Source organism: Amycolatopsis samaneae (genome assembly GCF_039541975.1).
GTDB classification, from domain to species: domain Bacteria; phylum Actinomycetota; class Actinomycetes; order Mycobacteriales; family Pseudonocardiaceae; genus Amycolatopsis; species Amycolatopsis samaneae.
Genome location: NZ_BAABHG010000007.1, coordinates 392,131 through 449,121, shown reverse-complemented (window position 1 = coordinate 449,121; position 56,991 = coordinate 392,131). Strand labels below are relative to the sequence as shown.

At 69.9% G+C, this 56,991-nt stretch carries 55 protein-coding genes, 1 tRNA gene and 1 other RNA gene (2 of these 57 cut by a window edge); 23 read left to right on the top strand and 34 right to left on the bottom strand.

Annotation, left to right across the window (positions count from 1 at the left end; translation table 11 throughout):
* A protein-coding gene (locus ABD987_RS21195) for a glycosyltransferase (RefSeq protein WP_345396048.1) crosses the window boundary here: on the bottom strand, positions 1-701 show its 5' portion. 505 nt of this gene lie to the left of the window's left edge; only the first 701 of its 1,206 coding nucleotides appear in the window; the start codon lies at positions 699-701; the stop codon falls past the left edge of the window.
* An 845-nt stretch (positions 702-1,546) separates the two neighbouring features.
* On the opposite strand from ABD987_RS21195, the gene ABD987_RS21190 reads away from it, so the two are divergent.
* From ABD987_RS21190 to ABD987_RS21165, 6 genes are all read left to right on the top strand, one after another.
* Positions 1,547-2,605 (top strand): 3-oxoacyl-ACP synthase III family protein, encoded by a 1,059-nt coding sequence (locus ABD987_RS21190; RefSeq protein WP_345396045.1) that lies wholly within the window; start codon positions 1,547-1,549, stop codon positions 2,603-2,605.
* Between the two features lie 8 nt (positions 2,606-2,613).
* Positions 2,614-3,783: an acyl-CoA dehydrogenase family protein gene (locus ABD987_RS21185; protein ID WP_345396042.1), complete on the top strand. Its 1,170-nt coding sequence runs from the start codon at positions 2,614-2,616 to the stop codon at positions 3,781-3,783.
* A complete protein-coding gene (locus ABD987_RS21180; RefSeq protein WP_345396039.1) occupies positions 3,770-4,171 on the top strand; it encodes a thioesterase family protein in 402 nt (133 codons plus the stop codon). Before ABD987_RS21185 ends, ABD987_RS21180 begins: the two co-directional genes overlap by 14 nt.
* Positions 4,172-4,199: 28 nt before the next feature.
* Entirely contained in the window at positions 4,200-5,519 is a 1,320-nt protein-coding gene (locus ABD987_RS21175; RefSeq protein ID WP_345396036.1) for an aminotransferase class III-fold pyridoxal phosphate-dependent enzyme, read from the top strand.
* The gene (locus ABD987_RS21170) at positions 5,519-6,841 is read left to right on the top strand and encodes a preATP grasp domain-containing protein (protein ID WP_345396033.1); all 1,323 of its coding nucleotides are present in this window, start codon (positions 5,519-5,521) and stop codon (positions 6,839-6,841) included. The genes ABD987_RS21175 and ABD987_RS21170 overlap by 1 nt, the downstream gene beginning before the upstream one ends.
* Positions 6,842-6,908: 67 nt before the next feature.
* On the top strand, positions 6,909-8,081 hold the full coding sequence (locus tag ABD987_RS21165; RefSeq protein ID WP_345396030.1) for an MFS transporter: 1,173 nt from the start codon (positions 6,909-6,911) through the stop codon (positions 8,079-8,081).
* Here ABD987_RS21165 and ABD987_RS21160 read toward each other — a convergent pair whose 3' ends face one another.
* Positions 8,082-8,735: a peroxiredoxin-like family protein gene (locus ABD987_RS21160; RefSeq protein WP_345396027.1), complete on the bottom strand. Its 654-nt coding sequence runs from the start codon at positions 8,733-8,735 to the stop codon at positions 8,082-8,084.
* A 58-nt stretch (positions 8,736-8,793) separates the two neighbouring features.
* Between ABD987_RS21160 and ABD987_RS21155 the strand changes: the two genes are divergently transcribed.
* From ABD987_RS21155 to ABD987_RS21145, 3 genes are all read left to right on the top strand, one after another.
* On the top strand, positions 8,794-9,399 hold the full coding sequence (locus ABD987_RS21155; RefSeq protein ID WP_345396024.1) for a TetR/AcrR family transcriptional regulator: 606 nt from the start codon (positions 8,794-8,796) through the stop codon (positions 9,397-9,399).
* Between the two features lie 80 nt (positions 9,400-9,479).
* Positions 9,480-10,049 (top strand): DedA family protein, encoded by a 570-nt coding sequence (locus ABD987_RS21150; protein ID WP_345396021.1) that lies wholly within the window; start codon positions 9,480-9,482, stop codon positions 10,047-10,049.
* 41 nt (positions 10,050-10,090) lie between these two features.
* Complete coding sequence (locus ABD987_RS21145) at positions 10,091-10,681, top strand: TetR/AcrR family transcriptional regulator (protein ID WP_345396018.1); 591 nt, start codon at positions 10,091-10,093, stop codon at positions 10,679-10,681.
* On the opposite strand, the gene ABD987_RS21140 is transcribed toward ABD987_RS21145, so the two are convergent.
* On the bottom strand, positions 10,678-11,583 hold the full coding sequence (locus ABD987_RS21140; RefSeq protein ID WP_345396015.1) for a LysR family transcriptional regulator: 906 nt from the start codon (positions 11,581-11,583) through the stop codon (positions 10,678-10,680). The two genes, ABD987_RS21145 and ABD987_RS21140, sit on opposite strands and share 4 nt — an antisense overlap.
* A gap of 287 nt (positions 11,584-11,870) precedes the next feature.
* Between ABD987_RS21140 and ABD987_RS21135 the strand changes: the two genes are divergently transcribed.
* Complete coding sequence (locus ABD987_RS21135) at positions 11,871-12,794, top strand: EamA family transporter (protein ID WP_345396012.1); 924 nt, start codon at positions 11,871-11,873, stop codon at positions 12,792-12,794.
* Between the two features lie 4 nt (positions 12,795-12,798).
* Here ABD987_RS21135 and ABD987_RS21130 read toward each other — a convergent pair whose 3' ends face one another.
* The 3 genes from ABD987_RS21130 to ABD987_RS21120 all read right to left on the bottom strand — a co-directional run bounded on the left by ABD987_RS21130 (position 12,799) and on the right by ABD987_RS21120 (position 15,171).
* Entirely contained in the window at positions 12,799-13,467 is a 669-nt protein-coding gene (locus ABD987_RS21130) for a DedA family protein (RefSeq protein ID WP_345396009.1), read from the bottom strand.
* A gap of 124 nt (positions 13,468-13,591) precedes the next feature.
* On the bottom strand, positions 13,592-14,803 hold the full coding sequence (locus ABD987_RS21125; protein WP_345396006.1) for an RNA polymerase sigma factor: 1,212 nt from the start codon (positions 14,801-14,803) through the stop codon (positions 13,592-13,594).
* Positions 14,800-15,171 carry a YciI family protein gene (locus tag ABD987_RS21120; protein ID WP_345396003.1) on the bottom strand — a complete coding sequence of 124 codons (372 nt, stop codon included), beginning with the start codon at positions 15,169-15,171 and terminating at the stop codon, positions 14,800-14,802. Before ABD987_RS21120 ends, ABD987_RS21125 begins: the two co-directional genes overlap by 4 nt.
* Before the next feature lie 109 nt (positions 15,172-15,280).
* On the opposite strand from ABD987_RS21120, the gene ABD987_RS21115 reads away from it, so the two are divergent.
* Positions 15,281-15,721: a YybH family protein gene (locus ABD987_RS21115; RefSeq protein ID WP_345396000.1), complete on the top strand. Its 441-nt coding sequence runs from the start codon at positions 15,281-15,283 to the stop codon at positions 15,719-15,721.
* 68 nt (positions 15,722-15,789) lie between these two features.
* Here ABD987_RS21115 and ABD987_RS21110 read toward each other — a convergent pair whose 3' ends face one another.
* The 11 genes from ABD987_RS21110 to ABD987_RS21060 form a co-directional block, all read right to left on the bottom strand.
* Positions 15,790-16,899: an ABC transporter ATP-binding protein gene (locus ABD987_RS21110; RefSeq protein ID WP_345395997.1), complete on the bottom strand. Its 1,110-nt coding sequence runs from the start codon at positions 16,897-16,899 to the stop codon at positions 15,790-15,792.
* Between the two features lie 76 nt (positions 16,900-16,975).
* Entirely contained in the window at positions 16,976-17,971 is a 996-nt protein-coding gene (locus ABD987_RS21105; RefSeq protein WP_345395994.1) for an ABC transporter ATP-binding protein, read from the bottom strand.
* 6 nt (positions 17,972-17,977) lie between these two features.
* Positions 17,978-18,913, bottom strand: coding sequence for an ABC transporter permease (locus ABD987_RS21100; protein ID WP_345395991.1), 936 nt, complete (start codon positions 18,911-18,913; stop codon positions 17,978-17,980).
* Positions 18,910-19,911 (bottom strand): ABC transporter permease, encoded by a 1,002-nt coding sequence (locus tag ABD987_RS21095; protein ID WP_345395988.1) that lies wholly within the window; start codon positions 19,909-19,911, stop codon positions 18,910-18,912. The genes ABD987_RS21100 and ABD987_RS21095 overlap by 4 nt, the downstream gene beginning before the upstream one ends.
* A gap of 90 nt (positions 19,912-20,001) precedes the next feature.
* Positions 20,002-21,675: an ABC transporter substrate-binding protein gene (locus ABD987_RS21090; protein WP_378273136.1), complete on the bottom strand. Its 1,674-nt coding sequence runs from the start codon at positions 21,673-21,675 to the stop codon at positions 20,002-20,004.
* Between the two features lie 260 nt (positions 21,676-21,935).
* A complete protein-coding gene (locus tag ABD987_RS21085; RefSeq protein ID WP_345396235.1) occupies positions 21,936-22,424 on the bottom strand; it encodes a uridine kinase family protein in 489 nt (162 codons plus the stop codon).
* Positions 22,425-22,468: 44 nt separating this feature from the next.
* Complete coding sequence (locus ABD987_RS21080) at positions 22,469-22,924, bottom strand: DUF2304 domain-containing protein (protein WP_345395982.1); 456 nt, start codon at positions 22,922-22,924, stop codon at positions 22,469-22,471.
* 14 nt (positions 22,925-22,938) lie between these two features.
* Entirely contained in the window at positions 22,939-23,640 is a 702-nt protein-coding gene (locus ABD987_RS21075; RefSeq protein WP_378214193.1) for a glycosyltransferase family 2 protein, read from the bottom strand.
* Between the two features lie 72 nt (positions 23,641-23,712).
* Positions 23,713-25,692 carry a DUF6541 family protein gene (locus ABD987_RS21070; RefSeq protein WP_345395976.1) on the bottom strand — a complete coding sequence of 660 codons (1,980 nt, stop codon included), beginning with the start codon at positions 25,690-25,692 and terminating at the stop codon, positions 23,713-23,715.
* Positions 25,693-25,761: 69 nt separating this feature from the next.
* Positions 25,762-27,078, bottom strand: a complete 1,317-nt coding sequence (locus ABD987_RS21065) for a lipopolysaccharide biosynthesis protein (protein ID WP_345395973.1) — start codon at positions 27,076-27,078, stop codon at positions 25,762-25,764.
* Complete coding sequence (locus ABD987_RS21060) at positions 27,075-28,091, bottom strand: glycosyltransferase family 2 protein (protein WP_345395970.1); 1,017 nt, start codon at positions 28,089-28,091, stop codon at positions 27,075-27,077. The genes ABD987_RS21065 and ABD987_RS21060 overlap by 4 nt, the downstream gene beginning before the upstream one ends.
* Before the next feature lie 63 nt (positions 28,092-28,154).
* On the opposite strand from ABD987_RS21060, the gene ABD987_RS21055 reads away from it, so the two are divergent.
* Positions 28,155-29,264 (top strand): UDP-N-acetylglucosamine 2-epimerase, encoded by a 1,110-nt coding sequence (locus tag ABD987_RS21055; RefSeq protein ID WP_345395966.1) that lies wholly within the window; start codon positions 28,155-28,157, stop codon positions 29,262-29,264.
* A 446-nt stretch (positions 29,265-29,710) separates the two neighbouring features.
* On the opposite strand, the gene recR is transcribed toward ABD987_RS21055, so the two are convergent.
* Both recR and ABD987_RS21045 read right to left on the bottom strand, forming a co-directional pair.
* On the bottom strand, positions 29,711-30,307 hold the full coding sequence (recR, locus tag ABD987_RS21050) for a recombination mediator RecR (protein ID WP_345395963.1): 597 nt from the start codon (positions 30,305-30,307) through the stop codon (positions 29,711-29,713).
* 7 nt (positions 30,308-30,314) lie between these two features.
* Complete coding sequence (locus ABD987_RS21045) at positions 30,315-30,674, bottom strand: YbaB/EbfC family nucleoid-associated protein (protein WP_345395960.1); 360 nt, start codon at positions 30,672-30,674, stop codon at positions 30,315-30,317.
* A 114-nt stretch (positions 30,675-30,788) separates the two neighbouring features.
* Here ABD987_RS21045 and ABD987_RS21040 point away from each other — a divergent pair, with 114 nt between their 5' ends.
* Entirely contained in the window at positions 30,789-31,568 is a 780-nt protein-coding gene (locus ABD987_RS21040) for an N-acetylmuramoyl-L-alanine amidase (RefSeq protein ID WP_378214194.1), read from the top strand.
* Here ABD987_RS21040 and ABD987_RS21035 read toward each other — a convergent pair.
* Positions 31,556-33,688, bottom strand: a complete 2,133-nt coding sequence (locus tag ABD987_RS21035) for a DNA polymerase III subunit gamma and tau (RefSeq protein ID WP_345395957.1) — start codon at positions 33,686-33,688, stop codon at positions 31,556-31,558. The genes ABD987_RS21040 and ABD987_RS21035 overlap by 13 nt on opposite strands.
* A 44-nt stretch (positions 33,689-33,732) precedes the next feature.
* Between ABD987_RS21035 and ABD987_RS21030 the strand changes: the two genes are divergently transcribed.
* Positions 33,733-34,608, top strand: a complete 876-nt coding sequence (locus ABD987_RS21030) for a spermidine synthase (protein ID WP_345395954.1) — start codon at positions 33,733-33,735, stop codon at positions 34,606-34,608.
* Between the two features lie 155 nt (positions 34,609-34,763).
* On the opposite strand, the gene ABD987_RS21025 is transcribed toward ABD987_RS21030, so the two are convergent.
* Entirely contained in the window at positions 34,764-35,396 is a 633-nt protein-coding gene (locus ABD987_RS21025) for a TetR/AcrR family transcriptional regulator (protein WP_345395951.1), read from the bottom strand.
* Between the two features lie 97 nt (positions 35,397-35,493).
* Between ABD987_RS21025 and ABD987_RS21020 the strand changes: the two genes are divergently transcribed.
* Positions 35,494-37,125 carry an FAD-dependent oxidoreductase gene (locus ABD987_RS21020; protein WP_345395948.1) on the top strand — a complete coding sequence of 544 codons (1,632 nt, stop codon included), beginning with the start codon at positions 35,494-35,496 and terminating at the stop codon, positions 37,123-37,125.
* Positions 37,126-37,309: 184 nt separating this feature from the next.
* Here ABD987_RS21020 and ffs read toward each other — a convergent pair.
* From ffs to ABD987_RS20980, 8 genes are all read right to left on the bottom strand, one after another.
* An RNA gene (gene ffs, locus ABD987_RS21015) (signal recognition particle sRNA small type) lies at positions 37,310-37,404 on the bottom strand.
* Between the two features lie 29 nt (positions 37,405-37,433).
* Positions 37,434-38,039 carry a GTP-binding protein gene (locus tag ABD987_RS21010; RefSeq protein WP_345395945.1) on the bottom strand — a complete coding sequence of 202 codons (606 nt, stop codon included), beginning with the start codon at positions 38,037-38,039 and terminating at the stop codon, positions 37,434-37,436.
* On the bottom strand, positions 38,017-38,397 hold the full coding sequence (locus ABD987_RS21005; protein ID WP_345395943.1) for a DUF742 domain-containing protein: 381 nt from the start codon (positions 38,395-38,397) through the stop codon (positions 38,017-38,019). Before ABD987_RS21005 ends, ABD987_RS21010 begins: the two co-directional genes overlap by 23 nt.
* 20 nt (positions 38,398-38,417) lie before the next feature.
* On the bottom strand, positions 38,418-38,852 hold the full coding sequence (locus tag ABD987_RS21000; RefSeq protein ID WP_345395941.1) for a roadblock/LC7 domain-containing protein: 435 nt from the start codon (positions 38,850-38,852) through the stop codon (positions 38,418-38,420).
* Positions 38,849-41,527, bottom strand: coding sequence for a sensor histidine kinase (locus ABD987_RS20995; protein WP_345395938.1), 2,679 nt, complete (start codon positions 41,525-41,527; stop codon positions 38,849-38,851). The genes ABD987_RS21000 and ABD987_RS20995 overlap by 4 nt, the downstream gene beginning before the upstream one ends.
* A 37-nt stretch (positions 41,528-41,564) precedes the next feature.
* Positions 41,565-42,362, bottom strand: coding sequence for an ABC transporter ATP-binding protein (locus ABD987_RS20990; RefSeq protein WP_378214196.1), 798 nt, complete (start codon positions 42,360-42,362; stop codon positions 41,565-41,567).
* Positions 42,359-43,312, bottom strand: coding sequence for an ABC transporter permease (locus ABD987_RS20985; RefSeq protein WP_345395932.1), 954 nt, complete (start codon positions 43,310-43,312; stop codon positions 42,359-42,361). The genes ABD987_RS20990 and ABD987_RS20985 overlap by 4 nt, the downstream gene beginning before the upstream one ends.
* On the bottom strand, positions 43,309-44,319 hold the full coding sequence (locus ABD987_RS20980) for an ABC transporter substrate-binding protein (protein ID WP_345395929.1): 1,011 nt from the start codon (positions 44,317-44,319) through the stop codon (positions 43,309-43,311). The genes ABD987_RS20985 and ABD987_RS20980 overlap by 4 nt, the downstream gene beginning before the upstream one ends.
* A gap of 386 nt (positions 44,320-44,705) precedes the next feature.
* Here ABD987_RS20980 and ABD987_RS20975 point away from each other — a divergent pair, with 386 nt between their 5' ends.
* On the top strand, positions 44,706-45,623 hold the full coding sequence (locus ABD987_RS20975; protein ID WP_345395926.1) for a serine/threonine dehydratase: 918 nt from the start codon (positions 44,706-44,708) through the stop codon (positions 45,621-45,623).
* 3 nt (positions 45,624-45,626) lie between these two features.
* Here the strand turns inward: ABD987_RS20975 and ABD987_RS20970 are convergent, their stop codons facing one another.
* From ABD987_RS20970 to ABD987_RS20955, 4 genes are all read right to left on the bottom strand, one after another.
* Positions 45,627-46,682 (bottom strand): fatty acid desaturase family protein, encoded by a 1,056-nt coding sequence (locus tag ABD987_RS20970; protein WP_378214177.1) that lies wholly within the window; start codon positions 46,680-46,682, stop codon positions 45,627-45,629.
* Positions 46,683-46,907: 225 nt separating this feature from the next.
* Positions 46,908-47,813, bottom strand: coding sequence for a dihydrodipicolinate synthase family protein (locus ABD987_RS20965; protein ID WP_345395919.1), 906 nt, complete (start codon positions 47,811-47,813; stop codon positions 46,908-46,910).
* Between the two features lie 139 nt (positions 47,814-47,952).
* A complete protein-coding gene (locus tag ABD987_RS20960; protein WP_345395916.1) occupies positions 47,953-49,050 on the bottom strand; it encodes a chitinase in 1,098 nt (365 codons plus the stop codon).
* A 247-nt stretch (positions 49,051-49,297) separates the two neighbouring features.
* Positions 49,298-50,533: a M20 metallopeptidase family protein gene (locus ABD987_RS20955; RefSeq protein ID WP_345395913.1), complete on the bottom strand. Its 1,236-nt coding sequence runs from the start codon at positions 50,531-50,533 to the stop codon at positions 49,298-49,300.
* A gap of 76 nt (positions 50,534-50,609) precedes the next feature.
* Here ABD987_RS20955 and ABD987_RS20950 point away from each other — a divergent pair, with 76 nt between their 5' ends.
* The 7 genes from ABD987_RS20950 to ABD987_RS20920 all read left to right on the top strand — a co-directional run bounded on the left by ABD987_RS20950 (position 50,610) and on the right by ABD987_RS20920 (position 56,537).
* Positions 50,610-51,092 carry a tRNA adenosine deaminase-associated protein gene (locus ABD987_RS20950; RefSeq protein WP_345395910.1) on the top strand — a complete coding sequence of 161 codons (483 nt, stop codon included), beginning with the start codon at positions 50,610-50,612 and terminating at the stop codon, positions 51,090-51,092.
* 23 nt (positions 51,093-51,115) lie between these two features.
* Positions 51,116-51,553, top strand: a complete 438-nt coding sequence (locus tag ABD987_RS20945; RefSeq protein ID WP_345395907.1) for a nucleoside deaminase — start codon at positions 51,116-51,118, stop codon at positions 51,551-51,553.
* A gap of 56 nt (positions 51,554-51,609) precedes the next feature.
* Positions 51,610-51,696 (top strand) — tRNA-Ser (locus ABD987_RS20940).
* Between the two features lie 320 nt (positions 51,697-52,016).
* Complete coding sequence (locus ABD987_RS20935; RefSeq protein WP_345395904.1) at positions 52,017-52,139, top strand: hypothetical protein; 123 nt, start codon at positions 52,017-52,019, stop codon at positions 52,137-52,139.
* Between the two features lie 81 nt (positions 52,140-52,220).
* Positions 52,221-53,153, top strand: coding sequence for a TauD/TfdA dioxygenase family protein (locus ABD987_RS20930; RefSeq protein WP_345395901.1), 933 nt, complete (start codon positions 52,221-52,223; stop codon positions 53,151-53,153).
* Between the two features lie 17 nt (positions 53,154-53,170).
* Positions 53,171-53,605, top strand: coding sequence for a limonene-1,2-epoxide hydrolase family protein (locus tag ABD987_RS20925; RefSeq protein ID WP_345395898.1), 435 nt, complete (start codon positions 53,171-53,173; stop codon positions 53,603-53,605).
* A gap of 463 nt (positions 53,606-54,068) precedes the next feature.
* Positions 54,069-56,537 carry an endonuclease/exonuclease/phosphatase family protein gene (locus tag ABD987_RS20920; protein WP_345395895.1) on the top strand — a complete coding sequence of 823 codons (2,469 nt, stop codon included), beginning with the start codon at positions 54,069-54,071 and terminating at the stop codon, positions 56,535-56,537.
* A 155-nt stretch (positions 56,538-56,692) separates the two neighbouring features.
* Here the strand turns inward: ABD987_RS20920 and ABD987_RS20915 are convergent, their stop codons facing one another.
* Positions 56,693-56,991, bottom strand: partial view of a DUF899 family protein gene (locus ABD987_RS20915; RefSeq protein ID WP_345395892.1) — the end only. It continues 427 nt past the right edge of the window; 299 of the gene's 726 nt are visible here — the last part of the coding sequence; its start codon lies beyond the right edge, outside the window — the gene reads right to left on this strand; the stop codon is at positions 56,693-56,695.

Below are 56,991 nucleotides of genomic sequence, written 5' to 3'. Positions count from 1 at the left end.
TCGACCCCGGGCGGGAGCGGCCGCTCGTCCGGCAGGATCCAGGCCCCGGTCTGCACCACGTCACCTTCCCCCGGCTCCGGCCACGGCGCGAGTGCCGGATCGGCGGCGAGCCACGGCCGTTCGGTGAAGACATGACCCCGGACGTCGGTGACCGGGGCGAGGCCGTCCCGATGGGCGTTGAGCAGGTCTCCCCAGGTGTCGTTCCAGCGCCGGGTGTCCTCGTCCCAGAGCACGCGGTTGTCGACGGTGCCGTCCGCCGGTTTCTGCCCCAGCCCGGGGAACACCGGGGGCGCGTGCCGCGGGGAGGGCAGGAAGATCGGGCAGTAGGCGGCCATGACGTACCGGATCCCCCGCCGCTCGGCCACCGTCGGGGCGGCGGTGACCAGGTATCCGCCCTGCACCAGGACGTCACGGTCCTCGGCCGCCGCCCCGATCACCGCGAACTGGTCGGCCACCGAGTCCGCGACCATCCGGCGCCGCTGCTCCGGCGTCGGCGGGGCCGCCGACGGGCTGACCTTGCCCGTGGCCCGTAACTCCGGGCCCAGCGGCACGAAGGAAATCCCGTATCCCTCGACCTGCCCGCGAAAGTCCGGAGGCGCGCACATCCGGACGTCCTGGCCCAGCCCCGTCAGCCGGACGGCCAGTGCCAGCACCGGCTGCACGTCGCCACGCGACCCGATCGTCGCCAGCAAGAAACGCATGCGATCCCCATTTCCCCGTCCCGTTTCGGCCCCGAATTCTGGACCGCGCACCCCGCCTTGCCGCAAGTCCCCCTGTCGGATATACCTTGAAAGGGAGGGGCCTCATGAATTCACCACCTCCCCTGGCGTCCCCTTTCGGGCCGCGCCGCACGCGAGCGGGTGGCCACTGACCGCGCGGCCCCGTACTCACGGCGCGGTCCCGGTGAACGTCCATCGAACGGATGTCCCGGCACCGCACCACCGGCCACTCGTCCGGCCCAACAGTTCCACTGTGGACAGTTACCGTGCGCACCGCACCCGCTCGCCGCCAGGTCGCCAGGGACCGGCACCCGGACGGACACGGAAGGGGGGGTCCGCCGCCACACCGGGCCTGGTGACGGAAACGTGGTCCCTTGTCACTAACCCCAGCTCACCCACCAGGCCGCCGAGCCGTCGGATAAACGGACAACAGTAAAAGAGCAGGCAAACCGCAGAAGTCAAGACCCATCGGCAAATGTCCAATGCCTGGAACCGCTTTCCACCTACGTGGATTACAGCGAACAGACCGCATCCGCCACCCGAGTGACAGCCACCTGGCCGAGGTGGACCAGGTTGACACGCCGACCCGCGCACCTGTACCAATGAATTGTCGCATCTTGCACATTACCGGGGGGACATGCGAGACATGGTGACCATCGCGGAATTTCTCGGCGCCTGCCGTCTGCGCACAGCCGCGCAAAAAGCGTTTCACACATAGCGCGAATACGGGCCATCGGCCCGATATATGACGGAGCACCGCACGGCCGCACCGACCGGGAAACATCGTCCAGCACGACCGTGATTTCCTCTATTTAAGGTCGAATCCAATGCACGAGCCGCATATCGGAATACTGGGAACGGGATCGCATGTTCCCGCGCAGACCATCCGAAACGAAGACGTAGCCCGCACGCTCGATATCGACGCGGAATGGATATCGGCACGCACCGGCGTCGACGAAAGACGCTTCGCTCGCGAAGACGAAGCCACCTCGGACCTGGCGACCCAGGCGGCGCGCGCGGCGCTGGGCAACGCCGGGGTCACGGCCGACCAGGTCGACTGCGTCATAGTCGCCACCTCCACCCCCGACGAGCCACTTCCCGGGGTCGCCTGCCGCGTACAGTCGCGGATCAACGCACCCGGCGCGGCGGCGTTCGACGTCAACGCCGTCTGTTCCGGTTTCCTGTACGCACTCGAAATCGGCCGGTCCATGCTCCGCTCGGATCGCCGCCGAAAACACGTACTGGTCATCGGCGCCGACACCTACTCCAAAATCCTCGACCCCACCGACCGGCGAACCTACCCGATTTTCGGGGACGGCGCGGGCGCCGTCCTGCTCGGTCAGGTGGCCGCCGGTGAAGGAGTACTCGGCACCGAACTCAACTCGGACGGCGATCTGGCGCACTATGTGCGGGTGCCGGCGGGCGGTTCACGGCTACCCATTTCTGCCGAACAGATCAGTAACGGAAACCACTATTTCAAGATGCACGGCCGCCTGGTCCGCGAGCTCGTCGAGGACATCTTCCCGAAGATGGTCGACGACGCCGTCGCGGAAAGCGGGCTGTCGGTGCCCGAAATAGACCATCTCATCTGCCATCAGGCGAACGTGCGCCTGGTCGAAGAATGCGCTGTCAAGGCGGGATTCACCCCGGAGCAACTGGTGCTGACCGGCCGGATGCTGGCCAACACCGCGGCCGCCTCCATCCCGATCGCCCTCGACCGGGCGAACCGGGCGGGCAGGCTGGCGCCGGGAGACACCGTGCTGCTGCTGACCTTCGGCGGTGGCATGTCCTGGGGACGTTCGATGCTGCGCTGGTCGGCCGCCTGCGCCCCGGCGAAGCACCGGCTCTCGCCATCGAACGAACACCGGTACGACAACCGAGTTTAGGAGTCAGTGTGGACCTGCTGTGGAACGAACGACAGGCCGCCGCGAAGGAACGCTACCGCCGGTTCGGACTCGAGGTCGTCGCTCCCCTGAGCGCCGAACGTGACCGAGCGGGCACCTTCAACGAGACCGCGTGGAAGGAACTGGCCGCGGCGGGATTCTGGCGCGCCAACGTGCCGGCCCGTTTCGGCGGTGACGGCGGGACGCTGTGGGACCTCATCGCGGGCTTCGAGGGCCTGACACTCGGCGCGCAGGACTGCGGGTTCGTCCTGTCCGCGATCGCGCACGCCGGGTTGGTCCAGGTACTGCTGACGCACGGGACCGATGACCAGCGGGCACGGCTGCTACCCCGCCTCATGTCAGGAGGTGTCGGCGCGACCGCCGCGACGGAGCCGACCGGTGGCTCACACGTCGCGGCCATCGGCACCAGGGCCGTGCGCACCCCGTCCGGGTTCCTGCTCACCGGCCGGAAGGCCCACATCACGAACGCGCCGATCGCCGATCTCGTCCTGATCGTCGCCAGGGTCGCCGACATCGGCAAACGCGACATCACCCTGTTCGTCCTCGACGCCGCGCAGGATGGCGTTTCCCTCGGCGACAGCGAGGATCTGCTCGGGCAGCGGACCAGCCCGACGGGGCCGATCGAACTCGCCGGTGCGACGGTCCCCGACCGGGACGTCGTCGGACCTGTCGGCGAGGGTCTCACCACGCTGTACTCCTTCCTGGCGTTCGACCGGATCATGTACGGGATCGTCGTCGCCGCCCTGCTGGAATCACTGCTCCCGAAGGCACTGGACCGCATCTCCACCCGCAGTTCCTTCGGCGTCCCGCTCGCCGAACACGAGTTGATCCAGGACAAGATCGTCGGGATCAAAATGACGATCGAAAGCGCGCGTGCTCTGTCCTATTCGGCGGTGGACGCGCTACAGCGTGGCGACGAAAGCTTCAGCGCACTCGCGTCGTGCGCGAAGCTGACCGCGTCCGAGGGTGTGGTGAACTCCGCGCTCGAACTCGTCCAGTTGTTCGGACATCGGGGCTATGACAGGGAGTTCGGTATCGAACGGCACCTGCGCGACGCGGTGGCGATCCGTATCGCGGGCGGCACCAGCGAAATGCAGAAGAAGAACATTTTCAAGCACGCACTCTCCGAACACCTGGAGGCCAGCAATGCCGGACGTTGACTTCTCCAGCACGGTGACCAAGGTGGTCGAGCCCGCGGACTGCGCGAGCCGGTGGGGCAACGACGGGCTGAACGTGCTGTCCACCCCGGCGATACTCGGGAACATGGAGCAGGCCTGCGTGGACGCGCTCCAAGCACACCTGGCTCCCGGTGAAATGACCGTCGGCGTCAAGGTCGAGATGCACCATCGCGCCCCGACGCCGCTCGGTGCGGAGGTCGAGTACCGGATTTCGGTGCGCGGCGACCACCCGAAGTTCGAGGTGGACTTCTCGGTCGTCGACAGCGCGGGAACCGTCGTCTGCGAGGGAAAGCACCGGCGGGCGGCGGTGCGGGTCGCCGCCTTCGTGGCGAAGCTCGAGGAAGTCGGCCGTCCGGCCAGGACGGCATGACCCACCATCGCCACCGGGAAGGAGCACCATGCCGAGCATCTGTCTCGAAGACGAGGACATTCATGACATGAACCAGTCACCGAGCTTGCCGATCGCGGCCTGGGCTGAGGGTTGCTACATCTACGACACGAACGGCAAGGAATACCTCGACGGCAGTTCCGGTCCGATCGCGGTGAACATCGGCCACGGCGTTCCCGAGGTGCTCGAGGCGATGAGCGGGCAGGCGAAGAGGATCGTGTTCACCTACCGGACCCAGTTCGCCAGTCAGGCGGTCCTGGACCTCACCGCGGAAATTCTCGGCACAGCGGGAAAGCGCTATCGCGAAGTGGTTTACACGAACTCCGGTTCCGAAGCCACCGAAGCCGCCCTGCGCCTCGTCATGCATCACCACCAGGCCGAGGGGGATACCGGGCGCACGGCGATCCTCAGCCAGATTCCCAGCTATCACGGCATGACCGCCGGTGCGCTGGCGACCTCCGGCCACCCCGGCCGCCGGGAACACCTCCGCGCCCTGCACGACCACAGTGCCAGCGTCGTCCCGGTGGCGGCCGGCGGTTCCGAACACCTGCTGCCGGGCATCGCCGAGTGGGAAGCCGCCTTCGCCTCGGTCGGCGCGCACCGGATCGCCGCGGTGGTGCTCGAACCGGTCGGCGGGGCCGCCGGCGGGGCCGCGGTGGTGCCGGACGAGGTCTTCCGCCGGATCGAGGAACTCTGTCGCGCCTCCGGTGCCCTTCTCGTGGCGGACGAGGTCATGACCGGTTTCGGGCGCACGGGCGCGTGGTTCGGCCATGAACACGCGGGAGTCACGCCCGACATCGTCATCACGGGGAAGGGGCTGAGTGGCGGCTACACCCCGATCGGCGCGTGCCTGGTCGGCGATCGGGTGCTGCCCGGCCGGTCGGCCGCCGACCTCGCCTTCGGGCACACGATGAGCGGCAACCCGCTGTCCGCCGCGACGGCGCTGGCCGTGCTGCGCTACACGCGCGAGCATCGGCTGGCCGAACGCGCGGCAAGGACCGGCGCGACGCTGCGGGATCGCCTCGCCACGCTCGCCGAGCGGTTTTCCTTCCTCGGACGGCCTCGGGGGCGCGGGCTGCTGCTGGCCGTCCCGGTACTCCAGCACGAGGAGGAGTTCCGGCGGGATCCGCTGGCCAGGAGGATCTGCCGGACGGCGCAACGACTGGGGCTCATCGTCTATCCCGCAGGCGTCAGCACGCGATCGCAGGCCGTCCTCGTCGCGCCACCGCTGACGATCAAGGAGAACGAGATCGACGAGCTTCTTCTCCGGCTGGCGCGCACCTTGGACACCGTACGAACCGAAGCAGAGCAGGGAAAGGTTGCCGTCTAGTGCCTTCGCTACTGATCGGAAACCAGTACACCGAACAGATGGTGGGCGAGCTCGAATCTCTCCCCGAAGGGATCCGCCGCGTCGGCGGGAACACGGCGGGCCGCCTGCTCTGGGCCGCCCGCCCCGGCGACATCGTGGTGGTGCCGCAGCCACTCAACCCCGAGCTCCACCGCTACGTGTTCGAACTGCTGAACATCGCGCCGGACAGCGTCCAGGTGGTCGTTCCGCCGCCCGGCCGGTTCGGCACCGACGTACTGTCGGCGGACCGTCTCCTGGGTTCCGACTTCCGGGAACAGCTCAAGGAGCACGTCAAGGCGGCGAACACCGGCCAGGTGACTCCGTTCTACTTCGACAGCACCATCGCCGAACTCGCCGGCGAACTCGGCATCGGCGCGTCGACCCGGGGATTCTCGTTCGTCGATCAGAACGGCGCCTCACTGCTCAACAGCAAGAGCGTGTTCCGCGCGATCGCCGCGGGCATCGGAGCCCCGTTGGCGGACGGCTCGGTGGTCACCGACAAGAACGAAGCGACCGCGCGGATCTGGTCCTTCCTTGACACCGGCCGATGTGTGATCGTCAAGCAGGACTTCCACGTCGGGGGATTCGGTAACGAGATCCTCGGCACCGGCCCCGACATCCAGGCGATCGGCGCGTCCAGGGTGGTCCCCGTCGGCAGCTGGGAAGAACTGCGGGAGCACGTCGACCGGCACTGGCACCACTACACGAACAACGGCCGGAACAAAGTGATCGTCGAGCACTACAGCCCTGATTCCGTACCGCTCTACGCGGAGGCGGAGGTGACCGATTCCGGCACGGCCATCCTGAACAGCGGGGAAATGCGCATGGCGCCGGTGTTCGACGGTTTCGTCATCCCCGGCAAGGAGACGACACCAGCGCAGCGCGCGGAGTTCCTCGAAGCCGTGACGTTACTCTGCGAACCCGTGCGCGCCATGGGCTATCGCGGTCTGATCAATATCGACGGAATCGTCACGCCGGAAGGAAACACCCTGCTCACCGAGTTCAACGGACGGCTGGGCGGCTCCACCCATCTCCACGAGATCGGCAGCAGGCTGCTCGGCCCCGGCTATGCCGGACGCCGGGTCATCGCGACCAGGAACCACTGGCCGGCACCGTCATTCGGCGAAGCCCTCGAACGCCTGCGTACCCACGACATCGCGTTCGACCATGACACCGGATCGGGCGTCGTGATCACCTGCGATCACAGCCGGCTGGAGCGAGCGGTCGAATACTGCGTGATCGCCGATGACGTAGCACATTCGGAGAAACTGGAACAGCTTATGGCGGACTCGTCCTCCCACTAGAGTGCGAAGCCAGTGCACCCGCTGTTCCGGAAAGGACGCGCACCAGAGCATGGGTTACCGAAACCTGATGAAACCTCCGGTAGCCGTCTGGGCCGTCGCGACGGTCGCGAGCAGGCTTCCCGTCGCCATGGCGCCGTTGGCCTTCGTGTTCTTCGCCAAGGGAACGCCCGGCGGATACGGGCTGGGGGCGGTCCTCGCGGCGGCCTACACGCTGGCCGAGGCGGCGGGCGCGCCTGTTCTCGGTACCCGGCTCGGCACGCGCCCGATGCACCGGGAACTGTCGATCGGCATCGCGGTCAGTGCCGTGGCACTCGGCGGCTTCACGCTCAGCACGTCGGCACCGGCCGCCGTCACGGTCGTCCTCGCGGTCATCGCCGGGGCGGCCGGGGCGGCGGCCCCCGGCGGGTTGCGCACCATGGCGGCACGTCTGGTGGACGAGGCCGACGTCCCGGCGATGCTGAGCTTCGAGGCCGTGCTGAACCAGAGCGTCTGGGCGCTGGCACCCGCGGTGACCGGGGTGCTCGCGCTGGGGGTCGCCCCGTCCGTCCCGTTCGCCGTCGCCGCGGGCTCCGCGGCGCTGGCGGCGGTGCTCGTCCCGATGCTTCCCAAGCAGAGCGCCACCGCGCGACCGGAACAGCCGCAGGGATCACCGGCGCGGATGTTGTGGTCGGTCTGGCCGATCTACCTCACCAGTGCCGCGGCGATGTACCTGCTGGCCACCGTCGAACTGGCCCTGCCGGCGCTGCTCGAACACCGCGGCGTCGCCGTCGGCTGGGCCGGGCCGCTGCTGACCGGGTTCGCCGTCGCCAGCATCGCCGGCGGCATCGTCTACGGGCTGCGCGCCTGGCCGGGCAGCCATCGGACGCGGAGTCTCGTCCTGCTCGTCCTGATCGCGGCACTGGTCGGCATGGTCGGCCTGTCCCCGTGGCCCGCGGGAATCGCGGCCGGTCTCCTGCTCAGTGGCCTCCTCCAGGCCGCGCTGCTCGTCTCCCGGAACCTGTCGCTGCGGGATCGGCTGCCCGAACACACCCACGCCGCCGGGTACTCGCTGATGTACGCGGCCAGCGGAATCGGTTACGGCGCCAGTGGCGTCGCGATCGGTGCGGTGCTGGCCGCGGACACCCCGGTGCTGGGCGTGCTCGCCGGTGCCGGGGTGACCGTGGTGCTCGCACTGGTCAGCGCCTTCGCCGAGGCGCGCACCGCGCGCCTCGGCCCGGCGCCCGCCCAGGAGCACCCGTGACTAGCGCGCGTCCGCGACCGCGGCCAGGATCTGCTCCGGTGTCGTGCGCGTGGTGTAGTCCGGGTGGACGTCGACGAAGCGGATGACCCGGTCCCGCCCGGCCACGAGCACCGCCGGATGCGGCAGTTCCCAGTCACCCGTGCCGTTGCGCGCCCCGATGTCGCCGACCAGCGTCGCCATCGCGCCCTGGACGTCGGACTCCGGCCGGAACGTGATCCCCAGCGAGCGCGCGACCACGTTGCCGACGTCGGAAAGGACGTCGAAGGCCAGTTCGTTCGACTCCACAGTGGACAGTGAGCCGTCCGGAAGTTCGGGGCTGATCGCCGCCAGCCGGGCGCCCGAGGCGGCGAGCCCCGGCAGCACCTCCTGCTGGTAGGTGCGCAGGGTCAGGTTGCAGTACGGGCACCAGCCGCCGCGGTAGAAGACCAGCACCGCGGGTCCCTCGGCGGTCAGGTCCGCGAGGCTCACCCGCTCGCCCCGCGCGCCGGGCAGGGCGAAGTCCGGCAGTACGTCGCCGACCTTGGCGAACTTCGCCGGGTCCACGTCCTTCTTGCGCTCGACATCCGCCACGAGCGGTCCGGCGACCTCGGCCGGAACCGCCTCCCGGACGTGCTCGCGGATCGCGGCCAGCTCGCGGTTCAGTTCGTTCCCCACTGTGCGTCCTCCAGGTTGTACTGATCAGTACATCAGCGCTGACTGTACTATTCAGTACATGGAGACGCAAGGAGCGGCGGTGACGCCGCGGGGCAGGCGGACCAGGGATGCGATCGTCGATGCCGCCGCCGAGCTGATGTACGTCAACGGCGTCGCGGCGACCAGCGTCGACAAGGTCCTGACGGCGAGCGGCGCCGGGAAGTCGCAGATGTACCACTACTTCAAGAACAAGGACCAGCTCGTCGAGGCGGTGATCGACCGGTTCCTGCGCGGCATCCTCGCCAACCAGCCGACGATCACCGCGCTCGACGACTGGGCCGCGTTCGACCGCTGGACCGAGGAGATCCTGGACGTCCACCGCCGCGCCGGTCACCCGATCGCCTGCCCGCTGGGCAACCTCGCCGGGGAACTCGGCGACGACCCGCGGGTGGCGGCCCTGCTCGACAAGGCGTACCGCGAATGGGAGTCCCATCTCGAACGCGGGTTGCTTTCCTTGCGGGACAAGGGAGAACTCCGCGCCGACGCGGACCCGGCCCGGCTGGCACAGGCGACGATGGCGTGTGTCCAAGGTGGACTGTTACTGGCCCACATCAGGCAGGACGTCACCCCGCTGGCGGACGCGCTGGAGATCGCCGTGGCCCACCTGCGAAGCCAGGCCGCCTGAAGCTGTCCGCGACCTGTCGGGTTGCTGTGAGTCCCCCATGATTCCGGGCCGGCGACCGCCACGGCGCGCCTAATGGAGGCGTGGACGGATCAACGGCGGGGCTTCTGGTGCTGTTCGTCGTCTCGCTGGTGCCGCTGCTGCCCACCGAGATGACGATCATCGGCATGGCCGTCACGGCGGCGCGGGGCGGCCCCTCGCTCGCGCTGGTCATCGGCGTCGCCGCCGTGGGCTGCGTGGCCTCGGACCAGGCGCTCTACCTGCTCGGCCGCTCCGGCGGGCAGGCACTGCTGGCCAGACTGGCCAGGCGGCGCCGGATCGCCGCCGGGCTCGGCTGGTTCGACGGGCGGTTGCGGCGGCATCCCCGGCCGGTGCTGGTCGTCGCCCGCTGGCTGCCCTCGGGCGGGACGGTCGGCGCGCTGCTGGCCGGTTCGCTGCGCTGGCCGCCGCGCGAGTTCCTCGCCGCGTCCGCGATCGGCGGCACGCTCTGGACGTCATACGTGGCCCTGCTCGGCTACGCGGGCGGCCGATTCAGCACCGAACCCGGGATCGGCATGGCCCTCTCCCTGTCCGTCGCGCTGATCCTGGGTTCGGCCATCGCGGCAGGCCTCCGGCGCCGCGGCCCGAGCACCCGGGACGCCGGTATAGACTGACAAGCGGAACATTGCTCCAAATACCTGGAAGGGGGCGCCGGATGGGCGCGGACGACGAGACGGCGACCGCGAACCCGGCCAAGCGCGCGGACGCCCGCCGCAACGAAAAGGCACTGCTCGACGCCGCGGCGTCCGTGTTCGTCACGCACGGGGTGGACGCCCCGGTACGCCGGATCGCCGCCGAGGCCGGCGTCGGCATGGGCACGATCTACCGGCACTTCCCCACACGCGCCGACCTCGTCGTGGCGGTCTTCCGGCACCAGGTCGACGCCTGCGCCGAGGCCGGTCCCGCGCTGCTCGCGACGGCGACGTCACCGTTCGCCGCGCTGTGCCGGTGGGTGGAGCTGTTCGCGGACTTCCTGGTGACCAAGCACGGGCTCGCCGCCGCGACGCGCACCGACCCGGACGCCTTCACCACCCTGCACGCGCTGTTCGTCGACCGCCTCGTGCCGGTACTCGGCGATCTCCTCGACGCCGCGCGGAACGCGGGCGAGCTTACCGCCGAGATCGCGCCCTACCAGCTGCTCCGCGCGATCGGCGACATCTGCGCCGGCGCGGAGATGGCCGATCCGGACTACGACGCGCGCCTGACCATCCGGCTGCTGCTCAACGGGTGCCGCCTGCCCGGCTAGGTGGTGAGCGCCGCGACCTCGGCTCGCAGTTCGCCGATCACCGTCGCCACCGCGGGCCGGTCGAGCGCGCCCGCGCGGCACACCACCTCGACCAGCCGGGCCGCCCGGATCCCGGCGAGCGGGCGGCAGACCAGGCCGCTGCCCCGTCGATCGTCCACTGTGTACCGGGGCAGCAGCGCCACACCGTGCCCGGCCGCGACGAGCCGCTCGATGATCCGGAAGTCGTTGATGCGCTGGACGATCTGCGGGCGCACACCGGTACGGACGGTCAGCGAGCGCAGCACGTCGTCGACAGGGAAGCCGGAGTTGACGCTGATCCAGCGTTCGTCGGCCAGCTCGGCGAGCTCGACCCGGCGTTTGCGGGCCAGCCGGTGCCCGGCGGGCAGGGCGATGTCGAGCGGCTCGCGCAGCAGGGGCAGCACGTCGATACGGCCGGGCTCGAACTCGGGCGCGTGCTCGTCGCGGTGCGCCACCACCACGTCGTAGTCCGCGAGCAGACCCGGCACCTCCGGTGGCGTCATGTCGACATCGCGCACGTCGACCTCCAGCCCCTCGTACGCGCCGACCCGGTGCAACAGCCCGGGGAGCAGCATGAGCCCCGCCGACTGGAAGATCGCGATCCGGACGCGGCCGCGCGGCGCGCTGCGGTAGGTGTCCAGTTCGGACTCCGCGCGGTCGAGCGCGGCCAGCACCTCGTCGGCGCGCGCCACCAGCGCGCGCCCGGCGTCGGTGAGCCGCAGCCCGCGCCCGGCCGGTTCGGTGAGCGGCAGGCCGACCTCGACCTGGAGCGCGCGAAGCTGCTGGGACACCGCGGACGGCGTGCAGTGCAGTGCCCGCGCCGCGGCGGTGACGCTTCCGCGGTCCGCGAACTCCCGCAGTGTGCGCAGCCTGCCAATATCCACGTGCGCAGCATATGTGAAGGGCCACTTCACAGTCGCCGGTTACCTTTGTGCCGCGCTTCACAGTTGGCCAGCGGCCTCGAAAGCTCCACCGGAGGCAGGTTTCGTACGGCGCGTTGCGGGCCTTGAACGTCGCGAACGACGCGTTCGGGACACCGAGCACTGGGGCGACGCGGGAAAAGCCCAGCTGGGAAAGCGTTTTCCGCATCATGGACTTTGAAGATTCGCTTCAGAGTCCATGCAGATTTTCTCGCTGGTCCTAAACGGTCGGGGTAACGAAAGTGGGTGACATGCCTGCCCGTGACCGTCTGCTCGCCGCGCTCGTCGCCGTCCTCTGGGGCTGCAACTTCCTCGCCATCCACGTCGCGCTCGGGCAGTTCCCGCCGGTGTTCGCCGGGGTGCTGCGGTTCGTGGTGATCGCGATCCCGACGATCCTGTTCGTGCCGTGGCCGAAGGTCAAGGTCCGCTACCTCCTCGGCTACGGACTCGGGTTCGGCACCGGGCAGTTCGCGTTCCTGTTCATCGCGATGAACACCGGGATGCCGACCGGGCTCGCCTCGCTGGTGCTGCAGGCCTCGGCGCCGTTCACCGTGCTGCTCGGCGCGGTCTTCCTGCGGGAGCGGGTCAGCGGCCGTCAGCTCGCCGGGATCCTGCTCGCCGTCGCCGGGATGGCCACCATCGCCTGGCAGCAGTCGGGCCACGCCGCGCTGCTGCCGGTGATCCTCACCCTGCTGGCCGCGCTGAGCTGGGCGTTCGGCAACCTCGCCACCCGGCGGGCCGCGCCGGAGAACCCGCTGCACTTCACGCTGTGGATGTCCGTGGTGCCGCCGCTGCCGATGTTCGCCCTGTCGCTGATCATGGAGGGCCCCTCGGCGCAGTGGCACTCGCTGGCCACGCTGGGCACGAAGACCGGGCTGATCGCGCTCGGCGGGCTGGCCTACATCGTGCTGCTCGGCACGATCGCGGGCTCCGGGATCTGGACGACCCTGATGCGGCGCAACCCCGCCGGGGTCGTCGCGCCGTTCTCGCTGCTGGTGCCCGTGGTCGGGCTGTCGATGTCGTACCTGGTGCTCGACGAGCGGCCGAGCCCGCTCGAAATCGCCGCGGCCGCGGTCGTCATCGGCGGCGTGCTGCTCGGCTCGCTGCGTCGGCGACGGCCCGCCGCCGACCTCGACGGGGAGCTACCACCCGTCGAGGCCACGGCGAAGGTGTGACCGCTCAGGCCTTGGACTGCTGCTCGGTGACAGTCGAATCCGTGCCGGTCGACGGCCCCTCGCCGTCGTGCTCCTTCTTGGCCATCCGCTTCTTGATCACCAGCATCATCACGAGCCCGAAGACCACCGCGACGCCGAGCCCGACGTACGAGAAGTTCTTGAGCCACTTTTCGGCGACCACGCCGAGGTAGTAGATCAACGTGGTGGTGCCCGCGGCCCAGACGATGCCGCCCGCGGCGTTAGCCATCAGGAACCGCGGGTAGTGCATGCCGAGCGAACCGGCGAGCGGGCCCGCCAGAATACGAAGAAAAGCGACAAAGCGGCCGAAAAAGACCGCCCACGCGCCGCGTTTCTGGAACATCCGCTCGGCATTGGCGATGTGCTCCGGACCGAAATGCTTCGGGAATTTACGCCCCGCCCAGGCGAGCAGCCGCGTACCACCCTTTCGGCCGATGGTGTACCCGATGCTGTCACCGATGATCGCGCCCGCGCTCGCGAGTACCGCGATCCACACCGGACTCAGCTGGGAATGCTGTGAGGACAGCAAAGCCGCGCTGATCAGGACGATCTCACCGGGCAGCGGAATCCCGAGGCTCTCGATCATGATCACGAGCCCGACGATCAGGTAGACCGAAAGCGGCGGAATCGCTTCCAGCCACTGGTCGATGTGCACGTCCGTACCCCCTGGTATTTTGTCCGATTTGTTCCCGGATTCGCGGCTTCGCTTCGGCGAGGGTACCGAGGACGAGGCGAGCCGCGAAGCCAACTCAGGTATTACCCGGCATCCGACTTCCGGCCTAGGCGAGGAGTGCCGCGCGGGATTCCAGGTAGGCCCGCTCCGGAATGCTCAGGGTCCGCCGGGCCGCCGCGAGGTAGTGCTCGCGGGCCCCTTCGCGGTCACCACGCTGGTCCAGCAGGTGGGCCCGGACGGCGTCGAGGCGGTAGTGCTTCGCGAGCACGGGGTCGCGCTCGGCGTCGGCGAGCTCGGCCAGTGCGAGGTCCGGGCCCCGCACCATCGCGACCGCGACCACGCGGTTCAGTGTCACCATCGGGCCGGGCGCGACGGTCCGCAGGAGGTCGTAGAGCGTGAGGATCTGCGGCCAGTCGGTGTCCTCGGCCTTCGCGGCCTCCGCGTGCACGGCGGCGATCGCGGCCTGCAGCTGGTACGGCCCGACCGGCGTCGTCGCGAGGGAGGTCGTGATCAGCTCGACGCCCTCGGCGATCGCGCCGGCGTCCCACCGCCGCCGGTCCTGCTCCGCGAGCGGGACGAGCGCGCCGTCCGCGCGGGTGCGTGCCGGGCGGCGGGCCTCGGTGAGCAGCATGAGCGCGAGCAGCCCGGCGACCTCGCCGTCCTCCGGCAGCTCCGCGCGCAGCTGCCGGACGAGCCGGATCGCCTCGGCGGTCAGCTCGACCCGGTTCACCACGGCGCCGGAGCTGACGGTGTGTCCCTCGGTGAAGATCAGGTACAGCACCTGGAGCACGGCGGCGAACCGCTCGGCGCGGTCGGCGCCGGGGAGCCGGAACTCCGCCCCCGCGGCCTTGACGCGCTGCTTCGCCCGGCTGATCCGCTGCGCGATCGTGGCCTCCGGGACGAGGAACGCGCGGGCGATCTCCGCGGTGGTGAGCCCGCCGACCGCCCGCAACGTCAGCGCGACCTGCGACGGGGCGGTGAGCGACGGGTGACAGCACAGCAGCAGCAACGTCAGCGAGTCGTCGACCGCGGGGGCCGGGTCCGGGTCCGGCGGGGCCAGCGCGGCGACCGTCTCCTCGCGCCGCTGCCGGGCCGTGTCGGCACGCCACAACTCGATGCGGCGGCGGGACGCGGTGGTGATCAGCCAGCCCTTCGGACTGGCCGGGATCCCCTCGACCGGCCACTGGGTCGCGGCGGCGAGCAGCGCCTCCTGCACCGCGTCCTCGCAGGTGTCGAAGCCGCCGTAGCGCCGGACGAGCGCGCCGAGGACCTGCGGCGCGAGCTCCCGCAGCAGGCCCGCGATGGGCGGCGTGGTCACATTTCGTCCCCGTGCAGACCCATCACCGGCCGCACCTCGACCTTCGCGAACCGCGCTTCGGGTATGCGCGCGGCGATCTCGACCGCGCGGTCGAGGCTCTCGCAGTCGAGCAGGTAGAACCCGGCGAGGAACTCCTTGACCTCGGCGAACGGGCCGTCGGTGGTGATCGTCCTTTCGTTCTGGACGCTCACCTGCTTCGTCAGCGAAACATCAGCCAGCCGTTCGGACACGACGCGCTCACCGGAGGCGTCGAGATCGTCGTTGAGCTGCTGGTAGTACGCGAGGCCGGCGGCACGCTGTTCCTCGGGCATCCCCGCCCACGCGGTGCGGGACTCCGGGTTGCCGTAGATCAGGACGACGTACTTCATCTCCCACCTTTCGAAAAAAACTTCCCCAGGATGTCGAGAACGCGCTCCCGGCTTCTACGTCCCGGATGAACGCGGCCGGGAAGCGGCCGCCGGAACAGGGGAGCACACCATGAGCATCCAGGACGAGCAGCGGATCCGCGAGCTGATGACCGCCCGCGAGACGGCGATGTCCACACGCGACGCCGAGGCACTCAAGGCCGACGTGGCCGACGACGTCGTCGCCTTCACCCTCGCGCCGCCGCTGGTGCAGCAGCCCGCGGACTTCGCCGACGTCGAGCAGCGGCGCGCCTGGTTCGCCGGCTTCGACGGGCCGATCGAGTACGAGATCCGCGACCTGACGGTCACGGTCAGCGGCGACCTCGCGTACACGCACAGCCTGAACCGGCTTTCGACGACGCCGAAGGGAATGCCCGCGAAGTTCGATCTGTGGTTCCGTTCGACGGTCTGCCTGCGCCGGGCGGGTACGCGCTGGCTGATCACCCACGTGCACGAGTCGACCCCGTTCCACATGGACGGCACGATGCGCGCCGCCCTCGACCTGACGCCGTAACAGTCCGTGGGGGCCTCCTTGAGGGACCTAGAGTCCCTCAAGGAGGCCCCCACGGACCTTCGCACCGGTCAGAGGATTTCGGCGGCGGTGCCGATGTCGGGCGGGCCGAGGTCGGGGTTGAGCGCGCCGGTCAGCTCGACCAGCTCGGGTTCGACCTCGTGCGGCGTGATCCGCCCGTCGCGGATGTCCTCCGCGTAGTGGCACGCGACCCGCTGCCCGCCCACGTCCCGCAGTTCCGGACGGTCGGTCGCGCACAGGCTCTGCTGCCGCCACGGGCACCGGGTGTGGAACCGGCAGCCGTTCGGCGGCGCGGCCGGGGAGGGCAGGTCACCGGCGAGCAGGATCTGCTCCCGGTTGTCCTCCACCGTCGGGTCCGGCACCGGAATCGCCGAGAGCAGCGCCCGCGTGTACGGGTGCAGCGGGTTCTCGTACAGCGCGTCCGCGTCGGCCTCCTCGACGATCGAGCCGAGGTACATCACGCCGATCCGGTCGGAGATGTGCCGCACCACCGCGAGGTCGTGCGCGATCACCACGTAGGTCAGGCCGAGCTCGTCCTGCAGGTCCTCCAGCAGGTTCACCACCTGTGCCTGCACCGAAACGTCCAATGCGGACACCGGCTCGTCGGCGACGATGAGATCGGGCTCCACGGCCAGCGCCCGCGCGATGCCGATGCGCTGCCGCTGGCCACCGGAGAACTCGTGCGGGTACTTCCGCAGCGCCGTCTCCGGCAGGCCGACCGCGGTGAGCAGCTCACGCAGCCGCCGGTCGGTAGCCTCCTTGTCCTTGTCGAGGCCGTGCGCGCGCATACCTTCCAGCAGGATGGACTCCACCGACTGCCGAGGGTCCAAACTGGACAGTGGGTCCTGGAAGATCATCTGCATGCGACGGCGGGACCTGCGCAACGCCTCGCCCTTGAGCTTCGCGACGTCGGTGCCGTCGAAGACGACACTGCCACTTGTCGGCTCGTTGAGCCGCAGGATCGCCCTGCCCAAAGTGGACTTCCCGCAACCGGATTCGCCGACGAGGCCGTAGGTTTCGCCCCGCCGGATCGACAGACTGACCCCGTCGACGGCGTAGACGTGCCCGATCGTCCGGTCGATCACGACGCCGCGTTTGATCGGGAAGTGCACCTTGAGGTCGTCGACCTCCAGCAGCACTTCGCTGTTCTGCTCGGTCATGCGATCGCCTCGCTCCGCGAGACGGTGTTGATTTCCTTATGGCGCATGACATCCATGATTCGCTCGCAAGCTTCGCTCATCGGGCCCCTCCTCCTGCCGCCACCGCCGGCCGCACCGGGTTGTGGCAGCGCAGCAGGCCCCCGTTGTCGGGCACCAGCTGCGGCGAGCTCTCCCGGCACACCTCCAGCGCGTTCGGGCAGCGTGGCGCGAACGCGCAACCGCCGGCCCACGGGATGTTGTCGGCCACCGATCCCTTGATCGGGACCAGCTTCTCGCCCCGGCCCGCGTCGAGGCGCGGGATGGAGGCGAGCAGGCCGTGCGTGTACGGATGCCGCGGCTCGGCGAACAGCTGGTGCCGCTGTGCCCGCTCGACGATCCGGCCGCCGTAGAGCACGTTCACCTCGTCGCAGAGCCCGGCGACGACACCGAGGTCGTGCGTGATCATGATCAGCGCGGTCCCGGTGTCCTGCACGAGTTCGCGCAGCAGCGCCAGGATCTGCGCCTGGATGGTGACGTCCAGCGCGGTCGTCGGCTCGTCCGCGATGAGCAGCCGCGGCCGGCACGCCAGCGCGATCGCGATCAGCGCGCGCTGCCGCATCCCGCCGGAAAGCTGGTGCGGGTACTCGGAAAGCCGCCGCGACGGGTCGGGGATGCCGACCTTGTCCAGCAGCTCGACGGCCTCGATCGCCGCCTTCTTGCGCGGCATGTCGCGGTGCCGTTCCAGCACCTCGGTGATCTGCAGCCCGATCGGGATGACCGGGTTCAGCGAGGACAGCGGGTCCTGGAACACCATGCCGAGATCCCGCCCTCGGCGGTCCCGCATTTCCTTGTCCGGCAACGTGAGCAGGTCGGTGCCCTCGAAGGACACCGAGCCGCTGACCTTGTTGCCGCGCTTGGCGAGCAGCCGCATGATCGCCAGCGACGTCACCGACTTGCCACAGCCGGACTCGCCGACCAGCCCGACCGTCTGGCCGGGTTCGACGTCGAAGCTGATCTCGTCCACCGCGGTGAACGGCTGCTCGCCGCGGCGCTGGAAAACGACCTTGAGGTCACGAACTTCGAGGAGTGCCACGGAAAATCACCGCCTGTTCTTCGGGTCGAGGGCTTCACGGAGCGATTCGCCGAGCAGCGTGAACCCGAGCGCGACCACGATGATCGCGATGGCCGGGTAGTACGCCAGCTCCGGGCGGATTTCGAGGAACTTGTGCGCGGCGTTGCCGAGCATCAGTCCCCATTCCGCCCGCGACGGGTCCGGGTCGCCGAGACCGAGGAAGGACAGCGCCGCCGCCTCGATGATGGACGTCGCCAGCGTCAGCGTCGCCTGGACGATGACCGGGCCGAGCGAGTTCGGCAGCATGTGCCGGAGCACGATCGACCGGCGCTTCACACCCAGCGACGTCGCCGCGAGCACGTGGTCACTGGAGCGCTGCGCGAGCATGGAGCCCCGCAGCAACCGCGCGAAGATCGGCACGCCGATCATCGAAACGGCGAGGATGACCGTCCACTGGCTCGGTTTGGCGAACAACGCGGCGATCGAGACCGCCAGCAGCAGCGACGGGAAGGCCAGCATGACGTCGACGACGCGCATGATCAGGGTGTCGACCCAGCCGCCGAAAGCCCCGGCGAGGCCACCGAGGATCATCCCGACGACGACGCCGATCAGCGTCGCGAGGACACCGACGAGCAACGTCTGCTGGGCGCCGACGATCAGCCGGGACAGGAAGTCGCGGCCGAAGTCGTCCACGCCGAGCGGGTATCCCGGCATCGCGCCGGGAATGATGCCGCGGCCCATGTTGACCTTGTCCTGCAGGTACCGCGTGAGCGGATCCTTCGGCGCCAGCAGCGGCGCGAAGATCGCCAGCAGCACGAACAGGATGGTGATCACGCCGCCGGTGATCGCGACCGGGCTGCGCAGCATGCGCCGCAGCGCCTCGCCGCCGAGGCTGTGGCCCCGTGCCGAAGCCGCCGCGAGCTTGTCGATCGGCTCTTTCTTCTTGTTCAGCAGAGTGTTCATCGCACACGCACCCTCGGGTCGATGATCCCGTACGAGATGTCGACCAGCATGTTCACCAGCACGTACACCAGCGCCCCGAACAGCAACAGCGCCTGCAGCCGGGGATAGTCACGTCGTTCGATGCCCTCGGCGAGCAGGTAACCGAGGCCGCGGATGTTGAACACCCGCTCGGTCAGCACCGCGCCACCGAGCAGCGCGCCGGTCTGCAGGCCGATGGTGGTGACCACCGGGAGCAGTGCGTTGCGCAGGACGTGCCGCCGCCGCACCACGGGCTGGGTCAGGCCCTTGGAGTTGGCGGTGCGGATGAAGTCCTCGTTGAACACGTCGAGCACCGAGGCACGGGTGATCCGGGTGATCACCGCGAGCGGGATGGTGGCCAGCGCGAACGCGGGCAGGATCAGGTGCTTGATCGCGTCCCACACGGCGTCCCATTCCTGGGTGAGAATGCCGTCGAGGATCGCGAAGTTGGTGATGCTGGTGGCGTCCAGCCCCGCGCTCTGCCGTCCCTGGGAGGGAAGTCCGAGCGGCGCGGCGAGCCCGTTCTGCATCATGTAGCCGAGGAAGAACACCGGCACCGCGACCCCGACCAGCGTCAGCACGATGATGACGTTGTCGACGGCGCCGCCCTTGAACCGCGCGGACAGGTAACCGAACGGAATACCCAGCACGATCGCCAGGACCATCGCGGAGAAACCGAGTTCGATGGTGGCGGGAAGAAAGCGGCCGATCTCGCCCATTACGTCCTGGGCGGAGACGAGTGAGGTGCCGAAATCACCGGTGACGGCGCGGCCGAGGAATTTGAAGTACTGGACGAAGATCGGCTGATCGAAGCCGAGGGAACGGTTGATGTCGGCGACCTTCTCCGGCGTCGCCTTGTCCCCGAGAAGCGCGTATGCGGGTCCTCCGGGGAGCGAGCGGAGCCAGGCGAAGACCAAAATGGACAGAAGCAGGAGCGTCGGGATCGCTTGTAGCAGCCGACGCACGATGAAACGGAGCACGTGCGTTTCCTTTGTTGCCAGCCCGGGAAGTAGGGCCAAGGGGTGAGTGCGGTCGCACCCACCCCTTGGCCCTTGGCTATGTTTTTCGGATCAGCCGACACTCACGGTGTTGAAGCGTTCGTCGGTCAGCGGGCTGGCCACCAGGCCCTTCACCTTCGGGCCGACCACGATCGCCGGCGCCGGGTAGGCGATCGGAATCGCGGGGAGGTACTCCATGACCTCCTTGTTCGCCTTCTGGTACGCCTGGGCGTGCGCGTCACCGGCGGGCGCGGCGTCGGCGTCGGCCAGCGTCTTGAACAGGTCCTTGTTTTCGAACCCGAATTCCTTCTTCTGGCGGCCGAAGAACGTGCCGATGAAGTTGCCGGCGTCGTTGTAGTCACCGGTCCAGCCCAGCAGGTGGATGTCCTGCTTGCCGAGCTGCTGGACGTCCTCCTTGTAGCCACCGTTCCACGGCTTGGCGACCGCCTCGACCTTGATGCCGATGGCCTTCAGGTCCTCGGAGATCGCGGTGAAGGTGTCGGCCGGGTTCGGCAGGTACGGCCTGCTGACCTCGGTCGGGTAGTAGAACTTCAGGGTCAGGTCGGTGGCACCCGCCTCCTGCAGCAGCTTCTTGGCCTGCTCCTTGTCGTACGGGTACTTCTTGACGTCCTCGGTGTAGCCCGAGATGACCTTCGGCACGAACTCGGTCGCGACGTCGGACCCCTCGGCCAGCTTGGTCTTGACGAACTGCTCGCGGTTGATGCCGTAGGCGAGCGCCTGGCGGACCTTCGGGTCCTTCAGCTTCGGGTTGTTCGCCTGGTTGATGCCCAGGTAGAGGACGTTGAACGACGGGCGGATGAGCACCTGCTCGCCGTCGCCGCGCAGCAGACCGTAGTCCGCGGGCGCCGGGAAGTCGTAGCCCTGGATGTCCCCGGCCTTCAACGCCTGCTTACGGGCGTTCTCGTCCGGGATGATCTTGAAGATCAGCTTGTCGACCTTGGCCTGCTGGCTCGGGCTGTCGGTGGCCTTGACCAGGGTGACCTGGCCCTTGGCCTGGTCCCAGCTCTCGAGCTTGAACGGGCCGGTGCCGGTGACGTACTTCGAGGTGTACTCGCTGAACGTGGGCGCGCCGCTGGAACCGGTGACCTGGTCGCCCTTGTACTTCGTCACCGCGTCGGGGCTCTGCATGGAGAACGCGGGCAGCGTGAACGCGGCGGGGAACGCGCCCTTGGCCTTGGTCAGGTTGAGGACCGCGGTCGAGTCGTCCTTGACCTCGCAGGACTTGTAGACCGGGTCGCCCTTCGCGGCGCCCTCGTTCTTGGCGAAGCCCTCGAAGACGTCGCCGTAGTAGATCATCGCGTTCTGGGCGAGCTCGCCCTTCATGTTGAACCAGCGGTCGAAGTTGAAGCAGACCGCCTTGGCGTTGAAGGGCGTGCCGTCGTGGAACTTGACCCCCTTCTTGAGGGAGAAGGTCCAGGTCTTGCCCTCGTTGCTGGGCTCCCACTTCTCGGCCAGCGACGGCTCGAGGTCGGCGGTGCCCGGCTTGTTCTGGATCAGGGTGTCCAGCATCTGCCGGGTGATCCGGTAGGTCTCACCCTCATCGGTGAAGATCGGGTCCAGCATCTTCGGGTTACCCGCGTTGCCGAAGATCATCGTGCCGCCGGAACCACCTCCCGCGGCATCGTCTCGCTTGGACGTTGCACACGCGGACAACGAGACCGCGACCGCGCCGGCCAGCCCGATCAGGGCAATCCGGCGTGTTCGGGTCAGCCGCCATTGCTGCATCTGACACCCCTTGGGAGATGTTCGGTGTTTAAGTCACCGTCCGGTCGGTCAGAAAACTCCTCGGACGGTGTGTTCGCCGACACTAGCGGGAACTCGCCCCGCACTTAAGCACGCGAGGTTACGATCGCGCTACGTAGCAGCCAAAATAACCGCAATGCGTTGGTAAATCCTGACCGTAGGTAGCGATTTCACCGGGGTTACTGCGATGAGCGCACAGCCGATGACACAAATGGAGGTATCGGGTGCCGCCGACGTCGGACTCAGCCGACGTGACTGCCGGCGGCCGCGCGGGTGCCGTCCACGGCAAACCAACCACGCTCGAAAAGCTGCCAACGTCGCAGGTCAGCGCGGTGGTCCAGACCGTCGCGGGCGACCGAGCGGGCCAGTCTGGACGCCTCGTCACCACCGTCGACCCACCACAGGTGCGACAGCAGTGGCCGCACCGAAGTCCGGCCGCTGGAAACGCCTTCCAACACCAGCACTCCGGGTACCGGAACGGTGACGGTAGCCCCGAGACGCGGGCCCTCCGGCGGCCATTCCATCCGCCGGTAACTGCCGGGATAACCGGCCGCGAGGGGCCTTAAAACGCCTTCCTCCAGGCGCGGCCACCAGGCCACTGGATCGGTCCAAGTGGCGAATTCGTCGGTACTCAGGAGAACAACGGGCACGTCGCGTGCCCGAAAGTCACCGGCCAGTGCCCTGGCGAACGTGGATTTCCCGGCCCCGGACGGACCGTCGACGGCCACCAGCCGCACCGCGCCCAGCCGCGGCGGGGCCGCGAGGACGGCCTCGATCAGCGCGCGCGTACCGAACTCGCCTTGGCGACGGCGTCCGCCTCCGGCAGCCCCTTGACGTCGTCCGGGGCCGACGTCCTGGCCTCCAGCTCGGCGATCCGGCCTTCGAGCTCCTTCTTCGCGTCTTCGAGCTCGCAGCGCAGCAGCGCGATCTCCTCGACGGAGGTCCGGACCTCTTCCTCCAGGTGCCCGACCTCGGTGGACAGGTGCAGCGCGACCAGTGCCAGCACGACGCCGGCGAGCAGGAAGACGAAGTTCGACGGGGTGACGACCCCGGTGATCTTCGCCAGGAACTCCGCGGCCTGCGGGACGACCGCGAGCACCACGACGCCGACGGAGACGATGAGCCACACGCCCGCGTACTTCTCCCGCAGCTTCCGCCTGCGCATCATCTCCAGGACGACGAACAGCACGAGGCCCGCGACGACGATGCTGAGAATGCGCCAGCCGTCCATGGACGTACCTCCTTCTACGCCGAGTCGGACGAGTCGACCGCGGGGCGGCGGCGCACCAGCGCCAGCAGCAACGCGAGACCGGCCCGGCTCAGGTACACGGCCGATTTGATGGGCGAGTGACTGGGTGTGCCGCCTGCCCGTTCACGCATGATCACCGGGATCTCGGCGATGGTGAGCTTCGCGCGGATGGCCAGCACCAGCGATTCCACGGTGTCGCCGAGGTACTCGGCCGGGTAATACGCGGCGAACAGCTTGATCGCCTTCGGGCCCATCGCCTTGAACCCCGACGTGACGTCGGTGAGCTTGCGGCGGGCGAGCCGGGAGAACACGAGCGACAGCGCGACCATCGCGTACTTGCGCGGTCCGCTGGCCTTGTAGGACCCCTTGCCCGCGAAGCGCGAGCCGATGACGATGTCGGCCTCGTCCAGCCCGCGCAGCAGCGCGGCGACCTCTTCGGGGTCGTGCTGGCCGTCCGCGTCCACCTGGACGACGACGTCGTAGCCGCGTGCGGCGGCGTACCGGAAGCCGGTGCGCATCGCGCCGCCGACGCCGAGGTTCACCGCCAGCCGCGCCACGTCCGCCCCGGCCGCTCTGGCCAGTTTCGCGGTTTCGTCGACCGATCCGTCGTCGACGACCAGCAGATCGGCGCCCGGCAGGGACTTCTTCACCTGCTCGATCACCGCGCCGACACTGGCCTGCTCGTTGAGGGCAGGCATCACGATGAGTACGCGGCGGCTGGTCACGGATGCCGCCGGTGCTGTCACAGACACGGGATCCACTCTATCTTCTTACCGGCCGTGAGCGGTTCCGGACCCGGGCGCGGCCCCGGCCGTGACGACGTCACGCATGCCCTCGATCTCGTAGACCGAGGAGTCGTCGTTGTGGAAGACCCGCTTGAAGCCCGGTGTGCTGTCCAGCCGCTCCAGGCCCACCGCGCGCCGGTCCGACGCGTCCTGGGTCACCATGCCCCGGCCGACCACCACGTACCGCACCTTCAGCTCGGCCAGGTCCTTACGCACCGTGGTGTTCTTGTTGATGTCGTTGAGGTACACCGTGAGGAACCCGGGCTTGCTCTCGAACGGCGCGCCGTAGAACGTCCATTCGACCGGGGTGACGCCGGCGAGGGCGTACATCCACACCGAGCCGTCCTTGCGGTCGTTCATCACCCGCTCGCCGGGCGCGACGTGCTGGGCGAGCCACGCGTACGCCTCTTCCTCCTTCTTGGACACCGTCGGGCCGTCACCGTAGTTCCGGCCGAGCGCCGAGGAGTTGCGTCCGATGTAGGCACCCTTGCTGAGCCCGGCCATGACCAGTCCGATCACGACCGCGGCGACGAGCGCCGCCGTGGCGGGCTTGAAGGTCGGTTTGCGCCGTTCCACGAAGCCCGCGAACCGTTCGGCGCCCGTGTTCACGAACTCACCGACCGCGACCGCGCCGGCCAGCGGGACGAGCGCGGCGATGCGCCAGTGGTCGTTGTAGAAGATGCCGGTGAGGGTGTGGACGAGGTTGGTCTCCAGTGACACGGTCGCCGCGAAGAGGCCGCCGAGCAGCACGTACGCGGCCACCATCCACAGCATGCGGCGGTGCTTGACCATCAGGAAGATCCCGATGATCGCGGGGATGCCGATCCACCACTGCGGGAACGCCGCCATCGGCGAGAAGGTGATCGTCTCCCCGATCCCGCCGCTCACGGTGGCCTCGGAGGCCCAGGACGCGCCGGTGACCCCGCCGACGTTGTACAGCGAGGGCAGGACCACGGGCAGGCCCAGTACGACGGCCATCCCGACCGTCGCGATCAGTGAGGCCGCCGAGCGCCGCCAGTCGATCTTCTCGAACTTGAAGACGACCGCGAGCAGGATGAGCAGGAAGTACAGGATGACGACGAAGACGATGCTGGTGTGCAGTCCGGCGAGGCCCGCGACGCCGACGCCGATCGCGACCGGCCCCGCGATGCCGCGGGGTTCGAGGATCAGGCGCGCGAGGGCCAGCATCGCCGGGACCAGCGCCACGCCCGCGACGTAGGGCCACAGCGGACCGCGCCACAGCGAGTCGTACGGGAAGGAGGTGAACCAGGTCGTGACCGCGGCCGCGGCGGCGACGCCGATCGCGGGCATACGCCAGGTGTGACACATCGCCGCGACACCCAGCGGGACGGTGAGAATGACCGCCAGCACCGCCAGGTTCAGCGTCGGCATCATCGTCAGGCCGCCCTTGTCGAGGACGAGGGCGAGCAGCGCGTGGTAGGTGTCCGGGTAGAAGTAGTGGGTCTCGTTCGGGACGTTCGCGATCGTGCCGACGGTGGAGGGCCGCGCGTCGCCGTGCTCGGCGATCCAGCGGACCAGGTTGCCGTGGAAGGGCGCGTCCCAGCCCTGCTGGACGCGGTCGATCGCGTGCGAGCCACGCAGGAAGGTGATGGCGCCGACGGCCATGCCGGCCAGGACACCCAGCCCGATCAGCACGTGGTCGCGCACCGACCGCTTCGGCCGGTCGTCATCGCGCTCGGTCCATTCCGGATGACGTCGTGCGGTGAACCGGCTCACGGCGAACGACAGCGCGAAGCCGACCACGGACAGCGCGACTGTCCACAGTGCCACGTCGAGCAGGTCCCAGCGGATGCCGAGCCCGCCGAGGACCGGGACGCCCAGTGCGACGATGCCGAACGTCAGCAGTGGCGCCGCGGCGGCGAGTGTCCAGCCCCGCAGCCTGATCGCCGCGCCGAACACCAGGCCCGGCAGCCAGAAAGCGAGCAGAACGAGAACTACATTCATCGAATTCGCTGTCCCAACTTCACCAGCGTTACGCGCCGTCCCCATGGACGGCGCAGACCCGCGGTCACCCTACTGGGATGCCTCGGCGGCCTTCGCGTTGCCCGGCCGTCGCAGCACGAACACGAGCACGACGGCCAGGCCGACGGTCGGCCCCGCCCCCAGCCCGACGACCGCGCGGAAGATGGCGTCACCAGGGAGGAACAACAGGACCAGCGCCGTGGTCACGGTGACCGAGGCCCAGGTCAGCAGCACCTTGTTGGCCTGGGTGCGCGCCACGAGCACGGCCGCCATGAGCTGCATCGCGGTGAGCAGCACGGTGCCCCAGACCAGGCCGGTCATCCACCAGCCCTCGGCGACGTAGTCGGCGCCGAACAGGAGTTTGATGAGCCACGGGCCGATCAGGAAGCCGACCAGCGCGCCGACCGCGGCGAGGACGAGTGTGCCCAGCGTGCCGACCGCGAGCATGCGGCGCAGCCGATGCATGCCCTCGGCGGTGCTGGAGAGCCGGACCGCGGTGGGCACCGCGAGCGCCTGGAGCGGGGACAGCAGCAGCAGCGGCAGCCGCGCGACCATCAGCGCGACGGTCAGTACCCCGAACTGCGCCTCGTCCGGCGCCGGGGCGAGCAGCTTGACCATCGTCGGGTAGCCGCCGATGACCGCGGCGGCGAGCCCGGCGCCGATGAGCAGCAGCACGATCCGGCCGATCAGCGGGCGCCACGACTCGCCGTCCAGCTGCGGATCGACCAGCCCGCCGACCGGGCGGACGAACAGGAGCCAGGCGAACGAGCCGAGCGCGGCGGCGATCGCCAGTGACACCAGCCCGGTGACACCCGCGACGACGACGGCGCCGAGCCCGACGATGCGGACGAACGCTTCGGCCAGGACGAGCCACGAGTAGGACTTGATCCGGTCGTGGCCCATCAGCACACCGCGCGCGGCGTACTGGCAGGCGAACGAGATCGCCCCGCACAGCACGATGATCGCCAGCTCGGTGTGTCCTGAGTAGACCCGGTCGCTGATCGCCGGGATCAGGCTGAGCAGGGCGATCACGGCGACGATGACCAGGCCGACGGTCGTCGCGCGCAGCGCGGACTTCCCGGTCTTCTTCCCCTCCAGCGCGGCGACCGCGGACTGGCGGGAGATTTCCTGCTCCAGCGGGGACAGGGCGGCGCCGAGTCCCATCAGCAGGCCCCAGAACGAGCTGAAGACGCCGTTGCCGACCGGGCCGAGCAGGCGGGCGATCACGAGCGTCAGCACGTAGCCGAGGGCGATCGCGATCAGCAGGGAGAGGCCGACCTTGCCCGCGGACTTCCCGGTGTCCTTGGCCAATGTCCTGCCGTCGGCGGTCTTCTCGGGCTTGTCGGCGTTGTCGGTCACGGTGCTCATCGGCGCAGCCGGGCACGCAGCGCCATCACCAGGCCACGGACCGCACCCGCCCCGAAGCCCGCGGCGAAGACCGGGGTGAGCTGGGCGACCGCGCGGGCCTCCGCCTTGGTCGCGCCGAAGCGGGTCACCGCGACACCCGCGGCGGCGGAACCGGCGGCGGCGAGCGCGACGGCGGTCTTCGGCCGCTTGGCGGCGACACCGAGGCCCAGCAGGCCGAGACCGAACGCGGCGAACAGGCCGTTGCGGGCGGGGCCGGGCGAGGCGAGGTAGGAGTCGACGAACGTGGTGCCGCGGAAGTACGACTGGCCGACGAACTTCTTGAAGGAGTCCCGGCCGTGGTAGGTCGCGGAGAACTCCGGGGCGAGGAAGATGCGGTGCCGCTCGGCGATCCAGCGCAGGACGCCGGTGTCGTCACTGGCGAAGCGCACGTCGTCGAAAAGGGAGACGAAGGCGTCGGAGGCCGCTTCGAGGACCTCGCGGGGAGCGCAGAAGAACCCGGTCCCCTTGGGAAAGAGGTCGAATTCCTCGATCCCGAAGGACATCAGCCGCGGGTTCGCGCAGTAACGCCGCCAAGGGATCTTCACCAGCCCGGCCATGAAACCCGCGTAAGGATTGTGCTCGGACGCGAGATTGATGTGCCCGTTCCAGACCATCCTGTCCGGGTGCGCGCGGAACTGCTCGCGCAGGAAGGTGAGTGAGCCGGTGTCCACGATCACGCGGCTGTCGAGCAGCAGGATCTGCTCGCCGGTGGCCTTCGCGATGCCCGCGCGGCGGGCCTCGAAGCGACCGGCGTTGGACTGCGACACCACCGTGATGCCATGCTGTTCGCGCAGGTCGTCGAGCCTTTTCGGGGTCTCGTCGGTGCTGCCGTCGTCCACCACGACGATCTCGACCGGCCACCGCGCGGCCCGTGCCGAGGCGACCAGGGCGCCGACGCTCTCGACAATCCAGTCCGGCTCGTTGTAGACCGGGATGACGACCGACAGCTTCTCCAGGAGCGTGTTGGCACTCACCGGGTCGAGGCTACGCGACAACGGGGGACCAGTATCCTTCGGGCACCGCACACCCGACCAGAAATGGGCCCAACGGTGATTTCCTTCATTCTCGGCACCACCGCGGAACTGATCAAGATCGCGCCGGTCTACCACGGGATCGCCGAACGTGGCATGCGGCCGAAGATCTGGTTCACCGCGCAGCACGTGGACGAGGTCGCCGACGTGCTCGCCGATCTGAACATGCCGGAACCGGACGTCTGGCTCGTGCCGCAGGACAAGGCACGCAACCTCGAGTCGCCCGCGCAGGTGCCGGGCTGGGCCGCGCAGGTGATGCGCACCGCGTGGAGCCGCCGCGCCGAGCTGCGTGCCGCGCTGGCCGAGGACGGCCGGCCGCCGCTGGTACTGGTGCACGGCGACACGTTCACCACGCCGTACGGCTCGCTGATCGGCAAGCGGATCCTGAAGTCGCGGGTCGGGCACGTCGAGGCGGGCGCGCGGTCGGGCAGCATCCTGTCCCCGCTGCCCGAGGAGCTGAACCGCAAGATCGCGGCGAAGATCGTCGACATCCACTTCGCGCCGAGCGCGCGTGAGGTGAACAACCTGCGCAACGCCCGCGGCGTCGTGGTCGACACCGAGGCGAACACCGCGATCGACGCGATGCGGCTGGCCATCAACCAACCGCTGGACGTGCCGAACCTGCCGGAGAAGTTCGGCCTCGCCACGCTGCACCGCTTCGAGCTGGTGTCGCGCCCGGACAAGTACCGCGAGGCGCTGGAGATCCTGCGCGAGCAGAGCCGCCAGATGCCGATCCTGTACATGGCGGGCGCGCCGGAGCGCGAGAAGATCCGCTCGCTGGGCATCGGGAACATCTTCGACGACCAGTTCATCGTCCAGCCGAAGATGCGGTACCTGAAGTTCCTGCCGCTGGTGGCGCGCGCCGAGTACGTCGTCACCGACTCCGGCGGCCTGTCCGCCGAGTGCTACTACCTCGGCCTGCCGTGCGCCGTGCACCGCGAGCGCACCGAAACGCCGCAGCACCTCGGCGAGACGGTGGTGCTGACCGAGATGCGCGGGGACAAGCTGCAGAACTTCCTGGACACCTACCAGAACCGGCGCGGCGAGTCCTGGATGGACAAGTACCACCCGTCGGAGATTGTCGTGAACACTCTGGCGCAGCTGGGTTACTGCTGAAGTCTCCGTATTGCCGGTAAGGCCACCTTGGGGGCGTCACACGCCCGTAAGGTGGCCTTACCGCGTTTTTGGGACGTCCACGCACGGCCTCTCGGGGCTATTCGTGGCTTCTCGCGCTGGTGTCCGAAGTGGACGGAGCCGGTTTCGGGGCCGGGGTCCGGATCCCCTGGGTATACCCCCACCCTCCCGGGGGCACCCCTGCAACCAGCCTATCGCCGTGAGGGTGCTCGACGGGGGTGCTCGGCGAATCTGTGGACAGCCGCGGCCGTTGTGGACAACTCGCGCGCGGGGTGTCTCGCTGGTCCGTGAATGCCACATCGAGGGACTCAGAGTCCGTGAATGTGGCATTCACGGACCACCCGGAACCAGGGGCCGCGCCAAGGTCCGTGGGGGCCTCCTTGAGGGAGTCCAGCTCCCTCAAGGAGGCCCCCACGGACCGGGCGAAACTAGAGCGCGCGGCGGCCGGAGAGGGCGCGGCCGAGGGTCAGCTCGTCGGCGAACTCCAGGTCACCGCCCATCGGCAGGCCCGACGCGAGCCGGGTGACCGACAGGCCGGGGAAGTCCCGCAGCATGCGCACGAGGTACGTCGCGGTGGCCTCCCCCTCGGTGTTCGGGTCGGTCGCGATGATCACCTCGGTGACGTCCGCCTCGCCGATGCGGGCGAGCAGCTCACGCATGCGCAGCTGCTCCGGGCCGATCCCCGACAACGGGTCGAGCGCCCCGCCGAGCACGTGGTAGCGGCCCTTGAACTCGCGGGTGCGCTCGACCGCGAGCACGTCCTTGGGCTCCTCCACGACACAGATGACGCTCAGGTCGCGCCGCGCGTCGCGGCAGATGCGGCAGGTCGCCTGCTCGGAGACGTTTCCGCAGATCTCGCAGAACTGCACGCCCTCCTTGACCTTGCCGAGCACCTCCTGCAGCCGCGCGATGTCGGCGGGGTCGGTCGCCAGCAGGTGGAAGGCGATCCGTTGCGCGCTCTTGGGCCCGACACCCGGCAGCCTGCCGAGTTCGTCGATCAGGTCCTGGACGACACCTTCGTACACCGGGCTGTCAGCCGCCGAGGCCGAGGCTGCCGAGGTCCGGCATGCCGCCGCCACCGCCGAGGCCGCCCGCCAGCGGGCCCAGCTTCTGCTCGGTGAGCTTCTGCGCGCTGGCCGAGGCGTCGCGCACCGCGGCGACGACCAGGTCCGACAGGGTCTCCACGTCGTCCGGGTCCACCACCTTGGGGTCGATCGCCAGTGCCTTGAGCTGACCGTCGCCGGTCACGGTCGCGGTGACCAGCCCGCCGCCCGAGGTGCCGGTGACCTCGGTCTTGGCCAGCTCGTCCTGCGCTTCGACCAGCTTCTGCTGCATCTGCTGGGCCTGCTGCATGATTTGCGACAGGTCGAAGCCGCCGCCGGGTTGCACCATGATCCGCACAATCCTCTCGTCTGTGTCCTCCCAGGGTAGCCGCGCCGCCGGGTCCCCCGGGCGAGGACGCCCAGGGTGTCCTGCCCGGCGCGGCGGATCCGCTGTGGCACCGTGATCGACGTGCGACGACGGGTGAGTGCTCTGCTGCTGGTCCCGTGTCTGCTCGCGTCCGCCTGCGGGGCGAGCGAGGTCACCGCACCGGCTACCTCCGCGGCGCCGCCGAGCACCCCGGCCACCACGGCACCACCGGCGCGGGTGGTGGTGCTGGACCCGGGACACAACGGCGGTGGCGCCGCGCGTCCCGCGGAGATCAACCGCCTCGTGCCCGCCGGGCGGGGCCGGACGAAGCCGTGCAACACCACCGGGACGTCGACGAACGCGGGCTACCCGGAGCACGCGTTCACCTGGGACGTCGCGCAGCGGATCGGCGCGGCCCTGGGCGCCAAGGGAATCACGGTCGTGTTCACCCGCCGGGACGACTCCGGCGCCGGACCGTGCGTGGACGAACGGGCCGCGACCGGCAACGCGGCGAACGCCGACGCGGTCGTGTCGATCCACGCCGACGGCTCGAATTCCGCCGGCGCGCACGGTTTCCACGTCGCGTACTCGTCCCCGCCGCTGAACGACGCGCAGGGCGAACCGGCGGAGAAGCTCGCGAGAACGTTGCGAAACACCTTGCGGGACAAGGGTTTCAGCACCGCGAACTACCTCGGCGCGGACGGCCTTTCACCCCGCGACGACCTGGCCGGGCTGAACCTGTCCACCCGCCCGGCCGCGCTTGTCGAATGCGGGAACATGCGCGACGCCACCGAGGCCGCCGCGATGTCGAGCGAGGACGGCCGCCGGCGCTACGCCACGGCGATCGCCGCCGCCGTCGAGGCCTACCTGGGCTGATCGAGCGGCCGCGCACCGAGGTGATCGGAGAGCAGCTTCTGCGCGATGTCGTGCGGGTCCTCCTCCGGCGGCGGAGGCGGCGCGGGCGGCGCCGGGCTCGCGTCCTCGGAGTAGAGCTCCTCGTCGTCCTCGACCGGCTCCGGCGGGAGCGGGATGTCGGGCTCGGTGGTGGTCACCTTCGGCCGCGACGGCGCGACGGGCTCCGGCGCGGGACGGCTCGGCGCGGGACGGGCCTGCTCGGCGGCGGCGTGCGCCAGCGCGGCCGCCGAAGGCCGGGTGAAGGACCGTTCCGGCGCGGGGGCCGCCTGCGGCGCGGGCTGCGCGGCGCGGGCGGGTGCCGCCGCGGCCGCGCCGTGCACACAGCGAACCTGCCACTCGCCGGGGACGACGGTCTTCAGTGCCCCGGCGATCTTCTGCGCGTTCGCCTGGTCGGACAGCCGCCGGGCCAGTGGCTCGGACTTGTGCGTCAACGTGACGACCGAGCCCTCGACCCCGACCACTGTGGCCTGCGTCAGCATCGCTTCGAGGCTGCGCCCGCCCGGGACCTGCCGCAGCGCCGTCAGCAGCTTCGGCCACGAGTTCCGCAGCGAGGCCGCGTCCAGCCCGCCGGGCTCCGACGACGGCTCCGGCGGTGTCGCGGGCGCGGGTTCGGCGGCTCGAGAATCCGGCTGTGCCACCGGTTTGGCCGGGGGCGCGCTCGCGGCGGCGGGCGGCGCCTGCTCGGCGGGCGGCGTGGCGGCCGCCGCGGAGGGCCGGGTGAACGACCGCTCCGGCGCGGGGGCCGCCTGCGGTGCGGGCGCGGGCGTGGGTGCGGGCTGGGCCGGGGCGGGCGCGGCCGGAGCCGCGGCCTGGGGTGCCGGTGCCTGTGCCGGGGCGGCGGCACGCTGGGACGGCCGCTGGAACTCGCGCTCCGGCGCGGCACGCACCGGCGCCTCGGCACCCGCCTCGCCGCCGGCGGCGGCCGGGCCCCGGCGTTCGAGCCGTTCGATCCTGGCCAGCAGCGCCTTTTCCGCGTCGGTGACCGAGGGCAGCAGCATCCGCGCGCACAGCAGTTCCAGCACCATGCGCGGCGAGGTCGCGCCGCGCATCTCCAGAAGTCCATTGTGGACGATGTCGGCGTAGCGGGACAGCGTGCCGAGGCCGAGGCGCTGTGCCTGCTCCTCCATCCGCTTGAGCTCGTCGTCCGGCGCGGAGACCAGGCCGCGCGACCCGGCGTCCGGCACCGAGCGCAGCAGCACCAGATCGCGCAGGCGGTCGAGGAGGTCGGTCGCGAAGCGACGGGGGTCGTGCCCGGCGTCGGCGAGCTTCTCCACCGTGCCGAACACGGTCGCGGCGTCCTCGTCCGACAACGCCTTGATCATGTCGTCGATCAGCGCGACGTCGGTGACCCCGAGCAGCGCGACCGCGCGGGAGTAGGTGACGCCGTCCGGCCCGGCGCCGGCGAGCAGCTGGTCCAGCACCGACTGCGTGTCCCGCGCCGAACCCCCGCCCGCGCGGATGACCAGCGGGTACACCGAGGGCTCGACCTGCGCGCCCTCGGCCGCGACGTTGCGCTCCAGCAGCGCCCGCATCGAACTCGGCGGGATCAGCCGGAAGGGGTAGTGATGCGTTCGCGAGCGGATGGTGGTGAGCACCTTGTCCGGCTCGGTGGTGGCGAAGATGAAGATCAGGTGTTCCGGCGGCTCTTCCACGATCTTCAGCAGCGCGTTGAAGCCCTGCGTGGTGACCATGTGCGCCTCGTCGATGATGAACACGCGATAGCGCGATTCGGCGGGCGCGTAGAAGGCCTTGTCGCGGAGTTCGCGGGCGTCGTCGACACCACCGTGGCTGGCCGCGTCGAGCTCGGTGACGTCGACGCTGCCCGGCCCCTCGGGCGCGAGCGCGCGGCAGGAGTTGCATTCGCCGCACGGATCGGGTGTCGGCCCCTGCGCGCAGTTGAGCGAGCGCGCCATGATGCGCGCGCTCGACGTCTTGCCACAGCCGCGCGGACCGGAGAACAGGTACGCGTGGTTGATGCGGCCCGCGGCGAGCGCGGTCCGGAGGGGATCGGTCACATGCTCCTGACCGACGACCTCGGCGAAGGTCGCCGGACGGTACTTGCGGTACAGCGCTAATGCCACGCCGCGAGGGTACCGGTAGGGGACGACACAACTAGGCTCGCCCGGTGAGCCACGCCCGATCAGCCCGCAACCGGCCTGCCCAGCGGAGTGCTCCGGCCCCGGGCAGGTACCCGGTCCGCTTCGGTGTCGCGGAGCTGCTGCGGGACGCCGACGCCGCGAACGCGTGGATGGTGTCGGTCGACGGCGTCGCCCAGTCCTACGTCGACCTCGACGATCCGACGAACCTGGAGTTCGACTACGTCCGCCGGATCGGCGACGTCGTCGACCATCTCCCGCCCGGCCCGCTCGACGCGCTGCACGTCGGCGGCGCCGCGTGCACGCTGCCCCGCTACGTCGCCGCGACCAGGCCCGGCTCGCGGCAGCACGTCTTCGACGCGGACGGCGAACTGGTGGAACTCGTCCGCGCCCAGCTCGGCCTGAAGGTGCCGAACCTGCGTGTCCGGGTGTCGGACGGCCGCGCCGGGGTCGCCAGCCGCCGCGACGCGAGCGCCGACCTCGTGATCGCCGACGCCTTCGAGAGCGCGAAACTCGCCGGTGGGCTCGCGACCGCCGAGTTCACCGCCGACGTCGCCAGAGTGCTGCGCCCGGCCGGGACCTACCTCGCGAACATCACCGACGGGCCGGGGCTGCCCTTCGCCCGCCGGTTCGCCGCCACGCTGGCCGAGGTCTTCCCGCACGCACTCCTGCTGGCCGAACCCGCCGTGCTGCGCGGGCGCCGCTTCGGCAACCTGGTGTTCGCCGCCTCGCGGACGGAGCTCCCGGTCACCGAGGTCACCGCGCGCACGGCGTCCTCGCCGTTCCCCGCGCGCTGCGTGAGCGGCGACGGGCTGCGCGAACTCCGTGGCAGGGCCACGCCGATCCGCGACGAGGCGCCGGCGGAGGCCCCGGCACCACCCGACGACGTCCTCGGCCTGTTCTGAACCGGCCGCGCTGTACCCGCCCCCGGACGCCGGGCTCGATACCCCGGCCGCAGGAGGCGCACTGAAGGACGCCTTGGGTGCACTGACCGTGCTGAAGGACGCTTTCAGTGCACCCAACGCACTGAAGGCGTCCTTCAGCACGTCCGGCGCCGCGCCTAGGCCGGGTCGAGGCCGAGCAGACGGGCGACGAGCGCGACCTGGTCGGCGTAGTGGGTGATGAACTCGGGTGAGCGCGGATCGACCTCGCAGACACCCTCGATGACGTGCGGCAGCGTGGTGGTCGCCATCGCCCCGGCCATCATCATGATCATCAGGCAGGCGGGGTCCACCTCGGCGGGCAGCCGCCCGGACTCCCGCAGAGCGCGGATCCCGTCGACGCTCTGCCGCATCCGCTCCGCGCGTCGCTCCCGGTCGGGGTCGTCCTCCGGACCGCGGTACTCCAGGCCGCCCCAGGCGAACAGCCGGACGCCGTCCGGGTTCCGCAACGCCTCCAGCGCGTACTGGCGGATGCCTTCGGACGGCTTCATGTCCGAGGTGACCAACTCGTTCTCGTACTCCCACCAGCCGTCCGAAAGTGCCTGGTAGAGGCCTTCCTTGCCGTCGAAGTAGTACGAGATCAGCTGCTGGTTGACCCCGGCGCGCGCGGCGATCGCGCTCACCCGCGCGCCGGCGAATCCGTGCGCGGCGAACTCGGCCGCCGCCGCGTCCAGGATCAGCTTCCTGGTGCGCTCCGGATCGCGCTGCCGTTCCTGTGGCTTGGGTGACCTGCGGGCCTGCGAAGGGGACACGCCCGGATTCTACATACGCGTGGCACTCTCAACTAGTTGACATATTCAATCAAACATTCAGTTGACACAGTGAGGCGATCTCCTGATTATGGGAGCCATGACCGAGACACAACACGCCACCGTCCTGATCGTGGGCGGCGGCACCACCGGCCTGTCCACCGCGCTTTTCCTTGCCCGGCAAGGAATTCGCCCGATTCTGGTGGAGCGGCACCCGTCGACGGCGATCATGCCGCAGGCGCGCGCGTTCAACCCGCGCACGATGGAGATCTACCGCACCCTCGGCCTGGAGGAGGCCATCCGGGCACGCACGTCGATCCTGGCCGACTGGCCGGGGATGTTCGGCGCGGACACCCTCGCCGGCGAGGAGACCTTCCGGCTGGAGATGCCCGGCCCGGACAGGCCGCAGGTCGAACTCGGGCCGACCGGGTGGGGCCTGGTCGACCAGGACGAGCTGGAGGAGATCCTGCACGCCGAAGCCGAGCGCCACGGCGCCGACGTGCGCTTCGGCACCGAGATGATCTCCCTCGACACCGACGACGACGGCGTGACCGCGGTGGTGCGCGAACTCGCGAGCGGCACCGAGTACCGCGTCCACGCCGACTACCTGGTGGCCGCGGACGGCAACCGCGCGGGCATCCGAGGGCGGCTCGGCGTCGGCGCGGACGAACTGCTCTCGCGGACGCACAGCCTGTTCTGCGTCTTCGACGCCGATCTCACCGACGCGCTGCGCGGGCGCCGTTTCACGCTCGTCTACCTCAACCGGCCGACGACCGGCACCGTGCTCGTGCCCATCCGGCAGGAGGGGCGGTGGATGCTGGGCATGCCGTACTACCCGGAAAAGGGGGAAACCCAGGAAGGTTTCACCGAAGAACGCTGTGTCGAGCTGGTCCGCGCCGCGGTCGGGGACCCGGATCTCGACGCCACGCTCGTGCCGCCGGTGCCCGGCTGGCGCCAGAAGGTCTCGTTCAGCACCAGCGGCGGCTGGGTCGCCCAGCGGTTCCGCGCCGGGCGGGTGTTCTTCGCCGGGGACGCGGCGCACGTCATGCCGCCCTCGGGTTCCTACGGCGCCAGCACCGGGATCGCGGACGCGCACAACCTGGCCTGGAAGCTGGCCGCGGTGCTCGGCGGCCACGCGGGCGAGGAGCTGCTGGACACCTACGAGCAGGAGCGCGGTCCCGTCGCGCGGACCACGGTGGAGCAGGCGATCCGGCTGATGAGCCTGCGTACCGGCGGAACCGGCGACTCGGCCGCGGAGGCGGAAAACCTGGGTGTCATCTACGGCTACCGCTACACCTCTCCCGCGGTGCTGACCGAACCGTCCACCCCGGATACCCCGTTCGAGGACCCGCGCACCCCCACCGGCCGCCCCGGAATACGCGCCCCCCACGTAAACCTCAAGCGCGACAACGCCACCCCACTGTCCACACTGGACCTTTTCACCGAAACCTTCACCCTGCTGACCGCAAAAGACGGCAAGGACTGGCACCCAGCCGCCACCACGGCGGCGAAGAAACTCGGCCTGACCTTGCACGTCCACCACATCGGCACCGACCTACAGGACCCGGACGACCGCTTCGAAACCACCTACGGCCTGACCCCCACCGGCGCCACCCTGATCCGCCCCGACGGCTTCGTAGCCTGGCGCTCCCCCACCCTCCCCACAAACCCAGCCGACACCCTCCACCACACCCTGACCCACCTACTACACAAACCCCAGCCACGTGCTTGAACAGCGAACTCGCGTGTCTGAGCAGCGAACTCGCGTGCTTGAACGGAGCACTCGCGTGTCTGAACGGACGACACCACGCTGGATCAGGAACCAACCGCACCGTGGGGGTCCGGGGGGCTCGGCCCCCCGGGTAATGGGCGGGGTCCCCTCGCTGCGAAGGCGCGCCAGCGCCGAGCACGAGGGCATAAGGGGACCCCGCGCACCCGCCAGAGCCTGCTTATCCTTGCTGCCTTCCGGCCCTGGGGAGGTTCACAGGGTGGACGCCGCGCGGGGTCCGTCGCCTAGTGTAGCGGTAGACGATTCGGGGCCTACGGGGCACCCGCCGCGGCGCGTGCGCGGTTGAAGGTGTTGTGCAGGACGGCCAGCAGTGCGTCGCGGACGGACAGCTTCTTCCGGGCGTCGAAGGTGATGATCGGGACGTCTTCGCCGACGGCGAGTGCCCAGCGGATGTCGTCGAGCTGGTGGGCGAGGTCGCCGTCGAACATGTTGACGGCGACGACGAAGGGGAGCCCGGCCTTCTCGAAGTAGTCGACGGCGGGGTAGCAGTCGTCCATGCGCCGGGTGTCGACGATGACGAGCGCGCCGAGTGCGCCGTTGACGATGTCCTGCCACATGAAGCCGAAGCGGTCCTGGCCGGGGGTGCCGAACAGGTACAGCTTGATCTCTTCGTCGATGGTGATGCAGCCGAAGTCGAGCGCGACGGTGGTGGTGGTCTTGGCCGGGACGTGCCCGGTGCGGTCAACGCCGGTGGCGGCCGAGGTGATCGCGGCCTCGGTGGTCAGGGGTTTGATCTCCGAGATGGCGGACACCGCCGTCGTCTTGCCGACGCCGAAGCCGCCCGCGATGACGATCTTCACCGGGGCGGGTGGGCGGGCGGTGGTGCCCGCCGGGTCAGCGAATGGCGTTGAGTCCACTAATGATCCTTTCGATCATTCCGAGATCGTGGGAAGCGTGGGTGCCCGGTCTTCGGACGACGACGTAGCCGAGCGCGGCGAGGTCGGCGACCAGTACCCGTGCCACCCCGATGTGCAGGCCGAGCAGCGCGGCGATCTCGGCGACGGACATGGTCCGGCGGCAGAGGGAGACGATCTCGCGTCGTTCGAAGGTGAGCTGGGGGTGCGAGGCGGCGCCGAGCCTGCTGGTCAGCACCTGTGCCTCGATCTCGAGCGTGTGGTCGACGGGCTGGGCCCTTCCCGCGGTCAGCAGGTAGGGCCGCAGCAGGGAAACCCCGGTGTCCTCGAGCCCGGGCGACGGGTCGTCGTCGCCGTTCATGGCTGTCCTCCTCATCCGCGCTACATCCCGACGGTGTTCTTGAGCTCCTCGATCAGGCCTGGGGTGAGCACCTCGGTGGCGCGGTTGGCGAACATCGCCATCTCGTAGGCGATGGTGCCCAGGCTGGACTGTTTCCCGGCGAGGACGCCGAGGGAGCAGCCGATGCTGATCGTGCTGACGAGCAGGTAGCCCCGTTCCAGCTCGATGATGACCTTGTCCGGGGCGCCGAGGGGGTGACTGTCGGAGACGCCGTTGGCGAGGCCGAGCATCGCCGAGGAGATCGCGGCGAGCCGGTCGGCGTTGGACCGTTCCAGCTCGGACGACATGGCGATGAGCAGCCCGTCGGCCGAGACGGCGATGGCCGCGATCGTGCCCGCGGTGTTCTGGGCGAACCGGTTGACCAGCCAGTTGAAGTTCTTGGCCTCAACGCTGACGCCGGGTGCGGGTGTGGTCATTTGGTGCTCTCTTCCATCGGATCCGGCCGTAGTGCGGCCTTGGCCAAGCCTGCGGTGAACGAGTCGAAGGCGGCGCGTTCGGCGTCGGGGTCGCGCCGGGGCCACGCGGCGGCCGGGGACGCGGTCGCGACCGCCTTGGCGTGCCGGGGGCGGGCGGCCTGCTGCCGGAGGCCCGGCGCGAGCTGGGCGCCCGGTACGCGGCGGATGAGGCCGCCGCGTTCGAGTGGCTGCGCGAGCGTCGGCGGTGCGGCCGGTACGACCGGCTTCGGTGGTGCGGGGGCGGCCGGTGGCGGCGGGGGAACGGGCTCCGGGGTGGGCACGACGGCCTTCGCGAAGCCTTCTTGGAGGCCGTCGAAGGCGTGACGGGCAGCGTCCGGGTCGTGCCGTGGCGTGGTCTCCGCCGGGGGCGGGGGTGTCGCCGCGCCGCCGGAGCCGGGGAGCTGGGCTCCGGCGACGCGGCGGCGGAGCCCGCCGCGACGTTCTTCGGCGGCCGGTTCGGCCACGAGGGTGGCCGAGGCGCGCGCGCCGACGGCGGGAATGGCGGAGGGCGCGGACTGGTCGGTCTGCCGGAACCAGCGGAATCCCCGTTCGTGCCTGGCCATGGGGACGACGAGCGCGGGGATGGCGGGCATCGGCAGTTCGGCCTGCCGCGTCGAGGGCTCGGGCTCGACAGGCACGGGCGCCGCTTCGACGGGCGGCGGGGCGGGTGCCTGCGGCGTCGGCTCGGCCCGTTCGGCCGCGGTCAGCGGCCTCGGTGCCTGGCGGGTGAACAGGGTCGCCGGGACCCGCACCCGCGCGGTCACGCCGCTGCCCGGTGTCTCGACGAGTTCGACGGCGAGCCCGTGCCGCCGCGCGAGCCGTCCGACCACGAACAGGCCGAGCACGCTGGTCGGGGCGAGTTCGAGCCGTTCCCGTTCGACCAGCCGCCGGTTCTCCTCGTCCAGCCGTTCCCTGGTCATCCCGATGCCGTGGTCGACGATGCCGACGACGCACGCGCCGTCCTGGTCGAAGCCGGTGCGGACCTCGACCACCGAACCCGGCGGCGAGAACGAGGTCGCGTTCTCCAGCAACTCGGCGCAGATCAGCACCAGGTCCGCGCCGAACGCCGAGTTCAGCAGGATGTCGGCCACCTCGCCGAGGTGAACCCGTTGGTAGTCCTCGATTTCCGCCAGCGCCGAGCGCAGCGCGGTGGACAGGTCGACGGGCCCGGCGATGCGGGCCTCGTCGGCGGTACCGGACACGACGAGCAGGTTGTCCGCGTTGCGCCGCAGGCGAGTCGACAAGTGGTCGAGCCGATAAAGCCGTTCGAGCAGGCGGACGTCCTGTTCGTTGCGTTCGAGCTCGTCGACGAGCGCGAGCTGGCGGCCGACCAGGTTCTGGGTGCGCTTGGCGACGTTGGCGAACATGAGGCTGGTGTTGCGCCGGGTCTGCGCCTGGCGTTCGACCAGGCTGGACGCGGTGGTCTGGACGCGGTTGAACGCCTCGGCCAGCCTGCCGAGCTCGTCGGCGGAGGAGACGTCGATGGTCGCGAGCTGCGGTTTCTGCTCCTCGTCGCTCTCGGTGTCGGTGACCCGCACCAGCTCGGTGTCGGCGAGGTCGGCGACCGAGGTCGCGGCGGAGGTCAGGCGGCGCAACGGATCCGCGATCGACCGGCTGACCGCGATGGCCAGCAGCGCGACGAGTCCGAAAAGGACGGTCGCGCCGGCACCGACCAGCCAGACGAGGCGGGTGGCCGCGTCGGCACGCGCGGACGCCGCGGCGGTGATCTGGCTGATCACCTCGTCCTGCGCGTGCTTGCGCTGGTTGGACTGTCCGTCCGTGGTGGCGAAGACGTCGCCGACGAACCGCTCGGTCCTGGCGCGATCGCCGGGTTCGGGCACCGAAGCGCCCAGCTCGTCGATCCGGCGGGCGGCGTCGCCCTGGTCGACCCTGACCACCAGTGAGGCCTGCGCGGCGTCGGTCTGCTGGACGAACCGTTCGGTGAAGATCGGCGCCTGGAAGGTGGCGTCGCCGAGCAGGGTGCGGCCCGCGTCCGGGGACACCGCGGACACGATCAAAGCCATACCGCGCAACGAGTTCTCCTCGTTCGCGCGCAACAGCGCCTCGAGCGCGGTGAGCTGGCGGTTGCCCTCCGCGTCGTCGGTGGTCCGCGCGGTGAGCCGCAGCGAGTCGATGATCGAGCCGACGACGGCGTGGTAGGTGCGGGCGACGCCGTCCAGCGAAACGCCGCGGCGCTGCGCGTTCTGCCGCATCTCCTGCAGCGACCCGACCCGCACCAGCGCCGCGGTGAGCTCCTCTGGCGCGTCCGCGCCGAGCGCGGCACGGACGTCGTTGACACCCGCGTCGACGGTCCGGCGCTGCCGGTTCATGTCGCCGTCGCCCGCCGAGGGCGACGCGACGTAGGCGGCGGTGAGCAGCCGTTCGCGCTGGAGCTGCCAGATCAGGCCGCCCAGCTGTTCAGCCTGGCGGGCCACCTCGGCGGTCCGGCCCGCCGAGGACGCGCTGCCGGCCTGGATCACCACGAACGGGACCGAAACGAGCACCACCGCCGCGAGCGGCGGGCCGAGCAGCAGGTTCAGCTTGCCCCGGATGCCCAGCCTGCCCAGGAACCGCTTCACCCCGGATCGGCCGCGAAGCCGGGCCACGCGCCCCGGCTTCGTCCTGCCGTGCCTCATGTTGCCTGCCCCATCCCGTTCAGCTCGTGTCACCGTCTCAGCGCCCGTGGGCGACACCGCGGGCCGCTCTGCCACGGTGCTGTTCGCGGACGCGGTCCTCGATTTCCGCACGCAGCGCCAGGAACTCCGGCGTCCGCTTGACCGCGAGGTCCCGGTCCCCCGGCAGGGACACCGCGACGTCGGCGGCCACCCGCCCCGGATCGGAGGCGAGCACGACGACCCGTCCGCCGAGGAACACCGCCTCCTCCACGTCGTGGGTCACCATCAGCACCGTGGTGCCGGTGTCCCGCCACACCTGGCGGATCAGGACCTGCATGTCCTCCTTGGTCTGGACGTCCAAGGCGCCGAAGGGTTCGTCGAGGAGCAGCACTTCCGGCTCGCACGCCAGTGCCCGCGCGATCGCGACCCGCTGCTTCTGCCCGCCGGAAAGCTGCTTCGGCAGCGAACGCCGCACCGGGGTGAGCCCGGTTTCGGCGAGGTACCAGTCGACACGGCGGGCGCGTTCGGCGGCGTCGATCGGGAGCAGTTCCAGTCCGAAGGCGACGTTCCGCTCGACCGTGCGCCACGGGTACAGCGCGCCGGACTGGAAGACCAGCCCGCGATCGGGGCCGGGCCCGCCGACCGGGACGCCGTCGAGCGTGATCCGGCCTTCGGTCGGCCCGGCGAGCCCCGCGATCAGCGACAGCAGCGTCGACTTCCCGGAACCGCTGGCACCGACGACACACACGAAGTCGCCGGGCGAGACGTCCAGATCGACGGCGTCGAGCGCGCGGACGGTCCCGCCGCGCACCGGGTAGTCCTTGGCCACGCCGCGGAGTTCGAGCAACGCCGTCACGCCGTCCACCGCCCCACCCGCGTGCGCACCAGCCGCAGCGCCACGTCGATCACCAGCCCGGCCACACCGATCACCACGAGCACCGCGAAGATGCGGTCGGTCTGCAGGAACCGTTGCGAGCGCACGATCCGGTAGCCGAGGCCCTCGGTGGAGTTGATCAGCTCGGCGACCACGACGAAGTTCCACGCGGCCGCCGCGTTGACGCGGATCGCGTCGATGATCCCCGGCAGCGAATGCGGCACGACGATCTTGCGCAGCACCTCGCCGCGCCGCGCGCCCAGCGTGTACGAGACGTCGATGAGCGAACGCGGGACACCACGCACGACGTCGGCGACCATCAGCGTGTTGAAGAAGAACGTGCCGAGGAACAGGATCGCGATCTTCGACGGCTCCCCGATGCCGAGCCAGATCATCATCAGCGGGATGAAAGCGCTTGCCGGCATGTACCGCACCAGGCCGATGACCGGCTCGAAGGCGTACTGGCCCGCGACGAACGTCCCCATCACGATGCCGATCGGCACCGAGACGAGGACCGCGAGCCCGAACCCGTAGAGCACCCGGCCCGCCGTCGCGCCCAGATCCGCGACGAGGTCGCCGGACCGCAGCATCTCCAGTCCGGCCGACAGGACGGCACCGGGCGAGGGCAGGAAGGTGGCGGGGGCGGCTCCGCTCGCGCAGAGCACGACCCAGGCCAGGAACGGGACCAGCAGGGACAGCACGGTGAGCACCCACCGCCAGGCACGCGGGATCGGGGTGCGGATGGTCCGCAGCGGTGAGACGGTCTTGACCCCGGCGCGGCGGGGCAGCGGCGCCCACCCGGCCTTCGGCCGCCGCGCCGCCGCCTCGTGCGCTTCCGCGAGCCGGGCTTCGGCCTCCAGCTCCTCGGCCTGCCGCAGCTGATCGGTGACCCGTTCCCCCGTCCGGGCACCGCGACCGGGGTTTCCGGTCACTGCGGGACCGCCTTGACGAACTTGTCCTCGAACAGCCCGTCGGTCGACGGCCGCGCCTTCGCCAGCCCGGTGCCGACGAGGAAGTCGATGATCTTGTTCGACTGGAAGTCCAGATGGGCCGGTGTCACTCCCGGCGTGAAGGCGTCCAGGTTCTGCTGCCGGGTGAAGATCGTGGTGCCCGCGTCGTAGGTGTTGTAGTCGTTCGTGGTCACCCCGCCGCGCTTGGCCATCACCTCGACCGCGGCGGCCCGGTTCTCCTTGATCCACTTCACCGTGTCGAACCAGGTGTTCACCAGCGCCTGGACGTCCTTGGGCCGGTCCTTCGTCAACGCGGCCGAGGTGACCAGGTGATCCGGGATGGCGCCGGGGAACTCGGCGGAGGTCGCGATCGGACGGCTGCCGGGACGTTCCAGCGCCTTCGAGGTGAACGGCGCGAACACGGCGACGGCGTCGACCTGGCCCGCGACGAACGCGGCCGCGGCGGCGTCGGTGACCAGCGGGACGAGCTGGATGTCCTTTTCGGTCAGATGCGCTTCCTGCAGGGCGAGCAGCAGCAGGAAGTGGTCCACCGCGCCCTGTTCGACGGCGACCTTCTTCCCCTTGAGGTCGGCGACGCTGGTGATCCCGTCCCGCGCGATGATCTTGTCGTTGCCGGTGGAGTTGTCGTTGACCAGCACGACCGACAGTTTGGCGCCGCCGCTGACCGAGGAAAGGGTGTCGTTCAGCGTCTGGCTGTTCGCGTCGATGGCACCGCTGGAGAGTGCGTTTATGCTGTCGGTGTAACTCTCGAAATACTTCAGCTCGACGTCGACACCGTTTTTGGCGAACAGGCCTTTTTCCTGGGCGACCTGCCAGGGAAACCAGCCGGGCCACGCGCTGAAGCCCAGCGTGATCTTGCTACCGCGGCTGGCGTCGCTGCTGCCGCAGCCGGCCAGTGCCGTGACACCTGCCAGCGTCAGTGCACACAGGATCGCCGCCATCACGCGGGGTCGAAAGCGGGAAGTCACAACGAACTCCTGGGGAAGGGGGAGGATTCGGGGCGTTGTGGGGTTCGGGAGACCAGCGCGGCGCTCGGCCGCTGAGGGGCATCGTCAGGGCCGTACGATCAGCAGCTCCTCGCGTCCAGTCGCGATGTCTTCTCCGTCAAGAGAGAGTTCAAGGGATCACCACATCCAGTGAAAATCGGACACGGTAAGTAAAGGGTCCACCACCCCTTGTCTCTCAGCGGAGAGAGCCTAGCGACCTGCGGGAGATCCCGACAATGCCTACCAAGCAGTTTGATGACACTCTATTTCTATCGGCCGACCAGGCAAAACTCTGAATACGCGGCACAATTTTCGCGATTCCGAGCATGCCGATACCGATGACCAGCCCTGATGCAAGAGTGGAAGCCATGACTGACCCGATCGTGTCACCGACCGTGGCGGACATCCGTGCCGCCGCCACCCGGATCCGTCCCTATGCCCGGCACACCCCGCTGCTGCGCGCCGAAGTGGACGGACGCCCGCTCGCACTGAAACTCGAGCACCTCCAGCGGAGTGGGTCCTTCAAGTTCCGGGGCGCGATGAACGCACTGCTCGACGGCCCCCTGCCGGACCGCGTCGTGACGGCGTCCGGCGGCAACCACGGCCTCGGCGTCGCGACCGCGGCCGCGCTGCTGGGTGTCCCGGCGACCGTGTACGTCCCCGAATCCGCCCCGGAAGCGAAGACCGTCCGGATCGAACAGACCGGCGCGAAGCTCGTCCGGCACGCCGCGACCTACGGCGAAGCGGCCGCGTCGGCGCTGGCCGCGGCGGACGCCCCCGGCACGCGGTACCTGCACGCCTACGACGATCCTTCGGTCGTGGCCGGTCAGGGCACCGTCGCGGTCGAGATCGTCGCGGACGCGCCGGACGTCGATGCCGTCGTGGTCTCGGTGGGCGGTGGCGGACTGGCCTCGGGCGTCACACTCGGCGCGGACGGCCGCCGCGTCTTCGCCGTCGAGCCGGAGCACTGCCGGGCACTGAACGCGGCGCTCGAAGCAGGCGAACCGGTGGACGTCTCCCTCGACTCGGTCGCCTCCTCCGCGCTGGGCGCGACCCGCGTCGGCGACATCGCGTTCGATGTCCTCAGTGGCCCGTCGGTGACCTCGGCGCTGGTCGGCGACGCGGAGATCCTCGCCGCGCGGGATCGGCTGTGGGCGGAGTTCCGGCTGGCCGTCGAACCGGCCGCCGCGGTGCCGTTCGCGCTCTGGCTGGCCGGCCGGGTCGAGGCCGAGCTGCCGTGCCTGGTGCTCTGCGGCGCCAACTCGGCCTGGACCCCGGGCGACTGACCTTCACGACCGGACGCGGGCCGCTGCGCGCAGTGGCGCGCCGACGGAGTGCAGGTGCCGCAGGACGAAACCGTAGGAACGCAACCAGCCGCACTGGGCGTAGTCGATTCCGTGCCGTGCGCAGAACTCCCGGACGATCACCTGCGCGTGACGCAGGTTCGGCCGGGCCATGCTGGGGAAGAGGTGGTGTTCGATCTGGTAGTTCAGCCCGCCCAGCGCGAAGTCGGCCACCGGGCCGCCGCGGATGTCGCGCGAGGTGAGCACCTGCTTGCGCAGGAAGTCGAGCCGGTGCCCGGCGGACAACGTCGGCATGCCCTTGTGGTTGGGCGCGAACGAACATCCCATGTACAGGCCCCACAGGCACTGGTGCACCGCGATGAACACGAAGCCGGTCCCCGGTGACAGGACGACGAACACCGCGGTCAGGTACGCGGCGAGATGGCCGAGCAGCAGCGCCGCTTCGAGCTTGTGCCGTTTGACGTCGCGCCGCCACACCGCTACCACGCTCGACACGTGCAGGTTCAGGCCTTCGAGCAACAGCAGCGGGAAGAACAGGATCGCCTGGTACTTCGCGATCCAGCGCAGGAATCCGCGTTTCCCGCCGCTTTGCGCGCGGGTGAACGCCAGCGCCGCGATGTTGACGTCCGGATCCTCGTCCTCGTGGTTGGGGTTGGCGTGGTGTTTGTTGTGCGTGCCGATCCACCAGCCGTAGCTGAGCCCGACCAGGCCGCCGTGCACCATGCCGGTCGCGTCGTTGGCCCGGCGGCCACGGAAGATCTGCTTGTGCCCTGCGTCGTGGCCGATGAACGAAAGCTGGGTGAACATCATGGCGAAGAACGCGGCGAGGAACAGCTGCCACCACGAGTTCCCGAGGAACGCGAAGGCCACCCAGCCACCGGCGAAGGCGAGCAGGTTGAGACCGATTTTCCAAGCGTAGTAACGCCTTCTGCGTCTCATCAGGCCGGCGCTTTTCACGAGCCGGGAGAGTTCGGCGAAATCGGACCCGGTACCGGGCGGCGGCGCCCCCGGGTCGAGTGCTGGGGTCGTCGTCAACTTCATGCACCACTTTGGGTACGTGCGAAAGCCTTGTCCAGCAAGGATTTCCGACCGCCGGAGGTCCCGGCGGAGAAAGGCGCTGGGCCTCCGGACGCCGCGGTAACTCCGCGGGCTGCCTTCAGGGTCGCATCCCGATGCGGCTCGCGCAAACCACCCGCCAGGACACGATGAGGTGTACAGTTCGGTAACTCGGGCGGCCTCTCCGCCGGGCCAGGCGACCCGGGCCGGTCACCCGGTGAGGCCCCATGACGCGAGCAGCGCGCCGACGCGGGCGCGTTCGCCGGAGGTGAGTGCCCGGCTCGGCGGCCGGACGTCGGGGCGGCACAGGCCGAGCTGGGCCAGCGCCTCCTTGACCACGCTGACGTTGTTCGCGTTCCGGTGCGCCGCCCGCATCTCCTCGAACGGGCGGATCCGCTCCCAGACCGCCATCGCGCCGCGGTGATCGCCGGCCGTGAGGGCGTGGAACATCTCCGCCGACGCGGCCGGGTCGACGTTGACCAGTCCCGAGGTGAACCCGGTCGCGCCGACCGCGAAGTATCCCGGCGCGGAAAGCTCGGCCAGTCCGGCGATCCAGGTGAACCGCCCGAAACCGGCGTCACGGGCCACCGAGGCGAACCGCACCGGATCGGGCACCGCGTATTTCACCCCGACGACGTTCGGCGCCGCCGCGCCGAGCGCCGCCAGCCGGGCCCCTTCGATCGCCGCGTCACGGACGTAGAGGACGACCCCGAGTTCCGGCACGGCGTCCGCGATCGCGCGGTGGTACTCGACCCAGCCCTCCTCCGCGACGTACGGGTGCACGGGCTGGTGGATCATGATCATCTCCGCGCCCACGTCGCGGGCGTGCCGGGCCGCCCGGATCGCCGACGCGACGTCGTGCCCCACCCCGGCCACCACACTCGCCCGCCCGGCGACCGCACTGACCGTGGTTTCCAGGCACAGCCGGGCTTCCTGCTCGTCGAGCGCGTAGAACTCGCCGGTGTTCCCGTTCGTGGTGATCGCCTCGGCCCCACCGTCGACGAGCCGCTCGACGAGCACGCCATACGCCCCGGTGTCGACGCCGCCGTCCGCGTCGAAGGGCGTGACCGGGATGGCCACCACCCCGGACAGCCGCCGCTGGGCCCCGAACGTCATGACACTCCCGGCATGTCGGATCTGATATACGATACGACATTAACACGGGCCGACCCGGGACGCGAAAAACCGTGGGGGCCTCCCCGAGGGACTCCAGGTCCCTCAAGGAGGCCCCCACGGACCGCCGCGGGAGGCGGGCTCAGCCGAAGTAGCCGGTGAAGTTCTTCGCGAACTCCCAGCCGTTGAAACGATCCCAGTTGATCGACCACGTCATCAGCCCACGCAGCGCTGGGAACACCCCGTGCGGCTTGTAGGCCCCACAGCCCGACCCCTTCGTCAGGCAGTCCAGCGACGCGCGGACCTCGGCGGGCGCGGTGTAACCGTTACCCGCGTACGACGCCGCGGGCAGGCCGATCGCGACCTGCTCCGGCCGCAACGGGGGAAACACGTTGGCAGTGTTGCGGGCGACCGGGAAGCCGGCCAGGAGCATGTCGGTCATCGCGGTGTGGAAGTCCGCACTGCCCATGAAGTGCCACTGGTCGTCCAGGCCCATGATCGGCCCGGAGTTGTAGTCCTGGACATGCAGCAGCGTCAGCGAATCCCGCAACGCGTGGATCACCGGGAGGTACGCGCCGGCACGCGGGTCCGCGCCACTCCCGGGACCGTAGAACTGGTAGCCCAACTGGACGAAGAACGTCTCCGGGGCCATCGTGAGCACGAAGTTCTCACCATAGCGGGCTTTCAGCGTCTTCAGCGCCGAGATCAGGTTCACCACCGATGGCGTCTTCGGGTTCTTGAAGTCCGTGTCACCCGAGCCCAACGACAGCGAGTGCCCCTCGAAGTCGATGTCGATCCCGTCGAGGCCCCACCTGTCGATGATGGCGCTCGCCGACGCGACGAAGGCGTCCCTCGCCGCGGCCGAGGTGAGCTGGACCTGCCCGTTCTGCCCGCCGACCGAGATCAGCACCTTCTTCCCCTTGGCCTGCTGCGCCTTGATCCCGGCCGCGAACTCCGCGTCCGGCTCGACGTTGGCGCATTCCGAGGAGGGGCAGCGGGCGAAACGCAGCTCGCCCGAGGTCACCGACGTCGGCTCCGCGAAGGCGAGGTCGATGATGTTCCACTCGTCCGGGACGTCGGCGATGCGGGTGTACCCGGACCCGTTGGCGAAACTCGCGTGCAGGTATCCGACGAGCGCGTGCGTGGGCAACGCGGCCCGCGGCGCGGCGGCGGCCGGTGCGGCGAACCCGCACAGCGCGGCGATCAGCACGACGACAGTGGCGTAGATCCTTTGGCGCATCAGGGCCTCCCGAGTCACCCCCGGCACCCCTCAGTGGACTAGACCATTGACCGCACTGTCAAGGTCTGGACCACCCCGTCACCGGGATGGCCGCACCACTCTGACTCGCTCACCAGCGTTCCCGCCGCGCGAGGTCGTGCGCCCCAATGTGGCATTGGGTGCGTTGGACGCAGCGAATGTGGCGTTCGGTGCGTTGGACGCACCGAACGCCACATTGGGGCGCTGGGGACCGGCCGATCCCGACCGCTCAGGACTCCTTCAGCGCGTTCAGCGCGAACGCGGCGTGCAGCGCGACGCCGTGCACCATGGCGCCCTCGTCGAAGCACACCCGGCTGGAGTGGTTGTCCTCGGCGTCCGCCGGATCCGTCCCCTGTGGACGCCCGCCGAGGAAGGCGAACGCGCCCGGCACCCGCTGGAGCACGTAGGAGAAGTCCTCCGCCTTCATCACCGGCGAGGCCAGAATCTCCACATTGGACAGACCGAGCAGCGAAGCGGCCACGTTCGCCACCTCGGCGGCCACCCGGTCGTCGTTCACGCTCACCGGATAGCCCGGCGTGACGTCCACCGAGACCCGGCAGCCGTGCGCGGCGCCGACCGCCTCGCACACCTTGGGCAGCTCCTCCCTGACCAGCGCGCGGGTCCGCTCGGACAGCGTCCGGATCGTGCCCTCCAGCTCGGCGGTCTCCGGAATGATGTTCGACGTCGTGCCCGCGGTGATCCGGCCCACGGTGATCACGGCGGGCTCGAACACACTGATCCGCCGGGTCACCATCGTCTGCAACGCCCCGACCATCGCCGCGGCCGCCGGGACCGGGTCCAGCGCGCTGTCCGGCTCCGAACCGTGCCCGCCCTTCCCGGTGACCAGCACGTCGAACTTGTCGGCCGACGCCATCACCGGGCCCGGCTTGACCTGCACGAGGCCACTGCGCGCGGTACCGATGATGTGCAGGCCGAACGCCCGCTCCACCCGCTCACCCGCCGCGTCGAGCACGCCCTCGTGGATCATGTGCCGGGCGCCGTGCTCGCCCTCCTCACCGGGCTGGAACATGAACACTACCGACCCGGCCAGCTCCCCTGCCCGCCGCGACAACAGCTTCGCCGCGGACACGAGCATCGCGACATGGGTGTCGTGCCCGCACGCGTGCATCACGCCCTCGACCTCGGACGCGAAGTCGAGCCCGGTCTCCTCGGACAGCGGCAGCGCGTCCATGTCCCCGCGCAGGAGCACCGCGGGGCCCGGCTTCGCCCCGCGCAGCACCGCCGTCAGCGACGTCGTCGACCTGCCTTCGGTGATCTCCAGCGGCAGCCCCGCCAGCGCCTCCTTGATCGCCGCCTGCGTCCGCGGCAGGTGCAGCCCCACCTCGGGGTGGCGGTGCACGGTACGGCGAAGTTCGACGGTTTCCTGCTGGAGCGCACGCGCCTCGTCGATCAATCCGGTGAACGACCTGTCGGGCAGACGGGGCAGGTCAGTGGGTCCTGTCATGGCTCGATAGTGGCACCACCGGCGCTTCGGCCGCACCGTGCGTGCGCCACAACGGCGGGCGGAATACGGTGTGCCCATGGCGGTGCAAGAGCCGGTCACGGGCTTTGCCGTGGCGGTGGTGCGGGAGGACGGCCGGTGGCGCTGCAGCGCCCTCGACCAGGGAGCGCTGGCGGAACTCGACGCGGCGATCACCGAGCTGGGCAAACTACGGTCCACCGGGGCGGCCTTCGGGCTGCTCGCGGTCGACGACGAGTTCTTCGTGATCGTCCGGCCGAGCCCGAGGGGACCGTCGCTGCTGCTCTCCGACGCCGCCGCCGCGCTCGACTACGACATCGCCGCGGACGTCCTCGACGTCCTGCGGGTCGATCCCCCCGACGAGGACGACGACGCCGTCTGGCCCGAAGGCGACCTGGAGATCCTCACCGACCTCGGGCTGCCCGGAGTCGAACTCGAGGTCATCGTCGGCGAAGTGGACCTCTACCCCGACGAACAGCTGCAGATGATCGCCCAGCGATGCGGGTTCGCCGACGAATTCGCGAAACTGCTGGACGAGCTCTGAGACGCCCGGCCGACACCGAAGCCGTGCAGGCCGCGCTCGACGCAGCGCGCGGCCCGGGAACCGACGTACCGATCGGCGCGGTCGTGTTCTCCCCCGACGGCACCCCGCTCGCCACCGCCCGCAACGCCCGCGTCGAACTGGGCGACCCCACCGCACACGCCGAGATCCTCGCGCTCCGCGCCGCGGCGAAACGCTTCGGCGACGGCTGGCGCCTCGAAGGCTGCACCCTCGCCGTCACCGTCGAGCCCTGCACCATGTGCGCGGGCGCCCTCGTCCTCGCCAGGGTCTCCCGGCTCGTGTTCGGCGCGTGGGAACCCAAGACCGGCGCCGTCTGCTCCCTGTGGGACGTCGTCCGCGACCGGCGCCTCAACCACCGGCTCGAAGTCCACGGCGGCGTACTCGAACCCGAGTGCGCCGCCCTGCTCGAAGGCTTCTTCGCCCACCGCAGAACCGACGGCTGACCCGGCCGGACAGCCCCCTCACACCCCGCGAACACCCCTCCGGTATTGTTCTCGGCGGTGGCGTGTCCGAGCGGCCGAAGGAGCACGACTCGAAATCGTGTGACGGTTAACCCCGTCCGTGGGTTCAAATCCCACCGCCACCGCTCGGCTTCGGGGCGAGGTGTGTTCGCGGATTGCGCGAACCGCACCTCGCCTCGCTGCTTTTTCTGGGGTGCAACCCCAGGCCCGCCCGGGGGCACGCCCCCGGACCCCCCGCCGGGGTTGCGTTCCATTGTTCGCTTGCGTGACGTTGTTGGTCGCTTGCGGGGCGTTGGTGCTTGCGGAGTGGTGGTCCGTGAATGCCACATTGAGGGACTCTGAGTCTCTCGATGTGGCATTCACGGACGCTCGTGGGTTGGGCGCGCGGGGGTCTCAGGGGGTGGACTTCTTGACCTTGGGGGCGGGGCGGGCCCACGATGGGGGCATGTCAGCCACCTGGGAACGTGTTTCTGTTCGGTGGCCCGACCAGGTCCGCAGCTGGTCGGCCGGTGAGGGTGTGGCGGCGCTGCTCCTGCGTCGCGGGCGGCTGGGCTCCCCGCCCGCGTAACGCGCAGTCCGTTCGAAAGCCACGGTGAAATCGTGGCCGTCCTCGTCTGCCCGTATCCGGAAAACCCTTGGGAGCCAACCAATGTCCGTGGATCTGCCTGCCCGCGTCCCGCTCCGCTCGGCCGCCGTCCCCGACGACGGGATTCTCGAAGGGCCCCGCGTCCTGCGGCGGCTGCCCCACGGCGTCGAGGAACGCCCGTACGAACTGTTCACCCTGCGCCCGCTCGGCCGCGTCATCGGCGCCGAAATCGACGGCGTCGACCTCGGCGAACCACTGACGCCCACACTGCACGCCGAGCTGAACCGCGCGCTGCTCGAATGGAAGGTGCTGTTCTTCCGCGACCAGGACATCACCTCGGCCCAGCAGCGCGCGTTCGCGGCGCACTGGGGCGAGCTGGAGACCAACCCGTTCATCCCGCAGGGCGACACCGCGCAGGTCACCCGGTTCGCGCGCTCCGCCGGCATGCCCGCGTTCGAGAACATCTGGCACGTCGACGTCACCTTCCGGCCCAGCCCCGCGCTCGGCTCGGTCCTGCGGCTCGTCGAGGTGCCGCCGGTCGGGGGCGACACGCTGTGGGCGGACATGGCCGCCGCCTACGACAACCTGCCCGAGGACGTCCGCGCGCGCATCGACGGGCTGACCGCCGTGCACGACTTCGTCCCCGGCTTCGCCCGCTTCACCGACCCGGACCAGCTGGCACGCAGGCAGGACGAGTTCCCACCGGTCGAGCACCCGGTGGTCCGCACCCACCCGGAGACCGGACGGCGCACGCTGTTCGTCAACCAGGCGTTCACCACCCACCTCGTCGGCGTGGACCGCGCCGAGAGCGACCGCCTGCTGCGCTACCTCTTCAGCCGCGCGCACATCCCGGAGTTCCAGGTGCGGTTCACCTGGCGGCCCGGCTCGGTCGCGTTCTGGGACAACCGCGCGACCCAGCACTACGCGGTCAACGACTACCACCCGCACGTCCGGGTGGCCGAACGTGTCGCCATCGCGGGCGACCGGCCGTTCTGAGGCCTAGCCTCGAAGGCATGACCGAGCCCCAAGACGTGGTCGAACACTTCCTCCGTGCGCTCGAGAACCTCGACATCGACGGCGCGCTCGCCTTCGCCTCCGACGACATCGTGTACCAGAACGTCCCGCTCCCGCCCGCGCGCGGGCGCGCGGCGGTGGAGAAGCAGCTGCGCCTGCTGACCCGGTTCGGCACCGGGTTCGAGGCGCGGACGCGCCACATCGCCGCGAACGGGCCGATCGTGCTCACCGAACGCACCGACGTGCTGCGGTCGGGCGCGTGGGAGGCGAAGTTCTGGGTGTGCGGCACCTTCGAGGTCGTCGACGACGAAATCGTGCTGTGGCGCGACTACTTCGACTGGACGACGTTCCTCGCGGCGAGCGCCAAGGGCGCCGGGCTGGCGGCGCTGGCCGGCGCGCGCACCCTGCTGGCACGGGCCCGCGGCGAGCGCTAGCGGAACCTGGTCACACCGTCAGGACGCTCCGCACGCGACGTGCCCCTCGTCGCGACGGAGCGCCCTGACAGCGCGATCGCGGCAGCGCTCGGTGCGAACACTGCCGCGATCCCACGCGGCTACACGAGCGCGCAAGCGAGCATGATCGGCCCCCACACGATCACACTCCCTCCCCCCGCGCCGTGCGCCGCGGTGGACGACCGGGGTCCACTGTGTCCTGGAACTGTGGTCTAGAACACCTTTTCGGCCGCCCACGAGTAAGGTACTGCGGCCCGGCTACAAAGGCGCCGAAGCTTGAGGTTCATTTAAGGCAGATGCGCCGTCCGGGTGACGAACCGGTCCAGGCTGTCACTTTGCGCGCCCGACCGGTCACGCGTCACGAATTGTTGCAGTTGTGTCTTCCTGATCCTCACTTGTTCGGGGGACGATTCGTCGACCGTCCGAGCGACCAGGGGGACCGAGGGTGAGCAGAACCCGCCGTACCGGAGTACCAGCTTCACTGATCGTGATCGCCACCGCGGGCCTGCTGGTCGGCGGGATCACCGCGCCGTCCGCACTCGCCGCGCCCAGCGCCGACGCCGTGATCGCCGAGGTCTACGGCGGTGGCGGTAACTCCGGGGCCGCGCTGACCAGCGACTTCGTCGAACTCGGGAACCGGGGAGCAGCCTCCGCGAGCCTCGACGGGTTCAGCGTCCAGTACCTGCCCGCGACGCCGGGCGCGTCGAGCACCTGGCAGGTCACGAAGCTCGCCGGCGCCGTCGGGCCCGGCGGCCGCTACCTCGTCGCCGAGGCGAAGGGCGCGGGCGGGACGGTCGCGCTGCCCACCCCGGACGCCACCGGCGTCATCGGCCTGTCCGCCACCGCGGGCACCGTCGCACTCGTGCGGGGCACCGACCCGCTGACCTGCAAGACCGCCGCCGACTGCGCGGCCGATTCGCGGATCAAGGACCTGGTCGGCTTCGGCTCGGCGGTGGTCCGCGAGGGCAGCCCTGCCGCGGCGACGACCAACACGACCTCCGCCGCGCGCGCCGCCTCGCTGGCCGACACGGACGACAACGCCGCCGACTTCACCGTCGGGGCCCCGACCCCGACCAACAGCAAGGGCGAGACGCCGGGCGGGGACGGTACGCCGCCGGTCACCGCGAAGATCCACGACATCCAGGGCACCACCCGGATTTCCCCGCTGAAGGACCGGAAGGTCGGCGGCGTGACCGGGATCGTGACCGCGCTGCGCACGTTCGGATCCGCACGGGGATTCTGGTTCACCGATCCGCATCCGGACAACGATCCGCGCACCAGCGAGGGCCTGTTCGTGTTCACCGGGTCGACCAGCCCGGCGGTGGCGGTCGGCGACGCCGTCACCGCGAGCGGCGTCGTGCGCGAGTTCTACCCCGAAGCCCCCGCGACGTCGACACACCAGTCGCTGACCGAGCTGTCGAGTGCACAGTGGACAGTGGAGTCGCACGGTAACCCGCTGCCCGCGCCGACCGTCGTCACGCCCGAGCAGGTGCCCGACGCGTACGCGCCGTCGCCGGGCGGGAACATCGAATCGTTGCCGCTGGAGCCGTCGAAGTATTCGCTGGACTTCTGGGAATCCCACGAGAGCGAGATCATCAGCGTCACCGACGCGCGGGTGGTCGGGCCGACGAGCAAGTACAACGAGCTCTATGTCACCACCAAGCCGCACCAGCACGAGACCTCGCGCGGCGGCACGGTCTACCTGGACTACGACAAGCTCAACACCGGCGTGCTCAAGGTGCAGTCGCTGATCCCGTTCGAGCAGCGGCCGTTCCCGAAGGTCAACGTCGGCGACGTGCTGGCCGGGGTCACCTCCGGTCCGGTCGAGTACAGCAGCTTCGGCGGGTACACGCTGTTCGCGAGCACGCTCGGCACGGAGAAGGACAACGGGCTGAAGCGGGAGACCACGCGCAAGCAGCGTTCCGGCGAGCTCGCGGTGGCGACCTACAACGTCGAGAACCTGTCCCCTGTGGACGGTGCGGAGAAGTTCGGCAAGCTGGCGAGTGGCGTCGTGGACAGCCTGGCGTCGCCGGACATCGTGAACCTGGAGGAGATCCAGGACAACAACGGCCCGGCCGACGACGGCACGGTCGCGGCCGACCAGACGCTGAAGAAGTTCACCGACGCCATTGTCGCCGCGGGCGGTCCGCACTACGAGTGGCGGGCGATCGACCCGGTCAACGACGCCGACGGCGGGCAGCCGGGCGGCAACATCCGCGTCGCCTTCCTGTTCAACCCGGCCCGAGTATCCTTTGTGGACAAGCCGGGCGGCACGGCGACCGCGCCGGTCGGGGTGACCACCACGCACGGCAAACCGCACCTCACCTTCTCGCCGGGCCGGGTGGACCCCGGAAACGAGGCGTGGACGGCGAGCCGGAAGCCACTGGCGGGCGAGTTCGTGTTCCACGGCCGGACCGTGTTCGTCATCGCCAACCACTTCAACTCCAAGGGCGGCGACCAGCCGACCCACGGCCGGTTCCAGCCGCCGTCCCGGAGTTCGGAGACGCAGCGCGCCAAGCAGGCAACCGTGTTGCGTGGCTTTGTCGACAAACTCCTCGCCGCGGACCGCTCCGCGAACGTCGTCGTCGCGGGCGACCTGAACGACTACCCGTTCTCGCCCGCGGTCCGGACGCTGACCGCGGGTGGCGCGCTGAAGGACCTGATCGCCGGGCTGCCGGAGGCGGAGCGGTACAGCTACGTCTACGAAGGACAGTCGCAGGTGCTCGACCACATCCTGGCCTCGGCGGCGCCGCGCGGTGTCGACTACGACGTCGTGCACGTCAACGCCGAGTTCGCCGACCAGGCGAGTGACCACGACCCGCAGGTGGTGCGGTTCCGGCCGGGCGCGGGCAACGTGTTCCAGGACTCGCTGTACGACTGGCTGGATCGCCTGGAGCAGCTGTTCGGCCGGTAGTCCTTGCCAGACAACAAAAGCCGCTGCTGCCGCCACCTTGCCCGGCTCAAGCGCCCCAATGTGGCGTTCGGTGCGTTGGACGCACCGAACGCCACATTGGCTGCGTTGAGCGCACCCAATGCCACATTGGGGCGCTCGGCGCGACCCTGCTCAGTTCAGCGCACTGCGGCGCCGAGATCGTCGGATCGTCCAGCCCGAAGCCGGGACCACTGGGCCACCGGACGTCCGTCCAGGCGGAGGAGATCGCGGTCGACGGGCCACCCCTGCGGCCAGCCGTCCGGCGAATCCTCCCAGGTCTCCTGCCTGCCGTAGGCGGTCCGGTCCAGCAGCCCGTAACTGGGCGACATCACCTCGAACCCGCGGCCGTTGGTGGAGTAGGTCTCGTAGACCTTGTCGCCCTGCCGGAGGTAGCACGCCAGCAGGAAGAACGGGCGCCCGGCGAGCAGCGCGTCGG

Excerpts from the sequence above, each read along its gene's own strand:
- ABD987_RS21190 (WP_345396045.1), top strand. The coding sequence starts at position 1,547 with ATGCACGAGCCGCATATCGGAATACTGGGAACGGGATCGCATGTTCCC.
- ABD987_RS21180 (WP_345396039.1), top strand. The coding sequence starts at position 3,770 with ATGCCGGACGTTGACTTCTCCAGCACGGTGACCAAGGTGGTCGAGCCC.
- ABD987_RS21175 (WP_345396036.1), top strand. The coding sequence starts at position 4,200 with ATGCCGAGCATCTGTCTCGAAGACGAGGACATTCATGACATGAACCAG.
- ABD987_RS21165 (WP_345396030.1), top strand. The coding sequence starts at position 6,909 with ATGAAACCTCCGGTAGCCGTCTGGGCCGTCGCGACGGTCGCGAGCAGG.
- ABD987_RS21155 (WP_345396024.1), top strand. The coding sequence starts at position 8,794 with ATGGAGACGCAAGGAGCGGCGGTGACGCCGCGGGGCAGGCGGACCAGG.
- ABD987_RS21145 (WP_345396018.1), top strand. The coding sequence starts at position 10,091 with ATGGGCGCGGACGACGAGACGGCGACCGCGAACCCGGCCAAGCGCGCG.
- ABD987_RS21135 (WP_345396012.1), top strand. The coding sequence starts at position 11,871 with ATGCCTGCCCGTGACCGTCTGCTCGCCGCGCTCGTCGCCGTCCTCTGG.
- ABD987_RS21120 (WP_345396003.1), bottom strand. The coding sequence starts at position 15,171 with ATGAAGTACGTCGTCCTGATCTACGGCAACCCGGAGTCCCGCACCGCG.
- ABD987_RS21115 (WP_345396000.1), top strand. The coding sequence starts at position 15,281 with ATGAGCATCCAGGACGAGCAGCGGATCCGCGAGCTGATGACCGCCCGC.
- ABD987_RS21110 (WP_345395997.1), bottom strand. The coding sequence starts at position 16,899 with ATGACCGAGCAGAACAGCGAAGTGCTGCTGGAGGTCGACGACCTCAAG.
- ABD987_RS21100 (WP_345395991.1), bottom strand. The coding sequence starts at position 18,913 with ATGAACACTCTGCTGAACAAGAAGAAAGAGCCGATCGACAAGCTCGCG.
- ABD987_RS21090 (WP_378273136.1), bottom strand. The coding sequence starts at position 21,675 with ATGCAGCAATGGCGGCTGACCCGAACACGCCGGATTGCCCTGATCGGG.
- ABD987_RS21080 (WP_345395982.1), bottom strand. The coding sequence starts at position 22,924 with ATGGACGGCTGGCGCATTCTCAGCATCGTCGTCGCGGGCCTCGTGCTG.
- ABD987_RS21075 (WP_378214193.1), bottom strand. The coding sequence starts at position 23,640 with ATGCCTGCCCTCAACGAGCAGGCCAGTGTCGGCGCGGTGATCGAGCAG.
- ABD987_RS21070 (WP_345395976.1), bottom strand. The coding sequence starts at position 25,692 with ATGAATGTAGTTCTCGTTCTGCTCGCTTTCTGGCTGCCGGGCCTGGTG.
- ABD987_RS21065 (WP_345395973.1), bottom strand. The coding sequence starts at position 27,078 with ATGAGCACCGTGACCGACAACGCCGACAAGCCCGAGAAGACCGCCGAC.
- ABD987_RS21055 (WP_345395966.1), top strand. The coding sequence starts at position 28,155 with ATGGGCCCAACGGTGATTTCCTTCATTCTCGGCACCACCGCGGAACTG.
- ABD987_RS21045 (WP_345395960.1), bottom strand. The coding sequence starts at position 30,674 with ATGGTGCAACCCGGCGGCGGCTTCGACCTGTCGCAAATCATGCAGCAG.
- ABD987_RS21020 (WP_345395948.1), top strand. The coding sequence starts at position 35,494 with ATGACCGAGACACAACACGCCACCGTCCTGATCGTGGGCGGCGGCACC.
- ABD987_RS21005 (WP_345395943.1), bottom strand. The coding sequence starts at position 38,397 with ATGAACGGCGACGACGACCCGTCGCCCGGGCTCGAGGACACCGGGGTT.
- ABD987_RS21000 (WP_345395941.1), bottom strand. The coding sequence starts at position 38,852 with ATGACCACACCCGCACCCGGCGTCAGCGTTGAGGCCAAGAACTTCAAC.
- ABD987_RS20995 (WP_345395938.1), bottom strand. The coding sequence starts at position 41,527 with ATGAGGCACGGCAGGACGAAGCCGGGGCGCGTGGCCCGGCTTCGCGGC.
- ABD987_RS20975 (WP_345395926.1), top strand. The coding sequence starts at position 44,706 with ATGACTGACCCGATCGTGTCACCGACCGTGGCGGACATCCGTGCCGCC.
- ABD987_RS20970 (WP_378214177.1), bottom strand. The coding sequence starts at position 46,682 with ATGAAGTTGACGACGACCCCAGCACTCGACCCGGGGGCGCCGCCGCCC.
- ABD987_RS20965 (WP_345395919.1), bottom strand. The coding sequence starts at position 47,813 with ATGACGTTCGGGGCCCAGCGGCGGCTGTCCGGGGTGGTGGCCATCCCG.
- ABD987_RS20960 (WP_345395916.1), bottom strand. The coding sequence starts at position 49,050 with ATGCGCCAAAGGATCTACGCCACTGTCGTCGTGCTGATCGCCGCGCTG.
- ABD987_RS20955 (WP_345395913.1), bottom strand. The coding sequence starts at position 50,533 with ATGACAGGACCCACTGACCTGCCCCGTCTGCCCGACAGGTCGTTCACC.
- ABD987_RS20950 (WP_345395910.1), top strand. The coding sequence starts at position 50,610 with ATGGCGGTGCAAGAGCCGGTCACGGGCTTTGCCGTGGCGGTGGTGCGG.
- ABD987_RS20935 (WP_345395904.1), top strand. The coding sequence starts at position 52,017 with ATGTCAGCCACCTGGGAACGTGTTTCTGTTCGGTGGCCCGACCAGGTC.
- ABD987_RS20930 (WP_345395901.1), top strand. The coding sequence starts at position 52,221 with ATGTCCGTGGATCTGCCTGCCCGCGTCCCGCTCCGCTCGGCCGCCGTC.
- ABD987_RS20925 (WP_345395898.1), top strand. The coding sequence starts at position 53,171 with ATGACCGAGCCCCAAGACGTGGTCGAACACTTCCTCCGTGCGCTCGAG.